51 protein-coding genes, 2 tRNA genes and 1 pseudogene (2 of these 54 running past the window's edge) are annotated in these 57,671 nt (G+C 39.1%); 18 read left to right on the forward strand and 36 right to left on the reverse strand.

The features are described 5' to 3' along the window. On the reverse strand, positions 1-648 hold the beginning of the coding sequence (gene msbA, locus FLM47_RS08315) for a lipid A export permease/ATP-binding protein MsbA (protein ID WP_041709516.1). Its footprint begins 1,098 nt before the window's first position; the window shows 648 of its 1,746 coding nt (coding positions 1-648); it begins with the start codon at positions 646-648; its stop codon lies off the left edge, out of view. Between the two features lie 60 nt (positions 649-708). Then, the gene (locus tag FLM47_RS08320; protein WP_178956139.1) at positions 709-2,976 is read right to left on the reverse strand and encodes a DNA internalization-related competence protein ComEC/Rec2; all 2,268 of its coding nucleotides are present in this window, start codon (positions 2,974-2,976) and stop codon (positions 709-711) included. Between FLM47_RS08320 and FLM47_RS08325 the strand changes: the two genes are divergently transcribed. After that, entirely contained in the window at positions 2,956-3,462 is a 507-nt protein-coding gene (locus tag FLM47_RS08325) for a DUF2062 domain-containing protein (protein ID WP_138606077.1), read from the forward strand. The genes FLM47_RS08320 and FLM47_RS08325 overlap by 21 nt on opposite strands. Before the next feature lie 94 nt (positions 3,463-3,556). Here FLM47_RS08325 and FLM47_RS08330 read toward each other — a convergent pair whose 3' ends face one another. From FLM47_RS08330 to FLM47_RS08430, 21 genes are all read right to left on the reverse strand, one after another. Next, positions 3,557-5,296, reverse strand: coding sequence for a DUF3466 family protein (locus FLM47_RS08330; protein ID WP_178956140.1), 1,740 nt, complete (start codon positions 5,294-5,296; stop codon positions 3,557-3,559). Positions 5,297-5,307: 11 nt separating this feature from the next. After that, positions 5,308-7,221: an ABC transporter ATP-binding protein gene (locus tag FLM47_RS08335; RefSeq protein ID WP_178956141.1), complete on the reverse strand. Its 1,914-nt coding sequence runs from the start codon at positions 7,219-7,221 to the stop codon at positions 5,308-5,310. A 15-nt stretch (positions 7,222-7,236) separates the two neighbouring features. After that, positions 7,237-7,476 (reverse strand): glutaredoxin family protein, encoded by a 240-nt coding sequence (locus FLM47_RS08340; protein ID WP_008112065.1) that lies wholly within the window; start codon positions 7,474-7,476, stop codon positions 7,237-7,239. Further along, positions 7,469-9,586, reverse strand: a complete 2,118-nt coding sequence (gene rlmKL, locus FLM47_RS08345; protein ID WP_010390144.1) for a bifunctional 23S rRNA (guanine(2069)-N(7))-methyltransferase RlmK/23S rRNA (guanine(2445)-N(2))-methyltransferase RlmL — start codon at positions 9,584-9,586, stop codon at positions 7,469-7,471. The genes FLM47_RS08340 and rlmKL overlap by 8 nt, the downstream gene beginning before the upstream one ends. Before the next feature lie 90 nt (positions 9,587-9,676). Beyond that, on the reverse strand, positions 9,677-10,207 hold the full coding sequence (locus tag FLM47_RS08350; protein ID WP_054201007.1) for a cell division protein ZapC: 531 nt from the start codon (positions 10,205-10,207) through the stop codon (positions 9,677-9,679). Between the two features lie 130 nt (positions 10,208-10,337). Then, positions 10,338-11,348: a quinone-dependent dihydroorotate dehydrogenase gene (pyrD, locus tag FLM47_RS08355; RefSeq protein WP_010390146.1), complete on the reverse strand. Its 1,011-nt coding sequence runs from the start codon at positions 11,346-11,348 to the stop codon at positions 10,338-10,340. 105 nt (positions 11,349-11,453) lie between these two features. Next, positions 11,454-16,295, reverse strand: a complete 4,842-nt coding sequence (locus FLM47_RS08360) for an NAD-glutamate dehydrogenase (protein WP_138606067.1) — start codon at positions 16,293-16,295, stop codon at positions 11,454-11,456. A 210-nt stretch (positions 16,296-16,505) separates the two neighbouring features. Further along, positions 16,506-18,827, reverse strand: coding sequence for an RND family transporter (locus FLM47_RS08365; protein WP_010390150.1), 2,322 nt, complete (start codon positions 18,825-18,827; stop codon positions 16,506-16,508). Continuing rightward, complete coding sequence (locus tag FLM47_RS08370; RefSeq protein ID WP_178956142.1) at positions 18,827-19,822, reverse strand: YCF48-related protein; 996 nt, start codon at positions 19,820-19,822, stop codon at positions 18,827-18,829. The genes FLM47_RS08365 and FLM47_RS08370 overlap by 1 nt, the downstream gene beginning before the upstream one ends. A 124-nt stretch (positions 19,823-19,946) precedes the next feature. Beyond that, positions 19,947-21,311 (reverse strand): DUF1329 domain-containing protein, encoded by a 1,365-nt coding sequence (locus FLM47_RS08375; RefSeq protein ID WP_010390152.1) that lies wholly within the window; start codon positions 21,309-21,311, stop codon positions 19,947-19,949. 13 nt (positions 21,312-21,324) lie between these two features. After that, positions 21,325-23,421 (reverse strand): DUF1302 domain-containing protein, encoded by a 2,097-nt coding sequence (locus FLM47_RS08380; RefSeq protein WP_138606061.1) that lies wholly within the window; start codon positions 23,419-23,421, stop codon positions 21,325-21,327. Positions 23,422-23,671: 250 nt separating this feature from the next. Further along, positions 23,672-23,893, reverse strand: a complete 222-nt coding sequence (locus FLM47_RS08385) for a DUF2835 domain-containing protein (protein ID WP_138606059.1) — start codon at positions 23,891-23,893, stop codon at positions 23,672-23,674. A 3-nt stretch (positions 23,894-23,896) separates the two neighbouring features. Further along, entirely contained in the window at positions 23,897-26,491 is a 2,595-nt protein-coding gene (pepN, locus tag FLM47_RS08390; protein ID WP_178956143.1) for an aminopeptidase N, read from the reverse strand. A 50-nt stretch (positions 26,492-26,541) separates the two neighbouring features. Beyond that, on the reverse strand, positions 26,542-28,026 hold the full coding sequence (gene nhaC, locus FLM47_RS08395; RefSeq protein ID WP_138606189.1) for a Na+/H+ antiporter NhaC: 1,485 nt from the start codon (positions 28,024-28,026) through the stop codon (positions 26,542-26,544). Between the two features lie 159 nt (positions 28,027-28,185). Then, positions 28,186-30,210 carry a carboxy terminal-processing peptidase gene (prc, locus tag FLM47_RS08400; RefSeq protein WP_178956144.1) on the reverse strand — a complete coding sequence of 675 codons (2,025 nt, stop codon included), beginning with the start codon at positions 30,208-30,210 and terminating at the stop codon, positions 28,186-28,188. 27 nt (positions 30,211-30,237) lie between these two features. Further along, the gene (proQ, locus tag FLM47_RS08405) at positions 30,238-30,876 is read right to left on the reverse strand and encodes an RNA chaperone ProQ (protein ID WP_178956145.1); all 639 of its coding nucleotides are present in this window, start codon (positions 30,874-30,876) and stop codon (positions 30,238-30,240) included. 16 nt (positions 30,877-30,892) lie between these two features. After that, positions 30,893-31,171, reverse strand: coding sequence for a hypothetical protein (locus FLM47_RS08410; RefSeq protein WP_138606053.1), 279 nt, complete (start codon positions 31,169-31,171; stop codon positions 30,893-30,895). Continuing rightward, positions 31,171-31,629, reverse strand: a complete 459-nt coding sequence (locus FLM47_RS08415) for a GAF domain-containing protein (protein ID WP_054201014.1) — start codon at positions 31,627-31,629, stop codon at positions 31,171-31,173. The genes FLM47_RS08410 and FLM47_RS08415 overlap by 1 nt, the downstream gene beginning before the upstream one ends. Before the next feature lie 128 nt (positions 31,630-31,757). Beyond that, positions 31,758-32,138 carry a hypothetical protein gene (locus FLM47_RS08420; RefSeq protein ID WP_008112036.1) on the reverse strand — a complete coding sequence of 127 codons (381 nt, stop codon included), beginning with the start codon at positions 32,136-32,138 and terminating at the stop codon, positions 31,758-31,760. Positions 32,139-32,310: 172 nt separating this feature from the next. Beyond that, positions 32,311-32,401, reverse strand: a tRNA-Ser gene (locus FLM47_RS08425). 51 nt (positions 32,402-32,452) lie between these two features. After that, a tRNA-Ser gene (locus tag FLM47_RS08430) sits at positions 32,453-32,543 on the reverse strand. Between the two features lie 252 nt (positions 32,544-32,795). Here FLM47_RS08430 and FLM47_RS08435 point away from each other — a divergent pair. Genes FLM47_RS08435 through FLM47_RS08460 form a run of 6 tightly spaced genes read left to right on the forward strand, consistent with a single transcriptional unit; the run spans position 32,796 to position 35,484 of the window. Beyond that, entirely contained in the window at positions 32,796-33,461 is a 666-nt protein-coding gene (locus FLM47_RS08435; protein WP_008112034.1) for a Bax inhibitor-1/YccA family protein, read from the forward strand. A gap of 55 nt (positions 33,462-33,516) precedes the next feature. Beyond that, on the forward strand, positions 33,517-33,870 hold the full coding sequence (tusD, locus tag FLM47_RS08440) for a sulfurtransferase complex subunit TusD (RefSeq protein ID WP_178956146.1): 354 nt from the start codon (positions 33,517-33,519) through the stop codon (positions 33,868-33,870). Continuing rightward, the gene (gene tusC, locus FLM47_RS08445) at positions 33,867-34,223 is read left to right on the forward strand and encodes a sulfurtransferase complex subunit TusC (protein WP_178956147.1); all 357 of its coding nucleotides are present in this window, start codon (positions 33,867-33,869) and stop codon (positions 34,221-34,223) included. The genes tusD and tusC overlap by 4 nt, the downstream gene beginning before the upstream one ends. Further along, positions 34,220-34,486: a DsrH/TusB family sulfur metabolism protein gene (locus tag FLM47_RS08450; RefSeq protein WP_010390171.1), complete on the forward strand. Its 267-nt coding sequence runs from the start codon at positions 34,220-34,222 to the stop codon at positions 34,484-34,486. Before tusC ends, FLM47_RS08450 begins: the two co-directional genes overlap by 4 nt. A gap of 3 nt (positions 34,487-34,489) precedes the next feature. Further along, positions 34,490-34,819, forward strand: coding sequence for a TusE/DsrC/DsvC family sulfur relay protein (locus tag FLM47_RS08455; RefSeq protein ID WP_010390172.1), 330 nt, complete (start codon positions 34,490-34,492; stop codon positions 34,817-34,819). Then, positions 34,819-35,484 (forward strand): pseudouridine synthase, encoded by a 666-nt coding sequence (locus tag FLM47_RS08460; protein ID WP_178956148.1) that lies wholly within the window; start codon positions 34,819-34,821, stop codon positions 35,482-35,484. Before FLM47_RS08455 ends, FLM47_RS08460 begins: the two co-directional genes overlap by 1 nt. 21 nt (positions 35,485-35,505) lie before the next feature. On the opposite strand, the pseudogene FLM47_RS18970 reads toward FLM47_RS08460, so the two are convergent. Next, positions 35,506-36,781 (reverse strand): annotated as a pseudogene (locus FLM47_RS18970) (diguanylate cyclase). Positions 36,782-37,135: 354 nt separating this feature from the next. On the opposite strand from FLM47_RS18970, the gene mnmA reads away from it, so the two are divergent. From mnmA to FLM47_RS08490, 5 genes are all read left to right on the forward strand, one after another. Then, positions 37,136-38,236, forward strand: coding sequence for a tRNA 2-thiouridine(34) synthase MnmA (mnmA, locus tag FLM47_RS08470; RefSeq protein ID WP_010390175.1), 1,101 nt, complete (start codon positions 37,136-37,138; stop codon positions 38,234-38,236). After that, positions 38,236-38,838 carry a high frequency lysogenization protein HflD gene (gene hflD, locus FLM47_RS08475; protein WP_055012553.1) on the forward strand — a complete coding sequence of 201 codons (603 nt, stop codon included), beginning with the start codon at positions 38,236-38,238 and terminating at the stop codon, positions 38,836-38,838. Before mnmA ends, hflD begins: the two co-directional genes overlap by 1 nt. A gap of 31 nt (positions 38,839-38,869) precedes the next feature. Beyond that, complete coding sequence (gene purB, locus FLM47_RS08480) at positions 38,870-40,240, forward strand: adenylosuccinate lyase (RefSeq protein ID WP_055012554.1); 1,371 nt, start codon at positions 38,870-38,872, stop codon at positions 40,238-40,240. A gap of 80 nt (positions 40,241-40,320) precedes the next feature. Beyond that, positions 40,321-41,463: a cupin domain-containing protein gene (locus tag FLM47_RS08485; RefSeq protein ID WP_178956149.1), complete on the forward strand. Its 1,143-nt coding sequence runs from the start codon at positions 40,321-40,323 to the stop codon at positions 41,461-41,463. Between the two features lie 9 nt (positions 41,464-41,472). Continuing rightward, a complete protein-coding gene (locus FLM47_RS08490; protein WP_138606032.1) occupies positions 41,473-41,931 on the forward strand; it encodes a GNAT family N-acetyltransferase in 459 nt (152 codons plus the stop codon). A 33-nt stretch (positions 41,932-41,964) separates the two neighbouring features. Here FLM47_RS08490 and FLM47_RS08495 read toward each other — a convergent pair whose 3' ends face one another. Together FLM47_RS08495 and FLM47_RS08500 are read right to left on the reverse strand one after the other, a co-directional pair. Continuing rightward, positions 41,965-43,182: a pyridoxal phosphate-dependent aminotransferase gene (locus tag FLM47_RS08495; RefSeq protein ID WP_010390182.1), complete on the reverse strand. Its 1,218-nt coding sequence runs from the start codon at positions 43,180-43,182 to the stop codon at positions 41,965-41,967. Between the two features lie 127 nt (positions 43,183-43,309). Continuing rightward, the gene (locus FLM47_RS08500; RefSeq protein ID WP_138606028.1) at positions 43,310-43,654 is read right to left on the reverse strand and encodes an Hpt domain-containing protein; all 345 of its coding nucleotides are present in this window, start codon (positions 43,652-43,654) and stop codon (positions 43,310-43,312) included. Between the two features lie 131 nt (positions 43,655-43,785). On the opposite strand from FLM47_RS08500, the gene FLM47_RS08505 reads away from it, so the two are divergent. After that, positions 43,786-44,379, forward strand: coding sequence for a tRNA-uridine aminocarboxypropyltransferase (locus FLM47_RS08505; protein WP_178956150.1), 594 nt, complete (start codon positions 43,786-43,788; stop codon positions 44,377-44,379). 18 nt (positions 44,380-44,397) lie between these two features. Next, the gene (locus FLM47_RS08510; RefSeq protein WP_138606024.1) at positions 44,398-45,180 is read left to right on the forward strand and encodes a CLCA_X family protein; all 783 of its coding nucleotides are present in this window, start codon (positions 44,398-44,400) and stop codon (positions 45,178-45,180) included. A 25-nt stretch (positions 45,181-45,205) separates the two neighbouring features. Here FLM47_RS08510 and dcd read toward each other — a convergent pair whose 3' ends face one another. Continuing rightward, on the reverse strand, positions 45,206-45,790 hold the full coding sequence (gene dcd, locus FLM47_RS08515) for a dCTP deaminase (RefSeq protein WP_138606022.1): 585 nt from the start codon (positions 45,788-45,790) through the stop codon (positions 45,206-45,208). A gap of 2 nt (positions 45,791-45,792) precedes the next feature. After that, positions 45,793-46,869, reverse strand: coding sequence for an iron-sulfur cluster carrier protein ApbC (gene apbC, locus FLM47_RS08520; protein WP_138606020.1), 1,077 nt, complete (start codon positions 46,867-46,869; stop codon positions 45,793-45,795). Between the two features lie 177 nt (positions 46,870-47,046). Here apbC and metG point away from each other — a divergent pair, with 177 nt between their 5' ends. Further along, positions 47,047-49,071: a methionine--tRNA ligase gene (metG, locus tag FLM47_RS08525; protein ID WP_041708923.1), complete on the forward strand. Its 2,025-nt coding sequence runs from the start codon at positions 47,047-47,049 to the stop codon at positions 49,069-49,071. Positions 49,072-49,127: 56 nt separating this feature from the next. Here metG and FLM47_RS08530 read toward each other — a convergent pair whose 3' ends face one another. Both FLM47_RS08530 and FLM47_RS08535 read right to left on the reverse strand, forming a co-directional pair. Then, positions 49,128-49,760 (reverse strand): hypothetical protein, encoded by a 633-nt coding sequence (locus FLM47_RS08530; RefSeq protein WP_256872081.1) that lies wholly within the window; start codon positions 49,758-49,760, stop codon positions 49,128-49,130. A gap of 205 nt (positions 49,761-49,965) precedes the next feature. Further along, positions 49,966-50,151: a hypothetical protein gene (locus tag FLM47_RS08535; RefSeq protein ID WP_178956151.1), complete on the reverse strand. Its 186-nt coding sequence runs from the start codon at positions 50,149-50,151 to the stop codon at positions 49,966-49,968. Between the two features lie 139 nt (positions 50,152-50,290). On the opposite strand from FLM47_RS08535, the gene FLM47_RS08540 reads away from it, so the two are divergent. Then, positions 50,291-50,836, forward strand: coding sequence for a DUF3365 domain-containing protein (locus FLM47_RS08540; protein WP_138606015.1), 546 nt, complete (start codon positions 50,291-50,293; stop codon positions 50,834-50,836). A gap of 8 nt (positions 50,837-50,844) precedes the next feature. Here the strand turns inward: FLM47_RS08540 and FLM47_RS08545 are convergent, their stop codons facing one another. Then, positions 50,845-51,351: a DUF2937 family protein gene (locus tag FLM47_RS08545; RefSeq protein ID WP_138606013.1), complete on the reverse strand. Its 507-nt coding sequence runs from the start codon at positions 51,349-51,351 to the stop codon at positions 50,845-50,847. 423 nt (positions 51,352-51,774) lie between these two features. Here FLM47_RS08545 and FLM47_RS08550 point away from each other — a divergent pair, with 423 nt between their 5' ends. Continuing rightward, positions 51,775-52,515 (forward strand): flagellar brake protein, encoded by a 741-nt coding sequence (locus FLM47_RS08550; RefSeq protein ID WP_232735506.1) that lies wholly within the window; start codon positions 51,775-51,777, stop codon positions 52,513-52,515. Positions 52,516-52,576: 61 nt separating this feature from the next. Here the strand turns inward: FLM47_RS08550 and lepB are convergent, their stop codons facing one another. From lepB to aceK, 5 genes are all read right to left on the reverse strand, one after another. Further along, positions 52,577-53,227: a signal peptidase I gene (gene lepB, locus FLM47_RS08555; protein WP_178956152.1), complete on the reverse strand. Its 651-nt coding sequence runs from the start codon at positions 53,225-53,227 to the stop codon at positions 52,577-52,579. A 123-nt stretch (positions 53,228-53,350) separates the two neighbouring features. Next, complete coding sequence (locus FLM47_RS08560) at positions 53,351-53,605, reverse strand: DUF2999 family protein (RefSeq protein ID WP_008113615.1); 255 nt, start codon at positions 53,603-53,605, stop codon at positions 53,351-53,353. A gap of 87 nt (positions 53,606-53,692) precedes the next feature. Continuing rightward, positions 53,693-54,655, reverse strand: coding sequence for a zinc-binding dehydrogenase (locus tag FLM47_RS08565; RefSeq protein WP_178956153.1), 963 nt, complete (start codon positions 54,653-54,655; stop codon positions 53,693-53,695). A 19-nt stretch (positions 54,656-54,674) separates the two neighbouring features. Next, positions 54,675-55,067 (reverse strand): hypothetical protein, encoded by a 393-nt coding sequence (locus tag FLM47_RS08570; protein ID WP_178956858.1) that lies wholly within the window; start codon positions 55,065-55,067, stop codon positions 54,675-54,677. A gap of 46 nt (positions 55,068-55,113) precedes the next feature. After that, entirely contained in the window at positions 55,114-56,904 is a 1,791-nt protein-coding gene (gene aceK / locus FLM47_RS08575) for a bifunctional isocitrate dehydrogenase kinase/phosphatase (protein ID WP_178956154.1), read from the reverse strand. A gap of 117 nt (positions 56,905-57,021) precedes the next feature. On the opposite strand from aceK, the gene FLM47_RS08580 reads away from it, so the two are divergent. Beyond that, positions 57,022-57,671: the 5' portion of a LysR family transcriptional regulator gene (locus FLM47_RS08580; protein ID WP_178956155.1), read on the forward strand. It continues 298 nt past the right edge of the window; 650 of the gene's 948 nt are visible here — the first part of the coding sequence; the start codon lies at positions 57,022-57,024; the stop codon falls past the right edge of the window.

Below are 57,671 nucleotides of genomic sequence, written 5' to 3' on the forward strand. Positions count from 1 at the left end.
AAAGCCATGGATCACTTTGTGACCACTGAGCATTTGCTCTGAACTACGGGTAACTTGTCCCATCGCTGACTGAATATTTTTCGAGATATGACGAAAGCGTTTAGACACCACAGCTACTATGATAGCCACAAGCGGGATAATAACTAAAAAGATTAACGACAACTGCCAACTGGTATAAAACATCACAGCGAGTAAAAACACCACAAAAGCGCCTTCACGCACAACAATAAGCAGTGCTTTGGTGATTGCTTGTTGAACTTGCTCGGTGTCAAAGGTAATTTTAGAAATCAAATCGCCGGTTGAGTTTTTATCGTGAAAGGACACCGGTAAATGTAAAATGTGTTCAAACAATTCTTGGCGCAGCGCCCTCACGACTTGTGAGCCTACATAGCTTAAACAGTAAGATGACATAAAGTTAAATACGCCACGCCCGATAACCAGCGCAATAACCACAAATGGCGCATAAGTAAGTACCTGGCTGTTACGCTCGTTTAAACCTTCATCGATAAACGGCTTCATCAGTTGAATGAATAATGCATCCATACCTGAATAACCTATCATTCCTATAATCGCGACGATGGCAATCGACTTATAAGCGCCAACGTAAGAAACAAGCCGTTTATATATTTGTGTAGTACTTTGTTCCATAACACTCTCTAAAACCAGTAACAGCCCCTATTGTATCCTTAGCAACAGCAAAACAAAACGTCAATCTTTGATAAACCAATAACTTTCCGCCCCTCTTGCGGTACTCAGCTCTAAGTGTTTAGCATAAAAATTAACCCGAATTTGTCCTACATCACCGGTGCTATATTGTTTGGCGTTTATTTTATTGTAACGCTTAACTACCGCTTTACTTGGAAATTGCCACTGGCCTTGATACGCACTTGAATGAATCACGAATGTTGGGTTTACGGCCTTGATAAACTCAACACTGGAGGAGCTATCACTGCCGTGATGAGGACTTAACAAAACGGTACTTTGTAAATCACGCCCTCGTTTAATTAATTTAGACTCCCTCGCCTTTGATATATCACCAGTGAGAAGCACACTATGGTTGGCACTTGAGATTTTAACGACACAGGAATTATCATTACTGTTATTAAACTCCTCTTTTGCAAAGGTTTGAATACTCAAACCTTGAAAGTATATTTTTGTCGCTATGCAGTCTTTATATACACCACCTGGATGAAAATAATCAAAGCTCCATGCATAACCGGCTTTTTTAAAGTGCGCAGCGCCTCCTGAATGGTCGTTATCTTGATGGCTTACAATCGAGTTAGTTACTGTTAGGTTATGAGCATTAATATAGGGTAGTAAAACACTAGTGACACGACTAAAGCGATTAAAATAACTCGGGCCAAAATCATAAATAAACGCATGTTTATCTTTTTCTATCAGTACCATTAAACCGTGGCCTACATCAAATACGTTTAACTGCCAAAGGCTGGTTTGCGTAAAGTAATAGTTAAAAAGCAAAGTCAAAATCGGAATGCAGGCTAGTAAGCGAAGCTCAATAAAATAAAGTAAGGGTACAACACTATAAAGCAGCACCACGGTGGTCATACTTATCTGTCCGACATTAAGCCAACGTACCTGCTGAGGTATTGCCTGCAGCATTTGGTAAAAATAGGCCAATGGAAAATCATATAATACGATAAATGCGTACCAATCGGTTAATAATCCCAGTAACACACTTAAAAATAAAGCAGGCATTAATACAAAAGATAAAATGGGAATAGCGACTAGATTTAAAACTAAACCCGCTAAACTCACACCATTAAAAAAGTATAATGACAAGGGTAATAAGCCAATAAATAATCCCAGTTGAATAATAAATAATGTTCGTATATTGGCTAGTAATGAGTTACCCCGAAGCGGAAATTGCTTTAAAACAATAAAAATAATACATACTGCTAAAAACGAAAAGTAAAGCCCTGGGTTTAATACACTAAATGGGTTAATCGCTAAAATAATGACCAGTGCGAATAAAATACTGCGCCACCTCAATGACTGCTTTGCCAAATAATAAAGTAGCAAATAACAGCCCAACATAATTAAAGCGCGGGTTGCAGAAATGATAAAATCACTTAAATAAACATAAATAAAAGCTACAACAAAACCAACAGCGCTATAAACAATAGAAACATTTAATGCTTGATTTAGTTCAGGTTTAACCAACTTAAGACAAAACCGTGTGACAAAATAACAAAAACCAAACACTAGAGAGATATGTAACCCAGAAATGGCTAATAAATGACTTAACCCAAGACTCTGCATTAACTCTTTATGCTCGAATGTCATTAAAGACTTATCGCCAGTTAACAACGTATAATAGAGCCAATTAAGCTCAGCATTATTTACCAACTTTTTGACATAAACTCTATAGGCTGAAACGGCATTACTTTTTTGAGAGCTTTTAATATTAAGCTGTTTATTGAGCACCGTACCTTTAAACGCTATCTTTTGTGTAAAAGCATAAAGCTGATTATCAAAAACAGTAAAATTCTTAATGGATCTATAGTTTTTAAGTCTCACTTGAGCATTAAAAGCATCACCAGAATGAATTGGTTGTGCAAAATTGATACTTAATAAGGCATAAGGTGCCCTAAAGTGACTATATTCACTGTCTTCCAAACGCGTTAATTTAACTTTTACATATTGGGGAGGTGTAGCAGAAATAACCTCTTCTACAACAACATCGACTGAATAAGCATATTTTTTGTGCTGTTCAGGTAACTCAAATGAATAAAACAAGATAAAATGTGCTGCTACGCAGCAAATACCGCAAATAAAGCCTAACAATACAGTTAAAAACGGCTTAAAATACGTGCTCACAATGAGGATTGAAATTGTGATAATTGTAAATTCAAGGGTTTGATAATAAAACACGGTAATAACGACACCGACAACAAATCCAAGACTCATCCACACAGACGTAAATGGTTGCTTTAAATGGCTAAAAAAACGATCCAACGGTTTTTACCTGATCCAAATAAAATTAGACATCACAAATCACTAAAAATATTTGGTCGTCTTTTGCATGATGCTAACCTTTGGCATTTAAATCGACGCTCAGCACGCGGTGCTTTTGCCGTTGGACTTTTCTTTGCATTCATCCCTGTTCCTTTTCAAATGGTGCTAGCCGCTGCCGCAGCCATAATCTTAAGAGTTAATTTGCCTATATCAGTTGCTTTAGTGTGGATCACTAACCCACTTACAATGCCACCTATCTTTTACGGCTCGTACTTGGTTGGTACATTAGTGCTAAATCAACCTGAGCAACATTTTGCGTTTGAAGCAAGTTGGGCATGGTTTATAGAAAGTTTAACGACAATTGGCCCCGCTTTTTTAGTGGGTTCGCTTGTGTGTGCATCTATTGCCAGTGTTATTGGCTATTTTGGTATTGACTTGATTTGGCGCCGCTCAGTAAGAAAAGCTTGGATATCTAGAAATAACTAGCGCCTACTTCTCCATAAAGGGCTGCTCTTTACCTTAATATAGACAAAAAAAAACCAACTTAACAAGTTGGTTTTTTATAAACGAATAGTATTACCTAGAAACGAAAAACGCGTCTTAATCCAACTAATGGCAGCAATAGTAAACCAAACCATGAGAAACTGGCTGAGCTACGTTCATAAAACTCTGTATCTGGAGCTTTACAGTTTTCAACTTCACCATTAGCAATCGGTGAAAGTTTTACCGCAACAGCAACACTTTCATATTGAATATTGCCATTAATATCAGTTACAACTTCGCCTCGTGAATTTAACTTTTCAACCGTTTTAGTTGCTACACCAAATACCTCATTGTTTTCGTTGATTGATTTCGCTTCTACCATTTTATAACTAAAACTAGTCTCACCATCACTGTCAAAACAAGGTAGTAAACTATTTAGGTTTGTGATTTTGTCATCGCCAATTTTATAAAGAAAGGCTTCTGAGCGTCTTGTGCTGGCTGTATCACCAACCTCACCCTCACCTACGATGTAACCTTGGTTATTAATGTCATTCGCGTATGAGTTTGAGCTAGTAAAATAATCTTCAGGAAATACGGTCGTATTAGTATTTATATTATGATGAAAGAACTTGGCGATTAAACTACCTTCAATACCTTTTGAAGCATAACCAACCACAATGTCATTATCATTTATCGCGAATGCTTTACCAGCTTGCCAATCATCTTGCTGGTTTATAAAATCAACCACTTCACCGTCTTTAAAATAAGTTGGCATAGTTAAAATTGTCGAATCTCTGTCAAAATAACGAGTGTTCGAAAAACCGACCGCTACATCATTTTTATTAACCGCTAATGCATTACTAATAAAAGGATTAGTGTCCTCATCTTCTTCTGGAGTAAGCGCTAAACCCAACAGCTCTGTTGAAGTCACATTATAGGCACTATCTAGAGTCCATTTAACCGCTGTTTTATTGAATAAACCACGCGTACTTCGACTGTTAAGTGATTCAATACAGGCCATTACCGGTTCATCAAGGCCATCACAATTATCAGTAATTGTGGTTTGTCTCTCAGCAGGAATACTGACCGATACATTACCAACAACAATGTAACCTGTGTCAGTGGCAACAATATCAGATGCTTTACTAGTCCCACCGTGTTCAGTAAATTCTGGAACAAACGGCACTTCAACACCATCTGCAGATATTAAAATCCCACGTTCTATGAAGTCACGGGTAAACCACGTTTCTTCCTCTGTTTCGCCATCTGGTGTAAAACTCACTTTATCAAAAGGAGCACTGCCCCAGCCAACAGTCGTTCCGTCTTCTGCAACGCCATTATAAAAATTACTTGTCGAGCGGGTCAGACCGTCGTAATCAACAGAAGCGATATCAAATAAAGGCTGCTCAGTTATTACACCACTATTATAATTTGTAGCAATAATTGAACTGATTTTTTGATACTCAAAGTTAGATGACAAGTTTGATAAAAAACGAACCATAAAAGTATGCGCATCAGCATTAGTGTAAATCGCATCGTTATTTTCTATGTCATCAAGCGTAAAGGTTATTTCTTTGTCAATTTCTTTAAACCTTGCCACTTCCGCGTCGTAAGCACTATTGATTGAACTTTCTGTAAAATCAATATAACTAATATCAATAGGTAGGTTGTATAAGCCATTAGCAACGCCAATGACATGGCCACTTTCACTCACATCAGTAACATATGTATGTTTTGCAGCTTCAAAGTCACCTAATTCGGTTAACTGGTACGTTGCACTCAATGCTGATGTACTCAGTGTAGCCAAAACACTGGCCGCGAGTAATTTATATTTCATTTTATTCCTTACTACTGATTCTTTAATTCTTCAAGTTCTTCCCAACGCTCAAAAGCGGCTTCAAGGTCAGACTCAAGTTGGGCTAAATGGTTCAATTCCTTGGCTGTTATATCACTGTCTTGCTTGAAAAAATCTTCATGACTTACTCGTTCTTGTTGTTTTTCAAGTTCAGCTTCAAGTTGCTCCATTTTATTAGGTAGTTGCTCTAGTTCAAGTTTTAATTTGTAAGAGAGTTTATTTGCTTTGTTATTGCTTTTAACTGGCGTTGGCTCTGTTTTTTCAACTTTTTTGACTGGCTGCTTTTGCAACTCTTTGTTCTGCTCCGCCAAATAGTTGGTATACGCTTCATAATCACTGTAGCCACCAACTATATCAGTGACTTTGCCGTTACCTTCAAATGCCCAAACACTCGAACAGGTATTATCAATAAACTCTCGGTCGTGGCTTACTATAAGCACAGTACCTTGATATTGGTTAATAATATCCTCAAGGAGCTCTAATGTTTCTATATCTAAGTCATTGGTAGGCTCATCGAGCACTAATATATTTGAAGGTTTCAAAAATAACTTGGCTAATAACAACCTGTTTTTCTCACCACCTGAAAGTGCTTTTACCGGTGTACGAGCACGTGCTGGCGGAAATAAAAAGTCTTGTAAATAGCCTAACACGTGACGTGAGCGTCCGCCCATCATCACTTCTTGCTTTCCTTCCGCAACGTTATCTTGAACGGTCGCTTCTTCATCAAGCTTCTCACGGTACTGATCGAAATATGCAAACTCTAAGTTAACACCTTGCTTTATTTCACCACTGTCTGCTTTTAAATCACCAAACAACAATTTTAATAGCGTTGTTTTACCAATACCATTAGGCCCCACCAAACCAATACGATCGCCACGCATCACTAAGGTAGAGAAATCATCAGCTATCACTTTGTCTTTAAATGCATGATTTAAGTGTTTAGCTTCAAATACTAGTTTACCTGAACGATCAGCTGTTTCGATATTGAAATCAGTTTTACCAACTTGTTCCACACGTTGTTTACGTTCATTACGTAATTGTTTCAGCTCACGAACACGGCCTTCATTACGGGTTCGACGGGCTTTAACACCTTGGCGGATCCACGCTTCTTCTTCCGCTAAGCGTTTATCAAACAATGCATTTTGTGTTTCTTCTACTTTTAAATCATGCGCTTTTTGTTCTAAGTAAGTTGCATAATCACCAGGATAAGAAATTAGTTTACCGCGATCTAAATCTAAAATACGTGTAGCAACAGCTCGAATAAATGCACGGTCATGCGATATAAATACAATACCGCCTTTAAATTCTTTTAGGAATTGCTCTAACCACATTACACTTGTCATATCCAAGTGGTTAGTAGGCTCATCGAGCAGTAATAAATCAGGCTCACTCACTAAAGCACGCGCTAATGCAACTTTACGTAACCAACCACCAGAAAGCGACTCAAGTTTCGCATCAGGAGTTAGCTCTAATTGAGTAAGTACAAGCTGAATTCGGCTATCAAAACGCCAGCCATCTGCCGCCTCTAATTTATTAGATAAACGCTCTAATTTATTTAATAGTTGATCAGTGCAATCTGTTTGCAATTGTGTGCTTACATGATGAAAATCAATAAGTAAGTTAGCAATTTCGGGCATTCCTTGGGCAACGTAATCAAATACAGTGCCACTTGCCCCTTTAGGTGGATCTTGCTCTAAACGCGATATTTTTAAACTACCAACTTGGTTTATTTCGCCATCATCAAGTATTACTTGACCGTCGAGTACTTTTAAAAGCGTTGATTTACCTGCACCATTGCGACCTACAATACACACACGTTCGCCACTTTCGATTACTGCATCTGCATTATCAAGTAATGGGTGTGTACCGTAAGCTAATTGTGCTTTTGAAATTCTAATTAAATCCATAGTTAATCTTTACTCTTATTCTGCTTGCGCTAAAAACTGCTGCGCCTGAGGTGCAGTAAAAGGCCAAAATAATTGTTGGCCTTGTTGATTTTTTAAAACCGGAATGCTTATTTGATACTCTAAAATTAATGCGTCATCGCTCATAATATCAATAAGTTGTAATTCATCGGTTGATGAAAGTAACGGTTTTAACAGCTGCTCTGCTTGCTCGCACAAGTGGCAGCCGTCGGTGTGATATAAAATCCACTTAGCCATGTTTAATTAACCAGCTATTATGAATTTTTTTATTTCGTTTAAAGTCAGGAGATAAGGTTTTTTCAGAAATATTTTCTGCTTTTAACCCTAACCCCATCAAGCCAACTTCATCCATTACAAAACCGCGTTTATTATTAGAGAATATTAGCGTACCCGATGGGCTCAATATTTTTTTAACCCAAGTTAACAGCTTAATGTGGTCGTTTTGCACATCAAACGCGTCTTTCATTCGTTTAGAATTTGAAAAAGTAGGCGGATCTAAAAAGATCAGGTCATACTGCCCTTGTGCATACTCTAGCCATTTTAAACAATCTGCTTGCTCAAAACGATAACGTGTATTGCTAATATCGTTAAGCGCAAAGTTATCTTGACCCCACTTTAAGTAGGTTTTAGATAAATCAACGGTAGTAATCGCTTTTGCGCCACCAATGGCTGCATGAACTGAGGCGGTTCCTGTGTATGCAAACAGGTTCAAAAAGCGCTTATCTTTTGCGTTTTCTTGAATGTAACGACGTGCAAGGCGATGATCTAAAAATAGCCCCGTGTCTAAGTAGTCAAATAAATTAACTTTAAACTTAGCACCAAACTCTTCTACTACCATGGTTCTATTTTGCTTAGCCATGGGTGTATATTGCTCTTCACCCTTTTGCTTTTTACGTACTTTTACAGCAATGTTTTCAGGTGCAATATCAAGTTGTTGTGCTGTCAAGCTAATAACATCTTGTAAACGCTTCTCAGAGGTTTTTTCATCAATCTCTTTCGGTGCTGCGTATTCAAAAATAACCGCTGAATCACCATAAATATCAACCGCAACGTTGTATTCAGGAATATCTGCATCGTAAACACGATACGCATGGACTTGATTTTGCTTAAGCCAATTTTTTAAGCCTTGCTTGTTCTTTTTCAGGCGATTAGCAAATGCCATCGAGCCTTCGAAGTTTAAAGCGGGTTTGTCATCAGAGGTAAGGCTGACTTGCTTGTCATCAAGCTGATACAGGTTTAATTCAACATCAAGGGGGCCATTTTTAAATTTATAGCGTTTTTGCTTCACTAATTTAAGTAATTTAAACAGGCTTTCATCCATGCCCAGTAGAGCGAGTTTCCAATGATTAAAGTGCTTTTTAAAACCAACACCTAAGCTACGATGCAGGTTTACAAGTTCAGCCATAGAACCAATACGCTCACCATAAGGTAAGTTAGAAATAACAACACCCGGCAATTTTGCAACGCTCGTCAGTTTTGTCGCATCGCTTTGCTTAAATTTAATCACCGTATCAAGCTCTGCACGCTGCGCATTAGCAATCGCTTTATCAAGTACTTGTGCATCGTAATCATGGCCAATTAACCATAATTTAGGATCAGTAATATTCGCTAAAAGTTGCTCTTTAAGTTCTTTGAATTTTGCCACTCTAAAGCTAGGTAAACGCTCAAACGCGAATCCTTCACGGAATAATCCAGGCGCTTCATTACGTGCCATTCCAGCCGCTTCTATTAAAATAGTGCCGGCACCACAACATGGATCGAATAGTGGTTGATTGACATTTTCGAGCCAGCCACTACGTTTTATTATTGCCGCAGCTAAATGCTCTTTTATGGGTGCTTTGCCTTGACCTTGACGGTAACCACGCTCTGATAAACGCGGCCCTGAGTAATCAATATAAAGTGAAACGCCATGACGATTTAAACGTGCAACCACTCGCACATTGGCATCTTGCTTATCTACATTTGGTCGCTGTTCAAATAAATCGTTAAAGTAATCAACAATCGCATCTTTAATTACTAAACCAGAAAACTGGGTATTTTTAAGTGAATCGTTTGTGCCATTAAAATCAACAGCAAAAGTTTGTGTTGGGCCAAACCATTCTTGCCAAGGTTGTAAGCGTGCAAATTTGTACAAGCTGTCTTTGTCATTTACGCCTTCTTTTTCTTCAATAAGCATAAGTACACGCGTAGCAAAGCGTGTAGATAAACACACTTTTTGCGCTAGCAATGAGTCAGCCTCAAAGCGAACAGAACCCACAGTTTGCTTTGACACCGTAGCGCCAAGTTCTGTAAGTTCATCAACCAATAAATTTTCGATTCCGATAGAAGTAAGTGCGATAAATTGCAAAGTAAAAACCCTTAATAGCTAATTGCGCGGGATTATAACATAGGTTTGCGTACAAATACGCCTTAAACAAGCCTCAAAGACTAAATTAGGCTAAGCTGTTTGGCTATCGTACTGTGAGGTAATTAAGGGGTGAACTCGGTTGTTTAAAACGCGGATAACTTCAAACTGGGCAAGTGATAGATTGTCATCTAGTGCAAAGGTTTCGCTTAAATTAATGCACACAGAAGCATCTGGACAATGCTCTATAATTAAAAACTCGCCAGTTTGTGATTCTGAGCTTAAATTAATAACCGCTTCAGTACTAGGTGTACTACCAGTATACGGTTTGAAAAACCAACTTTTTGCCAACACTGGTTTTAATTGAAATTTAACTGCCGTTGCATTGAGCGCTATTTGGCATAACTGGGCAGGATTCCATAAATTAAACTGCGCAAGGTAATAATAAACTTGCTCATAAAAGGCTGCATCTTCAAGGCTGAAGTATGGGTTTTCAAAAGCACAATCGGTGAGCTGTCTAAGCTTATAAGGTGTACAAAGTTGCATATCGTCATTTAAATCAAGCAGTAAGCGGTTTTTTTCAGCACACGCTATCCACTGCCATTGCTTTGACGCTTGTAACATTTGCTCCTCCCTACTTAGTACTTAAAAAATAAAATAAGACAATAAGCTTAGAGTATAGCTGCTTTTGACCATTTTTAAAACGTCTTTTTAGAACATTTATCGAACGATCAAAAGCTTACATAACTGATCCTTATAAGTCGTTAATGATCGACTTGACCAATTGCGGTCCTTTGTATATGAAACCGGTATAAACTTGAACTAAATCTGCACCCGCATTAAATTTTTCTTTTGCTGATTTAGCATCATCAATACCACCCACACCAATAATAGGTAACTGATTGTTTGTTAAACGCTTGAGTTCAGAAACAACATGGGTGGAACGCTCCCTAACTGGCGCTCCTGATAAACCGCCTGCCTCATCAGCATACTGCTGACCTTGCACTAAGCTACGCTCTAAGGTGGTATTTGTGGCTATAACACCATCAATTTTATTATTTAACAGTGACTCGCTCACTTGTTCAATTTGAATTGGATCTAGGTCTGGCGCAATTTTCACCAACATAGGCACATGCTTATTATGCTTGGCAATTAAATCAAGCTGTTCGTTTTTCAAGCTTTGTAATAAGTCATCTAATGCTGCGCCATATTGCAGGTCTCGTAAGCCAGGGGTATTGGGTGATGAAATATTTACAGTGATGTATGATGCATGCTCAAACACTTTACGCATACAGTGAATGTAATCATCTTTACCCTGCTCATTTGGTGTATCTTTATTTTTACCAATATTGATACCTAAAATACCATCGTATTTAGCTGCTTTAACATTGTTAACTAAATTATCAACACCTTTGTTATTAAAGCCCATACGATTAATAATTGCATTTGACTGCGGCAACCTGAATATCCGCGGCTTATCGTTCCCCGCTTGAGGACGCGGTGTTACTGTACCCACTTCTACAAAGCCAAAACCCATTTGAGCGAATGCCTCAATACACTCCGCATTTTTATCAAGACCTGCAGCAAGCCCTACTGGGTTTTTAAATTCGAGGCCTAAAAAGTTCACTGGTTTATTTGCCACGCTTTGTGACCATGCAGCACTTAATGGCGTGTTAGCAAAGCGACGTAAGTTATTAAGAGCAAAATCATGGGCCCACTCCGCATCACGGGTAAACATAAAACGGCGAGCTAAATCGTAGAACATGAATATAATCCTCTTAAAATTGTAGACAAAAAAATACCTCAGACAAGGCTGAGGTATTATATAACAAAAACTGTTTAACGATTAGTTTTAATCATTAGCAGTTTGTTACTTTGCTGATGTATCACAATTGTGACCGAGTAACATGAGCTCTCTTAATGCCACTGAGAACTTAGCAAAATCGTGACTTTGCGATGTTTTAAACTCTGTCAACATTTGCTTCCAACGTTGAAGTAACAGATCTTGACTATCCATCCATTGTTCAATTTGACCATCTACATCACTGCTTTCACCTTCAAAGCTGTTTAATACCACTTCTGACAAGGTGCGTTGCTGCCAATCTAACTCTTCACGATATGATGCACGCGCTAATGCCTGCCAATGGTTAGAAACCGGTTGATTAGTGATTTGATCTAAGAACCAATGTAGTCCCATTTGCGCACCTAATTTAAAGTAAGTGTGCGACACCATATCGATTTTACGATTAGAGTTTTGAGCAATTTGCGTTAAATCCATTACCGAGAACAAGCTTGATAACGACACAATGCGCTGTGCGATATCTGTAGGTACACCGCTTTGTGTTAGTTCTTCACGGGCACTTACAATACGATCGCTTTCTGTTTTAACGATGTATTTAGTTAAGTTTTCACTTAAATCGGCAAATGTTGGTGAGAAAATTTCAATCGCTTGCTCAATTGATTGTGCTTTGGTGCGATGACGAAGGAACCAACGTGTAGCGCGACGAACTGTACGACGTAACTGGTATAACATTTCTGTTTGTACGTTCGATGGTATTTTATTATCTAAATCACTAATAGATAACCATGTTTCACGCATTTGGAAAATTTCACTTGCGATTGAATAACACAATGCAATTTCAGCTTCGTTTGCACCGGTTTCTTCATTCATTCGCACCATAAAGTTTAAGCCCATATCATTAACAATATTATTTGCTAACTTAGTGGCAATAATCTCTTTGCGTAGTGGATGATTATCCATAGCATCATTAAACTTCTCACGTAATGGGCGCGGGAATGATTTAACTAATAACTGACGGTAATATGGATTCTCAGTAATTTCATCCGTTACCAAAGACTCTTTTAGCACCATTTTCGCGTAAGAAACTAGTACAGATAGCTCAGGGCGTGTTAAATCTTTACCTGCAGCGGCGCGCTCTGCTAACTCTTCATCTGTAGGAATAAACTCAATTGCACGGTCTAGCTTACCGTCTTTTTCAAGTGCATGAATAAAGCGAATTTTTTCTTTAAGCGTTGAGGTCCCTTTAGATTGAGTGATCGACAAAGTGTGCGTTTGACGATAACAATCTTTAAGTACTAATTCAGACACTTCATCGGTCATTGAGTAAAGTAACTCATCACGTTGCTTACGCGTTAAGTCGCCTTCAGCAACTAAACCATTGAGTAAAATTTTAATATTTACTTCGTTATCTGAACACGCAACCCCGCCCACGTTATCGATGAAGTCAGTATTTACACGACCGCCTTGAGCTGCAAATTCAATACGACCTAATTGGGTTGCACCTAAGTTACCGCCTTCGCCAAATATTTTAGCACCAAGATCTTTACCGTTAATACGCAAGGCATCATTGGCACGGTCCCCTACATCGGCATCCGTTTCTTTCGAATGCTTGATGTAGGTCCCTATACCACCATTCCAAAGTAAATCATGATCCATCATTAATGATGCTTTGATCAATTCATTCGGTGTCATGCTGGCTTTTTTAGTGCCTAACATTTTTTTCATCTCAGGGGTCAGCGTAATCGACTTAGCAGCACGCGAGAAAATACCACCGCCGCTTGAAATTAGCTCTTTATTGTAATCTTCCCATGATGAACGTGGTAAATTAAATAAACGTTCGCGCTCTGGATAAGAAGCCGCTGCATCTGGATTTGGATCAACAAAAATATGTAGATGGTTAAACGCCACTTGCAAACGAATGTGCTTTGATAACAACATACCATTACCAAATACATCACCGGCCATATCCCCGATAGCAACTGCTGTAAAATCTGTGGTTTGACAGTTAATATCCATTTCACGGAAATGACGTTTTACAGACTCCCAAGCGCCACGAGCTGTAATACCCATCTTCTTATGGTCATAACCTACAGAACCACCTGATGCAAACGCATCACCTAGCCAGAAGTTATATTCGTTTGCGATACCATTGGCAATATCAGAGAATGTTGCAGTGCCTTTATCCGCTGCTACTACTAGGTACGCATCGTCTTCATCATGGCGTGTAACATCAACAGCAGGTACAATTTCACCACGGTCAATATTATCTGTGATATCTAATAAACCACGAATGAAGATTTTATAACATTCTTGGCCTTCTTTAATAAACGCTTCACGTTCACTAGGTAGTTGTTTACATACAAATCCACCTTTTGAGCCTACCGGCACAATCACGGTATTTTTCACTTGTTGCGCTTTAACTAAGCCAAGTACTTCTGTACGGAAATCTTCACGACGATCTGACCAACGCAATCCACCACGGGCAACTTTACCAAAGCGTAAATGCACACCTTCAACACGTGGAGAATAAACAAATATCTCAAACGCTGGTACAGGTAGTGGGACTTCTGGAATTAAACTTGGCTGAATTTTAAGTGAGATGTAAGACTTAAATTTGCCTTCAGCATCTTTTTGGAAGTAGTTAGTACGTAATGTAGCAACAATCATATCAACGTATAAACGGATAATACGATCATCATCAAGGTTCGCTACGTTTTCTAACTCTGCATAAATTTCTAAGCCTAGTTTTTCAAGTGTTTTAGCACTTGCAGGGCTTTTTACAGAGAACTTTTTAGAGAATAAGTTAACAATTTTAGCGGCAATATGCGGGTAATTTGCAAAGGTACTTTCAATATACGTTTGCGAGAAAGTAACCCCTATTTGGCGCATGTATTTTGCGTATGCACGTAAAATTGATGATTCACGACCCGTTAAACCACCCATTAACACTAGACGGTTAAAGCCATCGTTTTCTAAACGGTTTGCCCATACACTGGTTAATGCAGCGCGAAAACGTGCAGAGATCTTATCAAAATCAGCCATCCCTTTGCTGTCAATTAGCATAGAGAAATCCATGACCCAATTTACGCCACCATCACTAGTTTTAACCGAGTATGGCGTTTCACCTACAACACGTAGACCAAAGTTTTCAAGCATTGGCATAACATCAGATAAATGAATTGGCTCATCTTTATGGAATAAGCTTAAACGCACAATATTGCTGCTTGCTTCTTCTTGTGGGCGATAGAACAACATTTCTAACTTGTTATCATCGCTTAGCATTTCTAGCTTTTCAATATCGACCACTGCAGCGCTAGGTAATACTTCTTCTTTGTATGAGCGTGCAAAGGCATTGCAATATTTACGGTTTAATTCATTACCACGGGCCTCACCAGCAGATTCAAGTAAGGCTGATTGTAATTTATCTTCCCAAGTACGAGCGGCTTCTATTAGGTTGTTTTCTATGTCTTTCACGTTAAATTCAATATTGTTGTCGGTCACACGAACAGTGTAATGGGTACGCGCCAGTGTAGACTCAGAGAAATAGGTAGTAAATTCGACTTTAACGTCAGAATTAAATGCGTTGGCTAAAATAGCCTGCGTTTCGCGACGAAGCGCTGTGTTATAACGCTCTCGAGGTACATAAACCATGCATGATAAAAAACGACCATATGCATCTTTACGAACAAATAAACGACACATGTCGCGTTCTTGTATTTGCAATACGCCCATGGCAACTTCAAGTAACTCATTCTCTCGAGCTTGAACCAGTTCGTCACGTGGGTAAGTTTCTAATATATTTAATACGGCTTTGTATGCATGTGTCCCTTTAGCGAAGTCACACATATCCATAATACGATTAATTTTACTTTTAAGAACCGGTACATCAGCAGCGCTATTGTTGTAAAAGTTTGATGAAAACAAACCGATGAAACGATCTTCACCAATAACATTGCCTTTGTCATCAAAACGTTTTACACCCACATAATCTATGTAAGCTGGACGGTGAACGCGAGACAATGAATTAGTTTTAGTTAAAATTAATAGGTTGCTACTGCGTGCCTCTTGGCGCGCCACTTCAGGTAACTCAGAAAGCAAACGTGTATGCTCAGCATCAGAGTTTTTCATTAACCCTAAGCTGGTATCCATTTTACCCTTTAATTGATAGTCGCCCTGAACTGGTGAAAGTTCATATTGGCGATAACCCATTAATGTGAAATTGTCTTTCACTAACCAATCTAAAAATTCAACGGTTTCATTTATTTCGTTATCACTTTTATCTTTATGGCTTTTAGGCAAGCTTTTGCTTACCGCGATTAATTTTTCGCGAATAGGCTGCCAATCTTCAACCGCAATCGATACATCAACGAGTACTGATTCAAGTTCTTTTTTGAAAGACTCAATAACAGTTGCATCTGTTTGACGGTCAATTTCTATGAAGAATACAGTTTTTGTTGATGTTGATTCTTGCTCTGCTTTTAAGCTTGATAACCCTGATATTTTATCGTTCTTATCACGTTGAATTTTCAGCGGGCTATGAAGAAGTAAATGAGAGGCAATGTTTTCTCGTGTCATGGCCATTCGTACAGAGTCCACTAAAAACGGCATGTCTTTAGCAATGATCTCTACAATGGTATGTGATGACTGCCAGCCATCTTTAGCCACTTCAGGGTTGAAAACGCGAATAACTGCGTCATCTGATGTATTTTTTTCTAGCGAATTCCAAAGGCTGAGTGCAGCACCATATAAGTCACTGTCGTTGCGATTTGCCAAATCCTCTTTAGACATATTGCTGTACAAGGCTTTGGCGAATTTCTCAACGAGTAACACATTATCAGCGCGAACTTTTTTCTGGATAAGCTTACAGACGTTATCTAAAATAACCGAGGCTTGGCCTTCATTTCGTGTCATTGTATGTTCCTTAATCTATCACTGCTAGTTTAGCAGAATATTTGTACAGCCATTTATTAGCGTGGAGTCAGTTAAATTCTAACCCTTTTAAAACTAATAAACAGCCTTTTCGATGAAAACATTTTAAGCATTTCAGCTATTTGGTCATCTATTCACAAAATATAGATATAAATGGCCATTACTGGCCATTTAGGAGCAAATTTATTCACCTTATTTTTTCTGGTCAGTCCAGAGCAAGCTGCCAATTGCAGGTAAAAGTAACACTGCACCCAACATATTTACTAAAAACATGAAGGTAAGCAGAATTCCCATATCAACTTGGAACTTCAAATCAGAAAAAATCCACGTACTAACACCAATTGCTAACGTAATACCGGTAAATAACACCGCACTCCCACGTTCAACTAATGCATTACGATAAGCAATACTCAGTGGCACGTTTTGTTTTAACTGCCCCATCATTGATGACAAAATATAAATACCGTAATCAACACCAATACCTACACCCAAAGCAATTACTGGTAAAGTTGAAACAGTTAGACCAATCTCAAGTTGTACCATAAGTGCTTGTGCAAGGGTTGATACTATGTACAAAGGTAATACCACTGCAATAGTTGCTTTTACGCTCTTAAAACTTAGTAAGCATAAAATAATCACCGCACCATAAACATAGAGCATCATAGGGATTTGTGCAGCTGAAACAGACTCGTTAGTTGCTGCCATTACACCTACAGGGCCTGATGCCAATTTGAAAGCAAGTTTATCTGTGCCCTCTTCTACAGCAAATTGTTTTACTTTTGCAATGACGTTATCAATAGTTTGTGCTTTGTGATCATCTAAAAATATAATCACGGGCATTACTGAACAATCACCGTTTAATAACCCTGTGCTGGTTTCAACGCGAGAGGTTGACTGCACCAAACTGGCAGAATTGCGCGGCAAACTTTGCCATTTTAAATTGCCCTCGTTATAACCGGCATTAACTGACTGTGCCACAGAACTTAGGCTGACCGCTGATTGTACACCGGCTAAATTTTCAACTTTATATTGAAAGCGTGATATACGCTCCATGACGTCATGCTCGGTACACGCTGCAGGGTAAGCCTCTACAATGACTTTAAGAATATCAGATGAAATTGTGTATTTGTCCGATATTAAGAAAGTATCTTGGTTGTAACGTGCATCTTGGTGCAAGGATGGTGCTCCTGCATGTAAATCACCAATACGCATTTTATCTGCTTGCCAATAGCCCAGTGCAAATAAAACCAAAGTGAAACCAATAATAATTTTTGCCGTTTTTGGATCGGTTGCTTTAACTAATAAATCGCGCATTGCATCAAGTATGTTCGGTTTATTAGCATCACCTGATTGAATATGGATGCTGTTTTCAAAGCGCATATACGATGCCCACACTGGCAACAAAATCAGATTAGTAAATATAATCACTGCCACACCTAAACTCGCTGTAATAGCAAGTTCACGAATAATACCGATATCAATGGTTAATAGGGTTAAAAAGCCAACCGTATCAGATAACAACGCAATCCCGCCAGGTACAAGTAAAGCTCTAAAGCTTGATTGGCAACATATTGCTGTAGACTTACCTTCAGCAACCTTTTTACCAATGGCGTTAATCATCTGCACACCGTGGCTTACGCCAATAGCGAACACTAAAAATGGCACTAAGATAGACATAGGATCAAGACCAAAGCCTAAACTAGAAAGCAATCCTAACTGCCAAATTACCGCAATAATTGAACACACAATCGGTAAAATAGTGAGTTTTAAGCTGCCACAAAATAGCCATACCATGACAAAAGTAAACGCAATTGCAATGGCAAAAAATAATACAACCCCTTTTGCGCCCTCGGCTATATCGCCGGCCATTTTTGCAAAACCAATAATATGAATACTGATTTTTTCGGTACTTAGAGGCTCACGAATTTCGCTTTCTAATTTTTTTGCAAAAGCGAGAGTGTCTAATTTTTCTTGTGTTTGCGGATCAGTCTCTAACAGTTGGGCGGTGACCATGGCACACGAATAATCGCTTGCTATCATACGACCCACTACTTTGGCCTTTTCAATGTTCTCTTTAACAATTCCTAAGCCTTGCTTATCGGCTTTAAAGTTGGCTGGTATAATAGGCCCGCCAGCAAAGCCGTCTTCAACAACTTCAACAAAGCGCGCACTAGGTGAAAATATTGAATTTACTAAAGGACGATTTACTCCTGGAATAAAGTAAAGTTGGTCATGTACGGCTTTTAATTGAGTAAAAAATTCAGGATTAAAAATATCACCACTGTCATCACATACTGAAATTAAAATACTATTAGCGCCACCAAACTGTTTCTCATGTTTGGTGTACACCTTCATATAATCATGGTTAAGCGGAATATTTTTATTAAATGACGCGTCGAGCTGAATTTGCGTTGCTTTAAAAACCAATAAACAGGTGATCAACACAAAACTTATGAGCACCACTAAGCGGTGTCTAAAAATCGCTTTTTCTAAAAAATCTAAAATTGCTTGCATTAAGGGGTCAACTCCTTCACTTTAATGCCGTTTTCTGTTGTCATGATCAGTTTATCTTTAACAATCACGCCATCAAGAATCGCTTTACCATCAGCCAACTGCTCGTAAGACAACACATCATCTTTAAGCTGAAAAATAACACCGCTATTAGCCAATAATAGCCATTGTTTATTGTTATAATTAATGATGCTATTTACAGTAGCTGTTTTATCATTGTCTAAGTGCTGCCACTGCTGACTATCGGTTTTATTTATAAAAATATTACCGCGTAACCCTGCAACAATTTGTTGCGATGAATCTGAAGCAAAACCAAAAAATGAACCAGGGTAAATCTCATCTAAACGTTGCCATGTTTGGCCATCGTCATCACTTTTTGCCATTAAGCCCATCTCACCGACCAACATTAAACCCGAACTAGTCGGTTCAATGCGATTAAAGTGAGGTAATATAGACGAGGTTTCTATTTCGTAACCCTCAGGATCTGTTTGTTTTAAGTCATTTAAATAATCTCTATCTTCACTAAATAACAGCGAATCTAAAAAGCGTTTTTGCCAATGTTTTCCGCCATCACTTGTTTGATAAAACATACCGTAAGCGCCAACAGCATAGCCATTTAAGTCATCTTTAAAATAAATATCTAGACAGGGTTTATCTAAGCTTGGTTTTGCTTGTTGTAACTGCCAATTTTCACCACCATCGGTGGTATTAATAATTGTGGCGTCATGTCCACATGCCCAGCCATTAGAATCATTAGTAAATTCAACCGCTGTTAGTAATACTTGTGTAGGTACCGATTTCGCTTGTTGCCAATCGCTACCATCAATACTTTTAATGACCGTCCCATGTTTACCTACAGCAATAAGTCCTGCTGAAGTTTGGGTAATATCGGTAAGGAGTGTTTTATCAGCATTAATTGCGCTAATCGCACTTTGAGGTGCGTCTTGTGCAAAACTCGCACCGCTTAGGATCAGGCTGGCATAGACCAAATACTTCATAAATTAAATTCGCCTTGAACTGAGGATTTGTTTGTCTGTTATAAAGAGGAAAACCTGTGCGTTAATAGACAAACGCGATGTGAAAGAAAAAAGGCACCTAGGAAACTAGGTGCCTGCTTTTATACTATCTGCCAGCGCGACGTAAAGCGCTCGATGTAAACTCATTGTCATTAAATGACTGAGAAAAGTCATACATCTTTTCTTGGTTATCTAGACCAATGGCTAAGTAGCGACGTGAATTAAGATCGTGGTATACCTCAAGCGTACTCCACTGTGTCGGTACTTCATAGTAGTTAAGACCATAAGCCATTGCTACACGATAAAGTTGGTCACGATTATCGTAAATATCGGTAACATGAACTTGCCAACTGTCTTCGTCAATGTAGAAAACACGTTTTTTGTAAATATGACGGGTGTCATCTTTTAAGTTTGCTTCAACAACCCATACGCGGTGTTTTTCGTAACGAGTATGCTCAGGGTTGATATGACCAGGCTTTAAAATATCATCATAAGTTAGCTTGTCGCTGTGAAGCTTGTAGCTATTGTATGGGATGTAAAGCTCTTGCTTACCTTTTAGCGTCCAGTTATAACGATTTGGCGAGCCGTTGAACATATCAAAATCATCAGTTGTACGTAAGCTATCTGCTGCTGTACCCGGTGCATCGTATGCTACATTAGGTGCACGACGCACACGGCGCTGACCTGAATTGTACGTCCACGCTTGGCGCGGCGTTAAAATTTGGTCCATAGTTTCATGCACCAATAACGCGGTCCCTGCTAAACGAGCTGGCTCTGTCACTTGCTGTTTAAACTTAAACAATATATTAGAATCTTGTAGTTCAGCCGGAGTAGCACTTGGATCTGAATATTTAACTAATAACTGCTCATCAAAACCAACATAGTTATATGAACCCGATGCCGTCGGTGCTGCCTGACCGCCAAAACGCTCAATAGACTGACCACGGTAACGAAGTAAATGGTTCCAAATTGCTTCTAAACCCGTTTTAGGGATTGGAAATGGAATACCAATAGCTGTACTTTTAATACCATTTCCGCCTTCAACTAATTCAGCAGACGTTGCAAACTTTTTGGTTGCATCGTACACAAATTGTGGAAAAGACGCAGAACGACGGGTTTCGTACACTGGCATTTTAAACGTATCTGGGTACGCTTCAAATAACGCGATTTGTCCTGGGCTTAAGTTTTCTTTGTATTTATCAATATTACTTTTATCAATAGTGAATAATACTTTATCGGTTGCATAAGGGTCTAAGTGGTGCATACCCGGTTCATAACCTGCTGGAGCAGCAGTAATACCGCCATTCCATGCTGGGATTGAGCCATCAGCATTCGCTGCTTTTTCCGCACCAATTGGACTTAAGTCTTTACCAAGGCGCGCAGCTTCTTCTGGGCTAATTTTAGCCAGCGCTGCGTGGCTTGCAAACAAACTACAAAACGCTGTAGCAATGAGGGTAGGTTTTTTAATCATAATAATGTTACCCCTAGATAGAATATTTTAAGTTAAAAGAAACGTAATCTCGGTCAGAGAAAGTGTTGGTGTCGCCACCACCCCAAAATGAGTTGTAACTTACATCCAAAGACCATGCATTTTGGTAATTAAAGCTCATGGTAGCACCTAGCGACTTACGATCTTCAATGAATAAGAACATTGGATCTGGCGTGTTACCATTTACATCATGAGAAAATACAAAACGTGGTGAGAAGTTAATACCATTGTAAAGGTTAAAGTAATCACCTTTAGCAATTAAGCGGTAGCCCCACGATGAAGCCGTAGCAAACGATTTTTGCTCAGGTCCATTAGATAATGCCATATGTAGTGAAGAGTAATCTGAACTACCAGGCCCCTGAATAACACCACTTCGGCCAGTACCAGAGACATTTAAACGGATCTCATCGTACTCGGGCATGTTATTAATACGAACACCACCAATTTCACCCACAACAGCCCAACTATCAGCGCCTAATGAAGGACCAAATAGATGTGTTGCCGTAAACTGTAATTGTGACGTATTGCGTTCGATATAACCTTTGGCTAACTCGCCTGGCCCAACAACACTTGCATCATCGCCTTTACTCATTTGCGAAATACCTGCAAACTCAGGGCGTAAACCAGCAATAGCTAACTGCTCAGGCATCGCAGCGTAAAGTAGCTCTACGTCATCGATTTGCAGCGGTTCGTCTTCACGAAAAGTAAACTCACCCGCAAAAGCAGTTTCACCAAGCGAGGTGTTAAAGCTTAAACCGTAAAGTTTAATATCTTCAGGGTATTCGTTAGTTGCTTTAGCAAATGCTTTTAAATCGGATACGTTATCAGAGGTAATTTCAGTACTTGCAATCATCGCTAAATCTTGTTGAATTGATGCTTGCGTAAAGTTTGATACGCGACCCGAAATAAGCGGACGACGATTATGGTAATTTACGTGATAAAGCGCTACTTCGGTATCATTCCACTCTGGTAAAAACATACCGAGTCGTAAGCCGTATTGGCCGCCATCATCTGGCTCTGTTTTGCCATCATAGCCTTTACCTTTGAGGGCAACCTTGGTCGGGTGTGTCAAGTACATATTAGCTAATAGCTGTTGACCTGCAGCACTTGATGGATCAATTCCCTGACTTGCAGCTACTTGAGAGTGAGTCGCTATCAAGTTATTTAAACTATTTGTTAAAAATGCTAAATCAATATCAGGATTTGAAGTAAAACCTAGCTGTACATTTTGTTGATAACCGTTTTCTGCAGCAAAATCATTGGTAGAAAAATAAGTCCCTGCTGCCGGTAGACGAGTTTCATGCCACTGGTATTGGTAAAAACCTTCTAAGGTGATGTTTTCTGTAAGCCCTAACGATGCCCACAACATACCAACCGGAATAAACGCTTCTTTTAGCTCAGCACCTGGTGCTTTTAAACGGTCTATATCAACCGGATTAACGTTAATACCATGAGAAATTAACGTACTTTCACCCCAGTTTACTACTTGTTGGCCAACACGAATTGAAAGCGGGTTATTACCATCGTTTAAATCAAAGTTCGCCCATACGTAGGCGTCAAGTAAACGAAGGTCGGCACAACTTTGCTCTTTAGTATCATCGTCATCACAAGGGTCTACACCTTGCCCTGATGTTGGATTAACATAAGCACGATCGCCGTCCATTAATTCAAAATCGTAAAAATACATAAAACGGGTAAATAAGCCGTAGTTATCTTTACTTATTGATAAGTCATGCGTGCCTTTTAATAGCTTTGAGAAAGACTCACCGCTATCAAAATTTAAACCGCCCGCGTCACCGTTGTTTGAGTAGGACCCTGGTTGAGCCCAGACATCTTGGGATGAATAAATCGTATTGAGTGCTGGGTTGTAACCCGTCCAATCAAATGATGGATTATTACTCTTACCAATCATATCAAAATTTCGGTCTTCTACCCGAATACTCTGACCATATGAAAAGGTAGAATCGAAGGCGATATCAAAACCACCCACCTCAAATGTTGCAGCCTGTGTCTGTGCTGCAGTTAAACCCATAGCCGCAGCTGTTAAGCCAAGTGCTATTTTATTTTTAACAAAAAGCGATCTTCTTATCATTTTGGTTCCCCCCTGTCGCGGGTATTTTTGTGTGATCAAGTTATTGTTTTTAGTGTAATCGTAACGATAGAAGCGAATCAAACAAATTACAAATGGCCGCCTTCAATCAGTTATATTTTTTATTTGTTCAACGTTTACGTATTGGTAAGACGTCATACCAGATAATTTATACACGTAAATTAACAATAGAACAAACCGAAATTAACAAAAAAGCAATATTAATATGTATTTATAACACAAAAAATGACTGCTAAGCTACTCGTTCGAGACGGATGAACTTGTTTTCATTACTTAAAATGAGTCTAAATCGACCACGGATACCTAGGCTAGAAATAAAAGGTCGAAGGTGATGAGCGGAAAAACGAATTGTTTTACCGCTATCAGCTGTCACTTGGATAGAGCTATACCGTCCATGGTAATAATCCATGCACTTTGTATAGCTCAAATGCATACTAAAGTAATGTTCTATCATGATTTATTGTAAGGCTTTTTCAACCTTTTCAAATAAGTCGTCGCTTAACCCTTCTAAGTTAGCTAATCGCTCTAGTTGGGCCCTCATTGCAGTTGCACGGGTTTCATCATAACGACGCCACGACATAAACGGCGTTAACATACGAGATGCATTTTGCGGATTAATCGCATTAAGCTTAATCAATAAATCGCCAAGTAATGTATAGCCCGTGCCATCTAAACGATGAAACTGTGCGGTATTAAAATGAGAAAAGCTGCCCACTAATGCACGTACTCGGTTTGGATTCGAAAAATCAAAGCAAGGATGCGAGTACAAGGCTTTTATTTTCTCGATAGCATCTTCAGCAGAGTTCATCGCTTGCAAAGCAAACCACTTATCCATTACTAATACATCATGGCGCCATTGAGCGTCAAAATGCTCGAGTAATTGATCCGACAATGGGTGAGCTGCTTTAACCACACTGCTTAACGCACCGAGTACATTGGTCATATTTGTTGAAGATGCAGCCTGCTCAATTAAACTTGCCGCCTCAACACTGTCGGTTTTTGCCAAATAGTGAAGGCACAGCTGTTTGAGCGCACGTATTGCTACCGCTTGGGCACTCACACTGCCATCATCGGTAATGGCTTGGTAACAGCTTAAAAATTCACTGTGCAATTGCGTGGCAATTTGTTGTTCAAATAACTCAATATTAGCCGTTATTTGATCTACCGGTATTATTTCAAATTCAGCAGCTAAGGTATCAAAACTTGGCAACTTCAACAGTTCAGCAACTAGCGCTAAATCGCCCTCACGCTGAGATAGCAATGCGCGAAGTGCATCAATCACATCTTCACTCAAAGGAGTCTTACTTGCTGAAGTAACATTGGCTTTAAGTGCGTTAATAAATAACTGCTGTTGTGCATCCCAGCGTGAAAAGTCGCTACGCGCAAAACGCATAATATGTAATAAATCCGCTTCACTAATAGATTGATTTAAAATACATGGGGCTGAAAAATCTTCGAGCAATACAGCGGTTGGGTTACTGTGAATATTATCAAAGTGAAATGTTTGCGAGCTATTTGTTACATCCAGTACATGATCAAGCTGCTTGCCTTGGTACTGTAATGCAATACTCTGCCCTTGAGAGTCTAAAAGCTCAATAGCAAAAGGAATATGTAACATTGCATTGTCAGGCTGATTCGCTGGCGTAAGCTGCTCTACGATAAGCGAAAACGTTTGCGCAGCTTCATCATACTTTTTAGTTACGTTCAGGCGAGGTGTACCACAATGGTTATACCAACGCTTAAATTGTGATAAATCAATGGATGATGCATCACTCATTGCTACAACAAAGTCATCACAGGTCACCGCTTGCCCATCATGGCGTTCAAAGTACAAAGACATGCCTTTTTGAAAGTTTTGCTCACCTAAAAGGGTATGCATCATGCGAATTACTTCTGCCCCTTTGTCGTATACAGTCACAGTGTAAAAGTTATTCATTTCAATTACCTTTTCTGGACGTATCGGATGAGCCATAGGGCCTGCATCTTCACTAAACTGATGAGTACGCATCACTTTTACAGCATCAATTCTATTAAGCGCACGAGAGCCTAAATCACTACTAAATTCTTGGTCACGAAATACCGTCAAGCCTTCTTTTAAAGACAATTGAAACCAGTCACGACAAGTTACACGATTTCCGGTCCAGTTATGAAAGTACTCGTGGCCAACAATAGACTCAATGGTGTGGTAATCTTTATCAGTTGCCGTTTCTTGATTTGCCAACACGCATTTACTGTTAAAAATATTTAACCCTTTATTTTCCATTGCTCCCATATTGAAAAAATCAACGGCAACAATCATATAAATATCAAGGTCGTACTCTAAATTAAAACGAGTTTCATCCCAAGCCATCGCTTTTTTTAGCGACGTCATGGCATGCTCTGTTTTTGGTAAATTTCCTTTATCAACAAATAACGCTAAGGTGACGTCTTTACCACTACGAGTTGTGTACTTGTCGTGTAAAACATCAAAGTCCCCTGCCACTAAAGCGAACAAGTAGCTTGGCTTTTTGAATGGGTCTTGCCATTTTACAAAATGACGTCCATCTTGCGTTTCACCGCTATCAACTTGATTACCATTTGAGAGTAAATGCGGGAATGTTGTATCTGCAATGATAGTAACATCAAAAGTTGAAAGGACATCAGGACGGTCCATATAATAGGTTATTTTTCTAAACCCTTGCGCTTCACATTGGGTACAGTAAGCCCCGCCAGATAAGTACAACCCCTCAAGTGAAGTATTGGTTTGTGGTGATGTTTGCGTCACTATGCTTAGCTGACATTCATCAGGTAAGTTATTAATGATTAATTGCTGATTTATAATTTTATAATCTGTGAGCTCTTCACCCTCTACCGACAAAGAGATCAAAGTTAAGTCTATGCCATCTAATACCAGTGGCGCATTTGAATCGCCAACGCGCTTAAGCGTTAATAAAGCATTTACTTGAGTTTTTAATGGCTGTAAATCAAATGTCAGCTCAGTGTGTTCGATTGAAAAATGAGGGGCTTGGTAGTCTTTTAGGTATTCTGCTTGAGGTTTTTGTAGTTCAGTCATGTTCACTCCAAAAAAATAGCCCCTTTTAGTGATAAAAGGAGCTACTTAAATTAAGCCGTTTGTTTAGGTTTAATACGTAGTATCTTAATTCCTAAGTAAGCGTAAATAACGGCTAAGAAAGGATTTATAAGGTTAAAGAAAGCATAAAGCGCGTAATCAAACGGATTGATTAATAGAACACTTTGCATATACGCACCACAGGTATTCCATGGTATTAGTGGGCTGGTAATTGTGCCGCCATCTTCTAGAGTACGAGATAAGTTAACAGGCTTTAAACCACGCTTTTTGTATTCTTCTTTAAACATCCGCCCAGGCACCACAATGGCAATATACTGGTCCGCAGCAATTACATTGGTACCAATACACGTTGCAATGGTTGAGGCGATAAGAGAGCCAGTGCTTTTTGCTATTTTTAGAATACTTTTAACAAAAATATCAAGTAGCCCTGTTTTCTCCATAATCGCACCAAACATCAGTGCTGTCATGATCAACCATGTAGTGGTTAGCATACCAGACATGCCGCCACCACTCAGTAACGAGTCCATTTTTGCATCGCCCGTATTAATTGTGAAGCCATCAAAAAAGGTGGTCCAAACTAGTTTGAAATAACCGACAAACTCACCCTGAGTCATGTCTATTTGGCTAGCAATTAAGTCCGATTGAAATAACATTGCCCACACCGCGCCAATCACGGCACCAATAGAAATCGCCGGAAACGCTGGCATTTTTCGAATAGCTAATGCGAGTAATACAATTAACGGCACCAACATTTCTAAGCCAATGTTAAAGTTTTGCTGAAGAATTGCAGTTATTTGCTCTATTTGACCCGCCTCTCCCGCAGCAGTAGCGTTAAAGCCCATGAAAATAAAGATGATTAATGCAATGACAAAGCTGGGTACTGTAGTCCAAAGCATATGATGAATATGTTCAAACAAATCTGCACCAGCAACGGCTGGAGCTAAATTGGTTGTTTCCGATAATGGACTAAGCTTATCGCCAAAATAAGCGCCTGATATTACAGCACCCGCGGTAACTGTCGGCTCTAAACCCAGTCCTGAAGCAACACCGAGTAACGCAACACCTATAGTTGCAGCTGTAGTCCATGAACTTCCAATACTCATTGCTACAATGCCACAAATTAAACAACTCGCGGCGTAAAACCAGCTGGGATTGATAATTTGTAGACCGTAATAAATTAATGTCGGAACGGTTCCTGATAATAGCCAAGTTCCGATTAATGCCCCTACCATGAGTAAGATTAAAATCGCACTAAGAGATAAAGTGATCCCCTCAATCATTGCATCTTCTAATTTTTTCCATGTGTAGCCATTTTTTAAACCAATTAACGCCGCAGCGAATGTTGCAAATAACAAGGCAATTTGATTTGGACCTGACGATGAGTCATCACCAAATAAGTACACAGCGGCACCTAATAAACAAATTAATACAGCAATTGGAATGAGTGCATCAAAAAACGAGGCACTTTTAAGTGGTTTTTCTTCAATTGGCTTCAAAATATAGACTCCTACACACATTCGATGCATGTTGATTATTTTTATTAGCACGTACGCGCATTTATTGAGCACTATTGATCTAGCTCAACTTTTGGTAATCCGCGATTATAACAATTTAGCAAATTATCGATAGTAAAAAAGGCGCCTAGGCGCCTTTTTTTTTGCAAAGTGAAGCTTATTTTAGCGCTTAGCTACGCGACCATATTTAATATAATCTTGTGTAATAAGTGCAGCTTCTTCAAGAAATGGGTCAAGCTCTTCAATCACCTCTGGTACATCGTCCAGATTTTCTATTGGCTCTTTACCTAAACGATTTAAGCGCTCATTAGTACGGGCTAGTGCGCGTGCCTCATTTTCTTCTTTTTCTTTAATGCGCTTTTTCTCAACCAAAGAAATTGTTTTACGATCTTTTTCTTCGTTGTAGCGAGCGATATCTTCAAACACATAATTAAATTCAGGTTCGGCTTTAATACGCTCATTATGCTGCTTTTCAAGTACACTGATAATAGGGTTTAAACGCCCTATTTGCTTATACTTTGCTTTTACTATGCTATCCCACGGCAAGGCATTATCTTGTTTACTTTCACCCCATTCTGCAGGGTCAATGGCTGATGGGAAAGTAATGTCTGGGATCACCCCTTTATGCTGTGTACTACCACCATTAATGCGGTAAAACTTTGCAATCGTATATTGCACACTACCTAATGGGTTATCGTATAAGTCATAAGCACGCGCTAAACCTTTATGCTGCTGCACGGTCCCTTTACCAAAGGTTTGCTCACCAATGATAACGGCGCGGCCATAATCTTGCATTGCTGCGGCAAAAATTTCAGACGCGGATGCGCTGTACCTATCAACAAGCACTGTTAACGGGCCATCATAATAAGTAATGCCGTCACGGTCTTTTTGCTCTTCAATACGGTTGTTTAAGGTATGAATTTGTACTACTGGACCTTGATCAAAAAACAAACCTGATAACTGCGTAGCTTCATATAATGAACCGCCGCCATTTTGACGTAAATCAATAATAATTCCGTCTACGTTTTGTTCTTTGAGTTTAGCCAACTCGACTTTTACATCTTTAGATAAGTTATTGTAAAAACCAGGAATTTCTATTACACCAATTTTGCTGGTTAAATCAGAATAACTGGCTTCAAACACTTCTGATTTGGCAGCTCTGTCTTCTAGACGGATTTTATCACGGGTAATTTCAACCACTTTTGGCGTACCGTGAGCATCCGCACCCTTTAGGTATTGCAAACGCACTTTAGTGCCTTTGGGGCCTTTTATTAAATCAACCACATCATCTAAACGCCAGCCAATTACATCAACAAACTCTTCGCCATCTTGAGCCACACCAATAATGCGGTCATCGGCTTTAATTTGCTCAGATTTGTCTGCCGGGCCTCCAGGCACTAAACTACGAATTACCGTATAGTCTTCATCAGGCGTTAATACCGCACCAATGCCTTCAAGCTCAAGATCCATATCCATTTTGAACTGCTCTGCACGACGTGGAGATAAGTATGAAGTATGTGCTTCAATACTACGTGCAAGTGAATTCATTACAATTTGAAATGCATCTTCAGATTTTGATTGTACAAGACGCTTTTCTGCGTTTTTATAACGCTTGGTCAGCACGTCTTTTATGCCAGGCCAATCTTTACCTGTCATTTTTAACCGTAATGCATCATATTTTACACGCTCGCGCCAAATTTCATCTAATTCAGCTTGCGTAGTCGCCCATGGCGCATCTTCACGGTCATAAAAGTATTCATCTTCAGTGTCGAACGTCATTTCATTTTCAAGTAATGAAAGCGAAAATTCGTAACGTTCAAAACGACGTTTAAGGCTTAAGTTGAAAATATCAAATGTAAACCCTAACTTGCCGCTAATAAGCGCGTTATCGAAACGCTCACGATATTGCTCAAAAGAGTCAATATCGCTTTTCAAAAACACGCTTTTATTAAAATCAAGGGATTCGATGTAACGATCAAACACTTTACTTGAAAGCTCATCGTTAAATCGAACAGGTGTGTAATGCGAACGAGTAAATAGATTAGCCACTCGTTTACTGGCTGTACCGTGCTGACTTTCTTGCTTAAGCAAAGGTAAGTCTTTTAATGTTACCGGCTCTACTGCAGCCAATAATGAACCTGAAAACAGCGCAGCAACTAACGGAATGAGCGTAAACTTTTTACTCATACACAACTCCTTAATTTTTTTCGCAGCTTAAATAATGTATAAGCTGTCGGCTTTGGTTTTAACTTGCATACCGGTCACTAATTCAACGTGAACATCGTCTTTGTTTACTTCAGTGATGACTGCATTAACAAGTGCTTGGCCAAGTTTAACCTTAACCTTATTATTAACCTTGACCTCGCCTGCAGGTAAAGGTTCAACTTTTCCTGAACGCTTAGGTGCAGCGGCTTTTGCAGGTTTTGTTGCAGCCGGTGAGTTTTTAGCCGCATGAGCTGGTTTCTTTTTGAAAGATTTTGCATCTGAATCTTGACGAGGACGCTGCTGCTTTTTACGCTTTGCCATTTTAGCACGGCTTTCTTCCAACGCTTTTTGTGCGTGGTCAATATGCTCTTGCTCAACTTTTTCGCCTTGATTTCCGTCAAGATCGATTCTAAATTCAGATTTAGTAACTGCCTCAAGGTAGCGCCAGTTAGAGGTGTATTTTCTAAGTGCTTGACGAACTTGTGTCTTACTAACTTTTTCAGACCCTTCAATGCGCTCAGCGATATCTTTGAAAATACCTACTTTAAGCGGCTGAATGCCCTCTTTTTGTTTAAAACATTGTGGAAATTCTTGGTATAAGAACTCCAATACTTCATTAATATCTTTTAGCTTGTTTGTGGTTTCCATTTTAGAACCTATTTAATCACATCTTTTCATCAAGGGCAGAATCAACATAGTGGATACACCAATCAACTAACTCTTCAAAGTCAGCTTCAATCACAGCCATATCACCACGTAAATGTTCCCAAATACCATTTATAATTTCATCAATTGAATCACAGTCTAAATCATCAGGAAGACGATCCCATGCCATGTGAATCAAATCATTGAGCGTTTCCGCTACATGTTCTTCATCCCCTTCCCAATCACCAACATCTTGAACGGCAAAAAGGTAGTCTTGAACATTTAGCAAGTCTTTCATTACAGGCTAGCCTCTAAGCATTTTACAAGTGCTTCAAGCCCTGCTTGGTCATCAGTATCAAATCGGCCAATACTTGGGCTATCTATGTCTAGTACCGCAAATACAGATCCATTTTTCATGATAGGTACAACTATCTCAGAATTTGATGCTGCATCACAGGCTATATGACCGTCAAAAGCATGCACATCTGAAATTAATTGGGTTTGCTCGGTCGCCGCAGCAGTGCCACATACCCCTTTTCCTACTGGAATACGAATACAAGCTGGATTGCCTTGAAATGGACCAAGTACCAATTCTGATGGTGAATCCATAAAATAAAAGCCCGCCCAATTCACATCTTCTAAAGAGGTAAATAACAGCGCGCTTATATTTGCCATATTGGCAATTATGTTTGATTCACCGCCTATCAGCGATTCAGTTTGCTTAACTAATGACTGGTAAAAATCGTGCTTTTGCATACCAAACTACTTCTTATTAAACATACAGTAGCTAAAGGTACTCTTTGTCACTAAAAATTGAAACCTTTTGCGGGTAAAAAAAAGGAAATTACATGGTTTTACGACACACTTGATTAAATATTCCGCAATTAACTTTGTACCGATTTACGCAGGCCGAATAAAAACAGTCCAGCGGCAAACCCTGACATCACACTATTAATTAAAAAGATCTCGCCTGTAGTGGCGCTCAAAAGATAACTAAAAATAGCGCCTCCCAGCAAGCCCAGTGTTAAAACTCCAGAATAATTTACCTTAGAATACTTAAACATAAGTAAATAACCCGGTACTACAAACGCGGCCATCGTTAACCCTACTATATGCGCGTTAGCAATAGCGGTCATTAATAGTCCTAAAAAAATAGAAACAGCGTCACCACGCATAGTCAATGCGTAGTAAATCCCCAACATACTGCCAATAATAACGGGAGATAATAATGAAAGTGCGACACTTTTTGCGAGTTGATGTTTCATTGTAAGATCCTTAACAAAAACATAAATCTTTAATTTCTAAGCATGCACTAAGAGCCAAAGCTTATAAATAGAGACTATGGTCGTATTTTCTAACTGAATATGCTTGGTTTTGAAGAAGGTATAGCGAATATGAGGCACAAAAAAGCCCGCAAATAGCGGGCTTATCTGATAATGGTGGAGAGATAGGGATTTGAACCCTAGAGGGGCTATAAACCCCTGCCGGTTTTCAAGACCGGTGCATTCGACCACTCTGCCATCTCTCCGAAAGTGCATAATCTACAAGTAAGAGTGTACTCATAATTATTTTAATAAGGTGGTGGAGAGATAGGGATTTGAACCCTAGAGGGGCTATAAACCCCTGCCGGTTTTCAAGACCGGTGCATTCGACCACTCTGCCATCTCTCCGCACGGCCTGAATAATAGGGAAACCCTTGGGCTTTGTGAAGCTTTTTTTTCATTTTTTTGTTCAAGTGATTAAAAAACAACTAATTTGTTTAAACATAAAGCAATGAGAGCAAATCCTAACCGGCAAATGAACTTTTATTTAAATTTAGTTGTCTATTGATCTACAAAGGTTTGCCCAAACATATAAGAGTTGGTAATCTAATTTTAGTTAAATTACAGGAACTACTTAGTTTCACTTACAGGAGCTCTACAATGGCGTTTAATCAATCGTACAATACTGCAAAGCCGGTAATGTCGACCATTGAAACAAACAAAGTGCTTAAAAACACTTATTTCTTACTTGCAATGACACTTGCATTTAGTGCAGTCACTGCCGGTATTTCAATGGCACTGCAATTACCTTACTTTATGGGACTTGTATTCACACTAGTTTCATTTGGTCTACTTTTTGTTGTTAATAAAAAAGCAGATACAGCATCTGGTGTATTTTGGGTGTTTGCGTTTACAGGATTAATGGGAGCCGGCTTAGGCCCTCTACTAAATCACTACGCGCAATTACCTAATGGCCCTATGCTAATTATGCAAGCGCTAGGTTCTACGGCGTTAATCTTCTTTGGTTTATCTGCTTATGCACTTAACACTAAAAAAGACTTCTCATTTATGGGTGGCTTTTTAACTGTAGGCTTAATCGTGGTTATCGTGGCAAGTATTGTAAATATTTTCTTAGGTAGCTCGTTAATGTTTATGGTTCTAAACGCAGCAGTTGTATTAATCATGTCTGGCCTAATTTTGTTCGATACGAGCAGAATCATTAACGGCGGCGAAACAAATTATATCCGTGCAACTGTATCTTTATACCTTAGCGTATATAACCTATTTACTTCATTACTTGCCTTACTTGGCGCAAATAATGACTAATTAAATAGTTCTGTTAAAATAGCCCCTTTATTGGGGCTTTTTTATTGGAATAGTTTTGGCACGCTTTGTACTTTCTTTACATACTCCACCATCAGATCACGATACCACTCAACGTATTGTTAAGTTTGCTCATGCCTGCCTAGCGCAGGGACATAGCGTTGATGCGTTATTTTTATACCAAGATGGTATTTATCATGCTTCAACTCATTTTGAGTTAGCCTCAGATGAGTTGAGTACTCCCTCGCTTTGGCAGCAACTGGCTGAAAAAAATATAAAACTAATGTTATGCGTTACTGCGGCTGAAAAGCGAGGCTTAGATATAAAGAATACCGGCGCATTTGCTGTTGCAGGCTTAGCTGAATTTGCCATGCTGGCCAGTGAAGCAGATAAATGGATACAATTTAAATGATTAATGTACTCGTAATTAGTCAGTCAAGCCCATTTGATGACATGCATATCCGCGATGCACTTGATATGACCCTTATTTTTGCTGCCGTAGATCAAAATATTAGCTGGTTGTTTAGCGGCCCAGCTGTGTTAGCGCTTAAAAAAAACCAAAAGCCAAATAGTTTAGGTATCAAAGATTTTTTTAAAAACATTAAAATGTTGGAAATCTATGATATTGAAAATATTTATGTGTGTGAAAAGTCACTGATTGATTATGGTTTAAGTAAAAGTGAACTACTCATTGAGGCAAACATAGTAAACTTTAATGCCCAAAAACAGTTAATTCACAATCAGCAGCATGTGGTGACCCTATGAGTACTTTACATATTTTTTCAAAACCACTGAATTACTACAGTACCCACAGCTTAGACAATCTAATTATGCTCACAGACAGTGTTTTACTCGTGGGTGACGCTTGCTTTGCAAAAGGGCAATATAGACAATTTGCTGACTCACTTTATATTTTAAAAGATGATGCAGAAGCTCGAGATATATCATTAAATATGAACGACAAAGCAATTAGCTATGATGAGTTCGTTACCCTCAGTTTAACTGCAAAACAATCAATTACTTGGTGAACCATGTTGGAATTTAATAATCAAACAATAGACACTGATAAACAAGGTTATTTGCTAGATCATACTGTTTGGTCAAAAGAGTTAGCCAATGTTATTGCAGAGCAAGAAAACATCACATTAACTGAGCAGCATTGGGAAGTTGTTAACTTTGTGCGAGAGTTTTATCTTGAATATAACACTAGTCCAGCCATTAGAATGTTAGTCAAAGCCATGGCTAAAGCACTCGGTGAGGATAAAGGGAACAGCATGTACTTATACAAACTTTTTCCTAAAGGGCCAGCCAAACAAGCAACTAAAATTGCGGGTTTACCTAAACCTGCACGGTGTATTTAATGAAGCATAAAACTGAACATTCGCCCTCCTCAAAGGGTAAGCGCAATACAGGCCGTACTTACTCTCGAAGTGGTATCAATAAAAGGACAGTAAAAAGACCAATAAAGCCGGCAATAGCGCAGAGCGATAAAAAAGTCATTTTATTTAATAAACCTTATGATGTTCTTTGCCAGTTCACTGACGATCAAAATAGGCAAACATTGGCTAATTTTATTTCTATAAAAGATGTTTACGCAGCAGGTCGTTTAGACAGGGACAGCGAAGGGTTGTTGTTATTAACAAACTGCGGCAAGTTACAAAATACGCTCACATCGCCTGGTAAAAAAACCAACAAAACCTATTGGGTTCAGGTTGAAGGGATCCCAACACAAGCATCTATCGATGCTTTAAATAAAGGTGTCGAACTAAAAGATGGCATCACCTTGCCCGCTGAAGTAACTTTAATGAATGAACCAGCGCTTTGGCCAAGGACTCCTCCTGTGCGAGAGCGTAAATCAATACCTACATCATGGCTAAGTATTACAATTAACGAAGGCAGAAATCGTCAAGTTAGACGTATGACAGCTCATGTTGGCCACCCTACTTTGCGTTTAATTCGCTACAGTATCGGTAAATACACGCTAGAGGGAATAAATAGCGGAGAATTCAAAGAAATTGATAATTAACCATCAAGTTGCGTTAATTATCTAATTATCTGTAGCTAAAGCAATACAATTTCTTCCTTGTTTTTTCGCGTAATAAAGTGCGTTATCTGCTTGTTTAAAAAATTGTGCATGATCGCCATCGTGTTCATGCTCTATGGTGTTTATTCCCATACTGACAGACAATATACCAGTAAAGCTGTCTTTGTGGGGAATGGCCATTTTTTCAATCGATTTTTGTATTTGTTCGGCAATAAATAATGCCCCTTGCTTACCTGTTTGAGGTAACAGCACGACAAACTCTTCTCCTCCGAATCGCGCAACAAAATCTTCTGGCCTGCAGACAGTTTCAGCTAATTTTTGCGCAACTTGAAATAAACATTTATCTCCTTCGAGATGACCATACCGGTCGTTATACTTTTTAAAATTATCGATATCAATAATGATCATCGAAAGCTCACGATGCTCGTTCGATAACTTGTTAAATTCAGACGTTAGTTTTTCATCAAAGCGCCGCCTGTTGGCTATTTTAGTGAGTGAGTCTAAAAACGCCATATCACTGAGTATTTCTTGAGTTTTTAAACGCTCAGTAGCATCGTTGAATATAGCAATAAATTCTCCTTCAACACTGATACCAGAAACTTGCATCACAATCTCACTGCCATCTTTACAAGAAATTCTGTAATCATTAGCTGGAATATCATCATTATTTTTGATTGGCTTGCTCAAGTGACTCCTGCCATAACGTTTGTGCAAATGTTCTGTAATCTTTTTCAGGGTAGGCTAATTTCCACCAAACATTAAGATTAGGTACGTCTTGTAACGTGTAACCAAATACATCAATAAAACGTTGGTTCACTTTTAAAATATCACCAGTTACCATACAAACATCACATACCGGTAAGGGTAGAATCGTGAATAACCGCGCATAATGACTCAGCTCATGCTTGCGCATAGGGTGTTGGGTAGTGCTTATAACATTATAGTCTTGTTCTTTGTTTTCACGTTCAAGCGATACATTCATTGAAGCGACAAAATGCCACTCTACCCACCATTTCTCTAACTGGCTTAAAATTGCCTTTTGTGATGATTTTAAAGAGCCTAGAGAGGATTCTATAAGCCTAAACAGCTCAACAATCGGATTAGGCTCTTGATAAAGATAGGGAGCTGGCACAGTTATAATGTCATAGAATAACTTATAAGCTGATTCTTTGAATTGCTGTAGTGAATAATCGTCTTCAAAAGTAAGATTTGACACCGTTTTTTCGGACGTATCCAGCACAAACGACTTAACCAAATGTGATTGCGAGGCGTAATTCATATATTCATTCCATTGATTATATTTTAGGTTATTTAAGTATTTACGTGTTTAGATACTAATTAAGATATGGTAGGTAATCTCAAATGTAAAGTTTTGTTAATGAAGAATAGCGCTACGTAATTAAATACGACAAAAGCAACTTACAAAGTATGAAGCCATCAATATAATTCATTCCTTTTCATTAGCCTAAAAATGAGTAAATTACACACCAAACTACGCCTTACTAACCATTGGATGGAAAAAGTTACAACAAAATCTATTCAATCCCCCATCCTCTCTTTAAGCACCAACAAAATACATGCTATAATCGCGGCCTTTCCAAGTTAACAGTAATCTGTATAAGCGAAATTATTCATGAGCGAAAATAGTCACATTAAAGTCATCGTTGGTATGTCCGGCGGTGTTGATTCTTCTGTATCTGCATATTTATTAAAACAGCAAGGCTACCAAGTAGAAGGCTTGTTTATGAAGAACTGGGAAGAAGATGACAATGATGAATATTGCGCTGCTGCTGAAGATTTAAAAGATGCACAAGCTGTATGTGACAAGTTAGGCATTGAACTTCATACCGTTAATTTTGCTGCTGAATACTGGGATAATGTATTTGAATACTTTTTAGCAGAATACAAAGCGGGTCGTACACCCAACCCAGATATAATGTGTAATAAAGAAATAAAATTTAAAGCGTTTTTAGAGTTTGCTGCGCAAGCACTTGGTGCTGATTTTATTGCAACTGGTCACTATGTGCGCCGAGAGCTACGCGATGACAAATACGTAATGTGCCGAGGCCTAGACGATAACAAAGATCAAAGCTACTTTTTGTATACACTAAGCCATGAGCATATTGCGCAAACACTATTTCCTGTCGGAGATATTGCCAAACCAGAAGTACGCCGCATTGCTGAAGAACAGGATTTAATTACCCATGATAAAAAAGACAGCACCGGCATTTGTTTCATTGGCGAGCGTAAATTCAAAGATTTTCTGCAAAAGTTTTTGCCTGCACAACCTGGAGTAATTGAAGACACCGATGGTAACAATGTAGGTGAGCATGAAGGCTTGATGTATCACACCCTTGGCCAGCGTAAAGGTTTATTAATTGGTGGCATGAAAGAAGGCTCGGGCGAACCATGGTACGTGGTAGATAAAGATATAGAACGAAATGTTCTTGTTGTTGGTCAAGGTAAAGATCACCCTCGCTTGTACAGTAACGGCCTTAATGCAAACCAATTACACTGGGTAGATCGCGTTGGCCCGCAAGGTACAACTCGCTGCACCGTTAAAACTCGCTACCGTCAAGAAGACTTAAGCTGTACATTACTCGTTGGAGAAGATGGTATGGCACGCGTATTGTTTGATGAGCCGCAAAAAGCCGTTACCCCAGGACAATCCGCCGTATTTTACGCTGATGAAGTCTGTTTAGGCGGTGGTATTATTGATTCGGTGATTAAGTAATGAATCAACATCAAGTCATGGCACTTGCTGCCATGTGCCAAGTAGCAAAACAAGTACAAAAGGTTGCTCAATACGGTCGTTGTGATGAACATGACTTATCAACGTTGTTATCAAGTATTGTGCAAACCTCACCCGCCTCTCCTGAGGATGTATACCAAGGCACACAAAATTTGCGTGATGGCTATAAAACATTAATGGCACAACTGAGTGCCGGTGCTCAAAAAGATGTTGAAATAGTTAAATACGTGGGTGGCTTAATGCAGTTAGAGCGAGCCCTTAGTGCCAATAGTAAGAGCCTCAATGAATTAGGTAAACGTATTGATGATATTCATCGTCGTTTAGATCATTTTGCTATTACTGATGACAGTGTTGTTGCCGGTTTAGCAGATATATACTCGTCGGTGCTAAGCCCCCTTGGGCACCGAATCCAGGTTTATGGTAAACCCGAGTTATTAAAACAGCAGCTCACTCAAAACAAAATCCGTGCGTTACTTTTAGCCGGCATTCGTAGTGCAGTATTATGGCGTCAAATGGGCGGCAAACGTCGTCATTTCTTTTTTGCAAAAAGAAAAATTCTCGCCATTGCTAAAACAAAAATTTAATTATCGTTCAAACTAAAATTTAGGAGTTATTATGGAGCTTTCAGCGTTAACGGCTATCTCTCCGGTTGATGGTCGCTACGGCAGCAAAACCACTGAACTACGCAGTATTTTTAGCGAATTTGGATTAATCAAATACCGCGTAACCGTTGAAGTGCGTTGGTTGCAAGCGTTAGCTGCAGCAAGCGATATAAAAGAAGTCCCAGCTTTAAGCGAGCAAGCAAACGGACTATTAAATGCTATCGTCGATAACTTCTGTGAAGCCGATGCGCAGCGTGTTAAAGACATTGAACGCACCACTAACCATGATGTAAAAGCCGTAGAGTACCTACTAAAAGAAAAAGTAGCTGATAACGCTGAATTACATGCCATTAATGAATTTATTCACTTTGCATGTACATCTGAAGATATTAATAATCTATCTCACGGTTTAATGTTAAGTGAAGCACGTAACAATGTTATTTTACCTTATTGCGATGAGCTATTAAGCGCAATTAAAGAAAAAGCTGTTGAATACAAAGCCATTCCAATGATGACCCGTACGCATGGGCAACCTGCAACCCCATCAACTATGGGTAAAGAGTTTGCAAACGTATACATGCGTTTAAAGCGTCAACGTGATCAAATTGCCCAAGTAGAAATGCTAGGCAAAGTAAATGGTGCTGTAGGTAACTACAATGCTCACCTAAGTGCTTACCCTGATTACGACTGGCATACTCACGCAGATAAATTTGTAGCTAGCCTAGGTTTAACACTTAACCCGTTTACCACACAAATTGAACCGCATGACTACATTGCAGAACTATTTGATGCTATTGCGCGTTTTAATACTATATTGCTCGATTTTGACCGCGATATGTGGGGATACATTGCGCTTAATCACTTCAAGCAAAAAACCATTGCTGGTGAAATTGGCTCATCAACTATGCCACATAAAGTAAACCCTATTGATTTTGAAAACTCAGAAGGTAACTTAGGTTTAGCTAATGCCATATTAGGTCACTTAGCGCAAAAGCTGCCTGTTTCTCGTTGGCAACGTGATTTAACTGACTCAACCGTATTACGTAATTTAGGTGTAGGTATGGGTTATGCTGTTATTGCATACCAATCAACACTTAAAGGTGTAAGCAAGCTAGAAGTTAACGAACAGCGATTAGCCGATGAGCTTGACCAAAACTGGGAGCTATTAGCAGAGCCAATTCAAACAGTAATGCGTAAATACGGCATTGAAAAGCCATATGAAAAGCTAAAAGATTTAACGCGTGGTAAACGTGTAAATCAAGAAATTATGGCTGACTTCATTGATGGTTTAGATTTACCAGACGCTGCAAAAGCAGAAATGAAAAAGCTAACCCCAGCCAACTACATTGGTCGCGCTGTTGAGTTTATTGATGATTTAGTTTAATTACTCAAATCTACTAATAAAAAGCGAAAGGTACCTGCCTTTCGCTTTTTTCATTTAGGTCTTAACGTTATAGGCATTCTATGTATCAATTAAAAATAAATGAATTATCTGAGCAAGCGTTTTTAAATCAATATTGGCAAAAAAAGCCACTGTTAATCAAAAGAGGTTTTAATGACTTTAAAGACCCTCTTGATGCCAATGAACTGGCAGGCCTTGCTATGGAAGACAGCATAGAGTCGCGTATTATAACCAACCATAACCAGCAATGGCAGTCCCATCAAGGGCCGTTTGAAGATTTTGAAATACTCACCGACGAGCACGCTACTTTATTAGTACAAGCAGTCGATCATTGGCACCCAGAAGCCGCACAATTGCTTGAACCATTTCGTTTTATTCCTAACTGGCGCATAGATGATTTAATGATCAGCTACTCAACCCCTGGCGGTGGTGTTGGACCACACTTAGATCAATATGATGTATTTATTATACAAGGTGAAGGCAAACGCCATTGGCGTGTAGGCTTACCTGACGCCTCATTAAAGCAATTTGCTCAAAATAAAAGCTTGCTACAAGTTGAAGCTTTCACCGCAGTAATTGATTGTGTTTTAGAGCCTGGTGACATTTTGTACATACCACCAGGTTGTCCGCATGAAGGCTATGCCATTGAAAATGCTTTAAACTACTCGGTCGGATTTAGAGCGCCTAATCAACAAGATTTACTGTCTAGTTTTGCAGATCATATTATTGACACAGAAAGCGGCCAAAAGCGTTACACGGACCATACCCTCGCGCTACGTGATTCAAAAGGTGAGCTTACGCAAAGCGAAGTTGATAAAGTAAAAACGTTAATGCAGGCTTTAATAGAAAACGACAACTTATTTAAAAACTGGTTAGGAAACACATTAAGTCAACCTAAGCATGATATGGATTTAGCGCCTGAAGAAAACCCGTTTAGTACAGCTGAAATTATGCAACAACTTGAAAATGATGTGACATTTGAGCGTGTTGGTGGCACGCGTGCAATTTACCAATGCATAGGTGATGAGCTGCTTTTAAGTGTTAATGGCGAAAACTACCCTTTACCGCTATCTGATTTAGAGGCTGTAAAACAGCTAACTGATTTTATTGAATTTGATAGCAGCTTGCTGAATTCAACCACACCTAGCCTAGATTTTATCGAAACCTTTACTACACTGGTAAATGAGGGGATTTGGTTTAGCTAGGAGGAGGCTATGGTTTATACTGTTGACAAAGTTGATTGGCAAAGTGAAAAAGATCAACTTCAACAAATAAGAGAGCGTGTTTTTGTTTACGAATTACATATTCCAAAGAATATTGAATTTGATAGCTTAGATGCGTTCGCTCAACATATTCTGGTTACCGATAATATGCACTCACCTGTTGCCACAGGTCGATTATGTAATGATGGTTTAATAGGTAGAATTGCCGTACTACCCCAGCACCGCAATCGCAACGTTTATAAATCTCTACTTAATTTCATTGTAAAGCTTGCCGAAGAGCAAGGTATTGAGGCTGTCAGTATTAACTGTATTTTAAATGAAGTAGAACGATTCAAAAATAACGGCTTTACTGTGCAAGGGCACGTTTTTATGGAAGCTGGCATTCCAAGACAGCGAATGGAATGCCCTATTACATGCTTTGAAACACGGCCATTTACTTTAGTGCATTAACCAAAAAACGAGCCATTTGGCTCGTTTTTTACTTTATTCTTGTCGGTAATCTTTGAAGAACCGCTGCATTTTCATCATTGCACTGCTTAGATCATCTTTATTAGGTAAAAACACCAATCTAAAATGATCGGGATCTGGCCAGTTAAAAGCGCGCCCATGTACTAATAATATTTTTTCTGCCTTTAACAAGTCAAACATCATTTGTTCATCATTTTTAATATTAAACAATTTTGTATCAACTTTGGGAAATGCATACAGCGCCCCTTTTGGCTTTTTACAGCTTATCCCCTCAATTGCATTTAATCCACGCCAAGCAATATCTCGTTGCTCGTATAAGCGACCTCCGGGGTCAATTAAACTGTCAATGGATTGTACCCCACCCAATGCTTGCTGAATGGCATATTGAGCAGGGACGTTTGCGCATAAACGCATTGAGGCAAGAATATCGAGGCCTTTAATTAAATCTGTCATTAAGGCAGTGCGCCCGCTTAGCACCATCCAACCCATTCTAAGACCAGCGGCGCGATATGTCTTAGCTAAACCGTTAAACGTAATAATGGGAATATCGTCGCACAATGCACCAATAGAGGTATGGGTAACTCCGTCGTATAGGATTTTCTCGTATATTTCGTCACTTAATAGTAAAAGTTTGTGCTCTCGGGCAATGTTGATCAATTCTTCAAGCAAGGCATCACTGTACACTGCCCCTGTTGGATTATTAGGGTTTATTAACACCAATGCTTTAGTTTTCGAGGTGATTTTGCTTTTAATATCATCAATATCAGGAAACCAATCTTGCTCTTCATCACATAAATAGTGAACAGGGTTACCGCCTGCTAGCTTTACCGATGCAGTCCAAAGCGGATAATCGGGTGCAGGAATTAATACTTCATCGTCATTATTTAACAACGCTTGGGTAACCATTTGAATAAGTTCACTCACACCGTTGCCAATGTAAATATTATCAACGTCTAAGTTGTGTAAACCTCGCTGTTGGTAATGCTGATAAATAGCAACACGCGCAGAGTAAAGCCCTTTAGAATCACAATAGCCTTGAGCAGAATATAAATTACGGATAATGTCACGGTGCATATCTTCTGGCATATCAAAACCAAATGCCGCGGGGTTACCAATATTAAGCTTAAGTACTTTTTGGCCCTCGTCTTCCATTTTTTTAGCTTGCACTAAAACGGGACCACGGATGTCATAACAGACGCCGTCTAATTTATGACTCTTTTTTATTTCTGACATTGTTACCTCTAAAGAGCAAGTTAGTCTTAAGACTAACTCAGTAAAGCCGTGAATTACTAGGGAAATTAAGCGCTTAAAACTGAAAAAAATTCACGTTAACATTCTATTCTGTTCTTTTTAAACGAGCTTACCGCTGAGCTTGCCACTCATTTAATTTTGCTTGTGAGCCAATAACTTGCGCCATTAAATTATTTGCTGCATCAACAGCCTGTTCCTCGTTATCATTATTTAAATTATATTCAATTAAACGTGCCACTTCGGCTAAACTTGCCGCTCCAAACTGAGCTGCATTTGATTTAAGGCTATGAGAATGGCGAATAGCAGCCTCTTTATCTTGCCCAAGCGCTGCAATAGTTTCGCTTCCTAAGCGCTCAAATTCCGCACAACAAAATTCCAACGTATCTGGAAATTGTTCACCTAATAGCGATTCCATACTTTCTAAAGCGGATTCGTCGATACTGATCTCTGTCATATTAATGCCCTTTAATGCGGTCCTGCGATTTCTCTTTCATCTCTTACTCTATATCTAAGCACAAAAAAAACCAACTTTATTAATGCAAAAATGTATAATTAGGTTAAATGTATTAATCGAATGGTTAGCTTATGGCACGTGCACTTTGTGAACGCTGTAATTTTTCGCTAAGCACCTGTATTTGCAATGCAATCACCTGTGTTGATAATCAAACTCAGGTTGTTGTGTTACAGCACCCCAGTGAAGCAAAAATTAGTAAAAATACGGCACAGTTATTGGCATTAAGTTTAACGCGATGCAAAATAATTAAAGGCGAAAATAATCAAGACTTTGCTTGCTTGCAAAAGCTGCCGCTCAGCTCAACGGTGTTACTCTACCCAAACGAGGGCGCAATTGAGTTAGATTTAGCCAATAACAATGAAAACGTACAACCGATTACGCATTTAATAGTGATCGATGGAACATGGAATAAAGCTTTTAAAATTTTGCAATTAACTCCGCTATTAAAACAGTTTAAAACAGTAAGCTTTCGCCATATTCCTACTAACCGCTATGCTATTCGTAAAGCCCCAAGAGCAGATAGCTTGTCAACGCTAGAGGCAGTAGCGCATAGTTTATCGCTTATTGAAGCACTCAATCCGGCGCCGTTGTATGATTTATTAGATGAATTAATTACCAAACAAACCCAACATATGCCCGCTCACGTAAAAGCACGTTACCTGTAATTAAAAATGAAATAACTAATGCGTAATACCCCTTCTCGATTAAAGCGCGGATTCTCACGCCAAGGCCCTGACTATCGTTTTGACGACCAAGTTGATTTTAGCGATATTAGAACGACTTTTGGTTTTCGTTCGATGGTGGTTGGTAAGTGGGTGACTAAAGAAGAGCGCTTTATTAGTGCCAATTTAATTTATGATGCACTGGCTGATTTAGCGCAAATTTTACATTTACCACCAACAGCAATTGGCCTTCGCGGTAAACTTAATTTTGCCTTTGGCCATGGCGGACAAAAAGGTGTGCAAGCACACTATAATGCTTATGACCAAACTCTCGCACTGGCAAAAAACGCAGGCGGCGGTGCTTTAGCCCATGAGTGGTTTCATGCATTCGACCATCATATTAGTGAGCATTTGTTTAAATCAAAAACCCGCTTTGGTTTCGCCTCTAAGTTATGGCTATCAAACTCTCCTGATTTGAGCCATCCACTTAATGATGCACTTAATCAATTTTATAAGCAGGTATTTTTAGCGCGAAACGGGGAAGATGCGAATGAATTTGTACAACGCTGTATCGCGTTTGATAAGGCACACAAGCAGCAATACATGAGTATGCCAGAGGAGCTTGCAGCTCGGTGTTTTGAAGCCTGTATAAATCAGCACCAAACAATAAAAAATAGCTTTTTGGTCAGTGGATTAAGCAGTAATAATTTAATTTACCCTGAGCTTAGCCAAACGCTACAAGCCAATGAAGCACTTAACCAATATTTTCAATTATTAGGTTACGCGCTTCATCAACAAACATAGTAATCGTTTCTAAAAATCAGAATTACTATTTATCATCACTGATACGACTTGCCACCGCGCTATTTTGATCTTTATATTTTGCATCAACACGGGTGTTATACGGGTTTTCACATGGGCCGGTGAGCGTTTCAAAACTCATTGCACCAATCTTCATCATAGGTCTGAGCGCAAGCGGCAGTTTACCCGAGTTGTAAAACTCTAAGACAATATTACCACTCCAACCAGGGTCGATTCTGTGTGCGGTGACATGCACCATTAAACCTAAACGTGCCAGTGACGAACGTCCATCTAACCAGCCAACAATATCAGCAGGTAACGTTACTTTTTCATAGGTTATTGCTAATGCAAGCTCACCAGGGTGTAAAAAGAATGCTTCACCTTCATCTAATACAATTTCGTCGCTCATTATTGATTCTAACGCTTTATTGAGCTGATCTTTTGGTCCACTTAAGTCAACGTAAGCAGCATTATGGGCATGAAAAGTTCTAAACTTATTACCCAAACGAAGATCCGCAGTCACCCCTGAAATCATTTCACTGGTTGGCGCTGGCTCAATAACAATCCGCCCATCGTTTAAATATTCTTTTATATGTGTATCTGAAAGTCTCATTTTTAATCTTCCGTAATCACAACTTCAATCGCGTTGTGATGTTGTTGATAGTAAAGCGTGCTGGCAATGAGCCGTGCGGCTGCACTGTAGGTTTCACTTATAGCGGCACTTGCATCATTGGCAATCAATTTACCTTGTTCAGAGGATTCTCTGATATTAATCGCAAGCGGAATGTGCGAAAGCACAGGAACACCATGCTTCATGGCTAATTTTTGTGCGCCATCTTTACCGAATACATGATTAGCCTCGCCGCAATGGCCGCAAATGTAATGGCTCATATTTTCAATTAAACCAAGCACTGGCACGTTTACTTTATTAAACATAGCGATGCCTTTTTGCGCATCTGCCAACGCCAAGTCTTGTGGCGTAGTAACAATTACAGTGCCACTGGCTGGAACTTTTTGGCTCATGGTTAATTGAATATCGCCAGTGCCTGGGGGCATATCGACGATTAAGTAATCAAGCTCACCCCAATCGGTTTCATTTAATAGCTGACTAAGTGCACCTGAGGCCATGGGGCCTCGCCATACGGTAGCATCGTCGCTAGGCACTAAAAAGCCGATAGATTGCGCTTTAATGCCGCTGGCATCAAATGGTTGTAATTGTTTGTTGTCTTTAGTAACAGGCTCACTGCCTACCAAACCGAACAACATAGGAATAGACGGGCCGTAAATGTCAGCATCTAAAATACCTACTTTAGCGCCTTCATTTTTAAGCGACCCAGCAATGTTAACAGCAGTAGTTGACTTACCCACTCCGCCTTTACCTGAGGCCACTAAGATAATATGTTTTATAGCTTTAAATTTTGCTGGTTCTTTAAGTGCAACCACCGCGCTTACATTTACTTCAGTTTTAAGTCGCTCAGCTAAAAATTTAGCGACATAGGGCATTTCAGATTGCGCGGCAAACGGAAGAATGAGTTTAACAGTAATTGATTTATCGGTGTTTTGAGTAATATCAGCAATAAAATCTTGCTCAATACCCACAGCAAAAGCGGCGCTGCGATAGGCCGCTAGAGCAGAAATAATCGGTTGTTTTTGCACCGATTTAGCAGAGAATAGTTTCGACAGTCCAAACATAGCAATAAAATAGCGTTTCTTTGATGAAAAGTGCCACGGAATTATGTAACATTCAGGGCATTAACACCAGTCAATTAGTAAATATCCATAAGCAGTGTACTCTGTTAGCACCCCGCTTATCGATAATGTAATAATTTTCATCTGTTCCTGACTAGGAACGCTTAATTCGGAATGATTATGGCACAGCGAAAGATCCTGATTACTAGCGCATTACCTTATGCCAATGGCCCTACCCATTTAGGGCATTTATTAGAGTATATTCAAACTGATATTTGGTCACGTTTTCAAAAACTACAAGGCCACGAAGCATACTATGTGTGCGCCGATGATGCTCATGGCACACCTATTATGCTTAATGCGCAAAAGCAAGGGATCACGCCAGAGGAAATGGTTAAAAACGTTAGCATAGAACGCCAACGCGATTTTGCTGATTTTAATATCAAATTTGATAATTACCACAGCACTCACAGCCAAGAAAATAAAGAATTTAGTGAGCTTATTTATAACCGCCTTAACGATGCCGGTCATATTAAAAAGCACACTATTTCTCAGTTATTCGATCCAGAAAAAGGTATTTTTCTGCCAGACCGCTTTGTTACTGGCACCTGCCCTACCTGTAAATCAGAAGATCAAAATGGTGATAGCTGTGATGCCTGTGGCGCAACTTATAGCCCAACAGAGCTAATCAACCCACGCTCTGTCATGTCGGGTGCTGAGCCTATTTTAAAAGATTCTGAGCATTACTTTTTTGACTTACCAGCCTTTGAAGGCATGCTTAAAGAATGGCTACACTCAGGCACAATCCAGCAAGAAATGGCGAACAAGCTAGATGAGTGGTTTGCCGATGGTTTGCAGCAGTGGGACATAAGCCGTGATGCACCTTATTTTGGTTTTGAAATTCCAAACGCACCAGGTAAATATTTTTACGTATGGCTAGATGCGCCTATTGGTTATATGGCGAGCTTTAAGAACTTATGTGACAAACAAGGCATCGACTTTGATGCTTTTTGGCAAGAAGGGTCTGACGCTGAGCTTTATCATTTTATTGGTAAAGACATTATCTATTTCCACAGCCTGTTTTGGCCTGCGATGTTAGAGGGCGCTCAATTTAGAAAGCCTACTAACGTATTTGCTCATGGATTTGTTACGGTGAATGGCGCGAAAATGTCTAAATCAAAAGGCACGTTTATTAAAGCGCGTACTTATTTAGATAACCTAGATCCTGAATTTTTACGTTATTACTACGCAGCTAAACTTAATAGTGGTATTACCGATTTAGACTTAAACCTAGAAGATTTTGCACAGCGTGTAAATTCAGACTTAGTGGGTAAAGTAGTTAATATTGCGAGCCGTTGTGCTGGCTTTATTACTAAAAAGTTTGACGGTAAGTTAAGCGACACAATTATGGAACCACAGCTGCTTGCTGAGTTTCAAAATGCCTCAGCCACTATTACTGAACATTACGAAAATCGTGAATACAGCCGCGCAATCCGTGAAATTATGGCGCTTGCTGATAAAGCAAATCAATTTATTGATAATGCTGCGCCTTGGGTGCTTATTAAAGACGAGTCTAAGCAAGAAGAAGCGCATCAGGTATGTTCGTTAGGACTTAACCTATTTCGCGTGCTGATCACTTACTTGAAGCCTGTACTACCTGGTATGGCAACAAATGTTGAAGCCTTTTTAAATGATGAGCTTACATGGCAAGGTGTGCAAACTGCACTAATAAGCCACCCTATCAATAAATTTAAGCCGTTAATGCAACGTGTTGAAATGGACAAAGTGAATAAAATGGTTGAAGAATCAAAAGAAAGCTTAATCGCTGAAAAAGACAAAATCGATCCTAATAGCCCACTGGCAAAAGAGCCTATCGCAGCTGAGATTGAATTTGATGACTTTGCAAAAGTAGATTTACGCGTTGCTAAAATTGCTAAAGCAGAGCACGTAGAAGGCGCAGACAAACTACTTAAGTTAACTCTTGATTTAGGCGGCGAAACGCGCCAAGTATTTGCAGGCATTAAATCAGCTTACGCACCAGAAGACATCGAAGGAAAGCTAACTGTGATGGTTGCGAACCTTAAACCACGTAAAATGCGCTTTGGAATGTCTGAAGGTATGGTACTTGCTGCAGGCCCGGGCGGTAAAGAAATATACATTCTTAACCCAGACGATGGTTCAGAACCTGGTATGCGAGTAATGTAAGCACTGTGCTTGTTTAAAAAGCCGCCAAATATTTAGCGGCTTTTTTATTGTTGACGTTATTTAGCTAAAGCGACTACTTTTGCTAAATGAATCACTAAGCATTGGGAGCTAATATAGATAAACCAATTTATATAGCGCACCTGAGGATAAAAACCTTGTCCTTGGTTACCATAAATCCAAAAAGCACCAATAATGGCATCAGCCAATGCAGCTAGTAAAAGCCCTAAGCTCACCCATATAATTGGTTTAGGGGCATAAAAACCACCATAAGTAACAACCAACACAAGACCCATAAGCCCCACGGCAGTTACCACCACACTATAAAAACCTGTCATAGCTAAAATTGGTATACCAGCTCCATCAAGATACATAGAGGCGAGTGACGTAGCACTTACAACCAGTACCGCAACTATGAAACAGGTGCTTTTTAGTCGCGATATAGCTTGCTGCCTTTTATAGGCCAACATACAGGCTAAAAATAAAAGGCTATAGCCAGGTGCAAACAATAAAATTGAATCAATTAAATAGTCATGCTTTATTAACGTTGCATAGCGATGATAGTGCTGGGATAAGTTAAAGTTAATTACATCCCCTACTATGCACAGCATTAAAGCTACGCTACATAGAAGCGCTATAAAGTGTAACTGCTTATCTTTAAACTGGTGAAATACCCAGCTCGTAATTGCCACACTATTAAACATCAGCAAACACAGCGAGCTCACTGTTAATAGCAATAAAATTTCTTTATTGTTAGGTGATATTAGCCCTATCAACAGCACAACTAAGGCGCATAACCAAGCAATAAAGGAAATAACCTGATGAGGGTGTTTTATAGATAAGGAATTGATTGCACTATCCGAAGTTTAAGATTCATAAATTTAATTTAGCAAATTATTATCGCTTAGGGTTTATTTTTTTAAGATCAGCTTGCACTTCTTTTTGTGTTTTTAGCCGACATTGTGCCAACTGCTCAAGTCGAATAGCCTTAATTGCCGCCAAGGGATCATCAGCACTAAGCCCACCAGCATCATAGGTGTTTTGTTGATTTATTACTTTATTATCATCTTGTCTAGTATGCATATTATCCTCACTTGGGACTGTTTATCGATTTTAGGCGCGGTACATCAAAAAATAAAAAAGTGCTGAAACACTGTACGATTTAGTTGAAAAACACCAGTTCATCTATATATTAGATATTACTAATATATAGAGGTGTATTATGCGCATTATTTTACTTTTTTCCAGTTTATTTATTTCATCCGCTGCTTTTGCTAACAATACCGACGAGGCACGACAAACCATCAAGGCATTTTCAACTGATTTAAAACAGGTACTGGTTAGTACTATGAAGCAAAGCGGCCCACTAGCGGCAATAAGTGTATGCAATATAGCAGCACCCGCTATTGCTTCACAACACAGCAATAGTAAGTGGCAAGTTAGCCGCAGTGCGTTAAAAACTCGTAACTCAGATAATCAACCCGATGCATGGCTCAAAAATGTTTTATTAAACTTTGAACAACGTAAGCTCAATGGCGAGCCTATAGCAAGCATAGAATATCAAGAGCAAAGACCGGATGGCTGGTATTTTGTAAAAGCGATCCCTACTCAAAAAGCGTGTTTGGCATGTCATGGCAGTCACATTGCCCCCGCAGTTTCTAAAAAAATAGCGACTTTATACCCTAATGATCAGGCAACTGATTTTAAACTGGGTGACATTCGTGGCGCCTTTATCGTTAAAAAGCCGATTAAAAAGCACCAACAGTAATTACGTCATTAAGCACTCGCTGCGTTTCGTTTTTTGTGGGCAACATATAAAGTATACGGCAACATTACGAGCTGATTTAATATGATAGCTGATATTAGCGCAAACAATAACGCACTGGTGGTTAAAGGAATACCTAACTTAAAGTTATCAAGTGTATTTTGTAATCTGTCGAAACGCTCAGGGGAGAATATATACAGCAATTTTTGCACTAAATTACCTTGCTCGAATAGCTTCATACCTTGATTTAAGTCAGCAAATAGCATCAAGGTTTGCTGTTTTTGTTCTGCATCTGCTCTAACACTCGGTTCAGTATTTGCTAAATGACGGTTTATCATTGCTTGTGTACTAGAAAATTTATATTGCTTTGCTGTGTTTGCATAGCCATCAACTTGCCACTTTGTCGCATGATACAAGCCCGCTAAATGTTGTTGGTAATGATCACTCAACTGCGGTAGTTGCAATGAAATAATAAAAGCACAAGCAAATATTAATTTATCAAGTATGTTAACGATCATCATCATCCTTTGTGCTACTTTGATTTAAACGTTTAGATGGTGTTTAAGGCCAGTTGACCTTTTGAGGTTAAATTTGCAAGGACCTAGGTATGTCACAATATAATAATTAAGTAGTATTGTAGATAGGTGGTACCATCACCCTTTGCTCAATCGCTTTGCAAGCACTAGTATTCTCTACATAAGCTCAAAAACCATAATACTTAACGTGATAAAGTTTATATAGGTATGGCTTCAATAGCAAAGCGCTTGAAGTGTTATAGGTATGCTCTTTACTTTAATGTTGCCAAAATAGCAACAGCTTTATAGATAAACCGGAGCTTATAACTGAAAAAACTCACTATAACCAGCATAAAGTATTAATTATCTCTCCTAAATCCCCCCTTTAATTCTAGTGATTTTTACACTATATTAAAAGATAATTAAGTGTCTGTTAATATTGAGAAAGAGTTTGTGGAAACGAATAACAATAACACCACTGTTGAAGATAATCCAACCGAAGACCAAAAGAAGTTTTTCCTCGATTTACTTCCTGGAAAGATGATCGATATACAATTTAACAACCCTATTCAAGTTCGCTTTAAGCTTACTTTAATTGGCTATGACACCGGTAAATATTTAATATTAAAATACCCTGCTCAAGCAGGTAAGAACGATTACAGCGATATTTTAGTTGAAGGCAATGGCGCTATTGTCCGTTATATCATTGAAGATGAACGCGGTGAATGTGTGGCTTTTTCAACCAGCATATTAGCAATTTCATTTCGCCCAGAACGATTAATTTATTTAGCTTACCCTAAAAAAATTGAAAGCCGTCAGCTGCGAGAAACAAGCAGGCTACCAACTCATATCCCAGCTAAAATAAGTTTACACAAAGGTGATGTAGACGCCGATAGTAAGAGCTTATTGCATGGGTTAATCATTGATATTTCACCCAGTGGCTGCCGCTTTGCGATACATGTGAGCTCTGGATTTGTTGCGCTAAAAAAACGCCAAGTATTTGTGCATATTTTGTCACCAATAGACAATAAGTCTGTCATAGTCACGTCCTATATCAGAAATAATCAAATGAAGGGTAATCGCCTAAGTGTTGGTATCGAGTTTGATGCATCAGAGCAAACGAAGCTAAATGAGCTACTCGAAGCGTATTCAATTGATATAGATTAGAAAAACCACAAACGAATTAAGGCTAACATATGCTTGGTTAGCCTCTATACCCACTGTTTTATTACTCTAAAGGTTTTAAGAACCGCTCTGTCCTAGGTAAGTAATAGTTATCGTAATCAAGCGATACAATCACACGCTCGGCTTTACCTAGTAATTCATCACGTGGGATAAGCCCTATTACTCTAGAATCTGCACTATTATCACGGTTATCACCCATAGCTAAATAGTAATGTTCAGGAATTGTTATTTCATCAAAGCTCGATAAACGTGATCGTGTATTACTAACGCGGATTGAATGCTTATAACCATTTAAGTTTTCTATTTTATCTGAAGAAGTCGTATTACTTTGCAAATTTGTGTAATTAAGCTTTTTACCATTGATTATGAGTTGATTATTTTTAAGTACAATAGTATCTCCAGGTACACCTATTACGCGCTTGATCAAGCGGTTATCCGCTACTTTCGAGTCAAATACAATAATATCGCCAGTTTGTGGGTCCGCCATTCTCAACAGGGATACATGCGTGAATGGTATACGTAAATCATACGCCATTTTATCGGTAAGGATTCGGTCGCCTTCTTCAATAGTCGGTTTCATTGAACCTGTTGGTATTTCGTACCAATCGGCGACGGCACTACGAAATACACTCATTAAAATAATGAATACAATTAAAGAGCGATTATTTTTCCAAAATTTATAAAGTTGCTTCATGTTTTGTCTCTGCTATGGGTTAAGTATTTATTTGACTGTATAAACGCAGAGCCGTTCAAAGGAGTGTGTAACAAAACATGTTTAATGATAGAGACATGTATAAAACATGTCTCTAAAGATGGTTTACTGCTGATTTAACTTGTCTTTCGCTTCTTGTACTTTTGCAAAATCAAGCCCTAATTCATCAGTAGCTTCTTTAATCAAATGCGGTTGAGTCATCACTACAGCCATTAATTGCTGAAGTTTTTCTGGTGGTATACCCAGCTCTTGCACTAATGCCATAGCCATCATTGGGTTTTGGGTAAATGCTTCAAACAACGCGGCTACTTTTTCATCACTGACGTTGTGCTCTTTTAATATTGCAATAATAGGATTCATTATTTGCCTTAATATTTTATAGTGTTCACTAAATTATATGGGCGCACAGCCTAATTAACAATATTAATCCTGCTATGCTCATGTACGTTACTCAACCAGCAAAACCACTTTACCGGAATTTTCGTTGCGCTCTAAAATGGCATGAGCCTCACTAGCTTGTTGCCATGGCATAGTTTTATAAATATTAAAGTCATAGTTCTCGTTGGCAATATCATCGTAAAAACGCGCGACAAAGGCATCTCTCAGAGCGCGTTTAAACTCAATACTGCGATTACGAAGTGTTGATGCATGAAACGAAATCCGCTTTTGTAATAAACGTGCAAAGTCTACCTCTGCAAAGCGCCCGTCTAAAAATGCCAGCATAATAATCTGACAATCCATTGCGGTCACTATGGCATTTTTATTTAAATAGCTACCAGAAACAGGGTCAACAATTGCGTTTGCAGTGAGCTTATGTGATTTCATATACTCAACAAAATCAGTGGTTTTATAATTAATTACGTGGTCAGCACCCAACCTTTTAGCATGTTCACATTTTTCATCCGAACCTGCGGTAATCACTACTTGTGCACCAGCACTTTTTGCCATTTGAATAGCAGCCCCACCAACACCACTAGCACCTGCATGAATAAGCGCCGTTTGCCCTGATTGTAACTTGCCTAATTCAAATAGCGCACCAAAGGCTGTTAAATACACTTCGCTTATAGCGGCACCTTGCGCCATAGAGATATGATCAGGCAATATCATTAACTGCTGCGCATCTACTGCGACATATTCACTGTAAGCGCCACCAGCACATAAAGTAAAAATACGCTTACCGAGCCATTTAGGGTCTACCTCACTGCCAAGCTCACACACGGTGCCTGCACACTCAAGTCCTAAAATAGGGCTATCCCCTTCAGGGGCAGGATACTTACCTTGACGCTGCATACAATCAGCGCGGTTAACCCCAATCGCTGCCACTTTTACCAGCACTTCATTATTGTTAACCTTCGGTTTATCGGTTTTCGAAAACGCTAACTGCTGCTCATGATGTGAAATGTACTGCATAAGTCTCCTTGTATTGGGTTTATTTGATTTTTCGCCACACTTCGGCTTCAACTAGCTGGCCATTTTCTGTAAGAGAATGATGCCACAAATTCCCTTCAACTTTATAATCAAAAGCCATGGTTTTACCCATCAATGATGCAATATTGCCATACTCAAAGGTTTCAATAAATTGCCCATCGTTTAATTGGTACTGGCCACCACCAGCATAACTAAATTGGCCATTTTTTTCTGTGATATAGCTAAAGTGTGTTGCTGTTACTAATTTGATTGAAGTTATCTCTGGGGCTTTAGCGCTGACAAACCCATCTTCTACCGCGTATTTTCCTTGAACAAACTCCCACGTACCTAATAGGGGATTGGCAAATACAGAGTATGGCAATAAAACTAAGCAAGCGAATATAGTAAATTTCATCATAATCCTTATCGTGTTAACTGTGCCTGAAGAAACCAACTCAGCGTTAATTTACTGACATAGTATTAAAACGCCAACTTTGCTTATAAGGGTATACATCTGGAAGCTGACCTTGCTCAATTCCTTGCTGGATCATTTGCCAGTACTTTGCCGTAAATAAATCACTATGGTAATGATTAAAGTGGTTAAACGCACTGTTACTGGCACTAAAAAACACTTTAAATTGACTGGGAAATATATCATTTTGGTCAATATCAAAATAGCTGTGTGAGCTTAATTCTTCTAACGCGTTTTGTGTATTTGGCACGTCTCTAAAATTGCAATCGGTGAGAGGGCAAATTTCATCATAATCATAAAATACTATTCGCCCCCAACGTGTTACGCCGAAGTTTTTCATCAGCATGTCACCAGCAAAAATATTTGCACTGGCAAGCTCTTTTATCGCTTTACCATAATCAAGCATCACTTGCTGAAGTGATTTACTATTACATTGATTGATATACAGGTTGAGCGGTGTCATTTTTCGCTCAACGTAAACATGCTTTAGTATTAAGGCTTTGCCGGAAATGACTAAGCTATCGCCAATGTGTTTTTTCATTTCTATTAGCAGTTCATCACTAAAACGGCTTAAGTCAAATGCAAGGTATCTAAACTCATGAGTGTCAACTAATCGCCCTACTCTGTCAGCTTGTTTTACAAAGTTATATTTATCTTTTACTTGTTGTTTAGTTGCTGTTTTTGGGGCACTAAACTTATCTTTTATTACCTTGTATACATAATCTAGGCCGTCAATGGTAAAAACTAGCATCACCATACCCGGAGTCCCTGGCGCTAGGTGGTACGTGTATTCTGCGGGACTACTTTTAGTCGTATCTACTTTATAACGATAAAATTCGGTTTTTGCATGTTTAATAAAACCAATCGCATTAAATAATTCAAAACGTTGTTTGTGAGGCATTAATACACTGAGGTAGTCAACATAACGAGCAGGTTGGTCGGTATCTACCATAAAATAGGTACGTGCAAAGCCAAATAATAAACTTAGTTGATCAGCCCCCATCATTACAGCATCAATTGTAAGCCCATCGGGGGTATTTAAAATAGCAATTGCAAAGGGCATGTTATCGCCATTTTTGGCAATACATCGCCCTATGACATAACAGGCCTTATTACGATAAAAATGCGAGTTAGCATATTCGATATAACCATCATTTAAGTTTATTAATTCGTATACTTGTCGACATTGCTGCTGAGCACCTTGCGTTAACGTTGCTTGTAACTTAGTTAAATCACTACTTAAATCTTTAAAGGGGACTCTAAACACTTGCTCATTTAATAAGGCTTTAATTGCCTGATCAAACCCTTCTTTTAAGGAGATACGACTTACAAGCCCTTCATAAGAGCGCGGCTGCCCTCGGTATTTTGCTTTTAATACAAATAAGTGAACTGTGCGAATTTTTTTATCATCCCAAATAGCGCCAAAAGTAGAATTAAAAAATGTATGCGCAATGGGCTGGTTTTCATGCTCTTTTACCATCTCACCATAAATATTTTTAGCCCGTTGCCATGTTTGAGGGCAATTCAATTCATCATAAGCAATCACTCTAACAGCTTCACTAACTTGCTTTACTTGGCGTTCATACACTTGTAAGCGCTCTCGCATTGCTGCTTGCACCTCATGGTACTGGCGTTGTTCAAAGCGACTTTGTGCCCCTAAGGTGATATTTAAAAATTGTGCAAACATAGCATCAAAGCCTGCAAATATCGCTCGGGCTAACTTAGTGGCGACCACGGATTGTACCGAATTATGTTGAGAGGTTAATAGCGTGCTTGGCATGATTTAGGCGCTTCTATTTTTAGCAATTATGCTGATTATTTTTTATTAGAGGTTTACACCTTAGCAAGCACACTTTAATTTAGGTAATTAATACAGCAAATAAATAAAATTGATCATATGAATATAAGAAATGTCGACCTCAATTTACTCGTCTATTTAAATGTATTAATAGATGAAAAAAGCGTATCAAAAGCAGCTAATAAGCTTGCTTTAACTCAACCAGCGATGAGTAATGCGTTAAAACGTTTAAGAGATTTATTTGATGATCCTTTGCTGGTACGAGCTGCGGGCTCTATGACTCCAACAGCCAAAGCACTGTCGCTCAAACCTGAAATTGAAGCGCTGCTTAAAATGGCAGAGGAGATCACTCAACCAAGCGAGCAATTTAACCCAGCAACTGCGCAAGTTACATTTCGTATTATGGCAAACGATTATTTAGAATCGACTCTAATTGCCCCCTTTATTTGCGAGCAACTAGCTAAAAACCCGGGCATTGACTTTGATGTGCTTAGTCCCAGTGATGTAAATTTACAAGATATGGAAAAAGGCACTATCGATTTGGCAATAAATCGTTTTAATGGTCTGCCGCGCTCTTTTCATCAAGCGACTGTATGGCGAGATAATTATTGTTGTTTAACCCACCCAAATAATAATTTTTTAACGCATGCTAACTTAAATCAATACCTACAAAGCGAACATATATGGGTTAACCGCGCAGGCTGGGGGCCAGAGCCCGCAGTGACCAATAAGTCAGGAAAACAAAAATT

Origin of the sequence: Pseudoalteromonas sp. Scap06 (assembly GCF_013394165.1) — a bacterium.
Classification (GTDB): Bacteria; Pseudomonadota; Gammaproteobacteria; order Enterobacterales; family Alteromonadaceae; genus Pseudoalteromonas.

What these genes read in the sequence shown, in the direction of transcription:
- FLM47_RS08375 (WP_010390152.1), bottom strand. Translation starts at nt 21,311, where the DNA reads ATGATTAAAAAACCTACCCTCATTGCTACAGCGTTTTGTAGTTTGTTT.
- purB (WP_055012554.1), top strand. Translation starts at nt 38,870, where the DNA reads ATGGAGCTTTCAGCGTTAACGGCTATCTCTCCGGTTGATGGTCGCTAC.
- aceK (WP_178956154.1), bottom strand. Translation starts at nt 56,904, where the DNA reads ATGCCAAGCACGCTATTAACCTCTCAACATAATTCGGTACAATCCGTG.
- pepN (WP_178956143.1), bottom strand. Translation starts at nt 26,491, where the DNA reads ATGACTGAACTACAAAAACCTCAAGCAGAATACCTAAAAGACTACCAA.
- lepB (WP_178956152.1), bottom strand. Translation starts at nt 53,227, where the DNA reads ATGAAGCAACTTTATAAATTTTGGAAAAATAATCGCTCTTTAATTGTA.
- FLM47_RS08565 (WP_178956153.1), bottom strand. Translation starts at nt 54,655, where the DNA reads ATGCAGTACATTTCACATCATGAGCAGCAGTTAGCGTTTTCGAAAACC.
- FLM47_RS08545 (WP_138606013.1), bottom strand. Translation starts at nt 51,351, where the DNA reads ATGATCGTTAACATACTTGATAAATTAATATTTGCTTGTGCTTTTATT.
- FLM47_RS08505 (WP_178956150.1), top strand. Translation starts at nt 43,786, where the DNA reads ATGGCACGTGCACTTTGTGAACGCTGTAATTTTTCGCTAAGCACCTGT.
- FLM47_RS08350 (WP_054201007.1), bottom strand. Translation starts at nt 10,207, where the DNA reads ATGTTACAAGCGTCAAAGCAATGGCAGTGGATAGCGTGTGCTGAAAAA.
- prc (WP_178956144.1), bottom strand. Translation starts at nt 30,210, where the DNA reads ATGAGTAAAAAGTTTACGCTCATTCCGTTAGTTGCTGCGCTGTTTTCA.
- FLM47_RS08340 (WP_008112065.1), bottom strand. Translation starts at nt 7,476, where the DNA reads ATGGCTAAGTGGATTTTATATCACACCGACGGCTGCCACTTGTGCGAG.
- FLM47_RS08365 (WP_010390150.1), bottom strand. Translation starts at nt 18,827, where the DNA reads ATGCAAGCAATTTTAGATTTTTTAGAAAAAGCGATTTTTAGACACCGC.
- FLM47_RS08490 (WP_138606032.1), top strand. Translation starts at nt 41,473, where the DNA reads ATGGTTTATACTGTTGACAAAGTTGATTGGCAAAGTGAAAAAGATCAA.
- FLM47_RS08385 (WP_138606059.1), bottom strand. Translation starts at nt 23,893, where the DNA reads ATGATAGAACATTACTTTAGTATGCATTTGAGCTATACAAAGTGCATG.
- metG (WP_041708923.1), top strand. Translation starts at nt 47,047, where the DNA reads ATGGCACAGCGAAAGATCCTGATTACTAGCGCATTACCTTATGCCAAT.
- FLM47_RS08495 (WP_010390182.1), bottom strand. Translation starts at nt 43,182, where the DNA reads ATGTCAGAAATAAAAAAGAGTCATAAATTAGACGGCGTCTGTTATGAC.
- FLM47_RS08510 (WP_138606024.1), top strand. Translation starts at nt 44,398, where the DNA reads ATGCGTAATACCCCTTCTCGATTAAAGCGCGGATTCTCACGCCAAGGC.
- hflD (WP_055012553.1), top strand. Translation starts at nt 38,236, where the DNA reads ATGAATCAACATCAAGTCATGGCACTTGCTGCCATGTGCCAAGTAGCA.
- FLM47_RS08370 (WP_178956142.1), bottom strand. Translation starts at nt 19,822, where the DNA reads ATGAAGTATTTGGTCTATGCCAGCCTGATCCTAAGCGGTGCGAGTTTT.
- FLM47_RS08415 (WP_054201014.1), bottom strand. Translation starts at nt 31,629, where the DNA reads ATGCAAAAGCACGATTTTTACCAGTCATTAGTTAAGCAAACTGAATCG.
- FLM47_RS08410 (WP_138606053.1), bottom strand. Translation starts at nt 31,171, where the DNA reads ATGAAAGACTTGCTAAATGTTCAAGACTACCTTTTTGCCGTTCAAGAT.
- nhaC (WP_138606189.1), bottom strand. Translation starts at nt 28,026, where the DNA reads ATGTGTGTAGGAGTCTATATTTTGAAGCCAATTGAAGAAAAACCACTT.
- FLM47_RS08535 (WP_178956151.1), bottom strand. Translation starts at nt 50,151, where the DNA reads ATGCATACTAGACAAGATGATAATAAAGTAATAAATCAACAAAACACC.
- FLM47_RS08335 (WP_178956141.1), bottom strand. Translation starts at nt 7,221, where the DNA reads ATGGATTTAATTAGAATTTCAAAAGCACAATTAGCTTACGGTACACAC.
- tusC (WP_178956147.1), top strand. Translation starts at nt 33,867, where the DNA reads ATGATTAATGTACTCGTAATTAGTCAGTCAAGCCCATTTGATGACATG.
- FLM47_RS08360 (WP_138606067.1), bottom strand. Translation starts at nt 16,295, where the DNA reads ATGACACGAAATGAAGGCCAAGCCTCGGTTATTTTAGATAACGTCTGT.
- FLM47_RS08570 (WP_178956858.1), bottom strand. Translation starts at nt 55,067, where the DNA reads ATGAAATTTACTATATTCGCTTGCTTAGTTTTATTGCCATACTCTGTA.
- mnmA (WP_010390175.1), top strand. Translation starts at nt 37,136, where the DNA reads ATGAGCGAAAATAGTCACATTAAAGTCATCGTTGGTATGTCCGGCGGT.
- FLM47_RS08380 (WP_138606061.1), bottom strand. Translation starts at nt 23,421, where the DNA reads ATGATAAGAAGATCGCTTTTTGTTAAAAATAAAATAGCACTTGGCTTA.
- FLM47_RS08435 (WP_008112034.1), top strand. Translation starts at nt 32,796, where the DNA reads ATGGCGTTTAATCAATCGTACAATACTGCAAAGCCGGTAATGTCGACC.
- FLM47_RS08485 (WP_178956149.1), top strand. Translation starts at nt 40,321, where the DNA reads ATGTATCAATTAAAAATAAATGAATTATCTGAGCAAGCGTTTTTAAAT.
- FLM47_RS08540 (WP_138606015.1), top strand. Translation starts at nt 50,291, where the DNA reads ATGCGCATTATTTTACTTTTTTCCAGTTTATTTATTTCATCCGCTGCT.
- FLM47_RS08460 (WP_178956148.1), top strand. Translation starts at nt 34,819, where the DNA reads ATGAAGCATAAAACTGAACATTCGCCCTCCTCAAAGGGTAAGCGCAAT.
- FLM47_RS08500 (WP_138606028.1), bottom strand. Translation starts at nt 43,654, where the DNA reads ATGACAGAGATCAGTATCGACGAATCCGCTTTAGAAAGTATGGAATCG.
- FLM47_RS08420 (WP_008112036.1), bottom strand. Translation starts at nt 32,138, where the DNA reads ATGAAACATCAACTCGCAAAAAGTGTCGCACTTTCATTATTATCTCCC.
- FLM47_RS08455 (WP_010390172.1), top strand. Translation starts at nt 34,490, where the DNA reads ATGTTGGAATTTAATAATCAAACAATAGACACTGATAAACAAGGTTAT.
- FLM47_RS08325 (WP_138606077.1), top strand. Translation starts at nt 2,956, where the DNA reads ATGGCTAAAAAAACGATCCAACGGTTTTTACCTGATCCAAATAAAATT.
- FLM47_RS08450 (WP_010390171.1), top strand. Translation starts at nt 34,220, where the DNA reads ATGAGTACTTTACATATTTTTTCAAAACCACTGAATTACTACAGTACC.
- proQ (WP_178956145.1), bottom strand. Translation starts at nt 30,876, where the DNA reads ATGGAAACCACAAACAAGCTAAAAGATATTAATGAAGTATTGGAGTTC.
- FLM47_RS08330 (WP_178956140.1), bottom strand. Translation starts at nt 5,296, where the DNA reads ATGAAATATAAATTACTCGCGGCCAGTGTTTTGGCTACACTGAGTACA.
- apbC (WP_138606020.1), bottom strand. Translation starts at nt 46,869, where the DNA reads ATGTTTGGACTGTCGAAACTATTCTCTGCTAAATCGGTGCAAAAACAA.
- dcd (WP_138606022.1), bottom strand. Translation starts at nt 45,790, where the DNA reads ATGAGACTTTCAGATACACATATAAAAGAATATTTAAACGATGGGCGG.
- FLM47_RS08560 (WP_008113615.1), bottom strand. Translation starts at nt 53,605, where the DNA reads ATGAATCCTATTATTGCAATATTAAAAGAGCACAACGTCAGTGATGAA.
- pyrD (WP_010390146.1), bottom strand. Translation starts at nt 11,348, where the DNA reads ATGTTCTACGATTTAGCTCGCCGTTTTATGTTTACCCGTGATGCGGAG.